This is a genomic window from Mesorhizobium amorphae (assembly GCF_014843845.1).
Lineage (GTDB): Bacteria > Pseudomonadota > Alphaproteobacteria > Rhizobiales > Rhizobiaceae > Mesorhizobium > Mesorhizobium amorphae_A.
This window is the reverse complement of sequence record NZ_JHQS01000125.1, coordinates 1-51,536: the sequence shown is the minus strand read 5'-3', so window position 1 is coordinate 51,536 and position 51,536 is coordinate 1. Positions and strand designations below refer to the sequence as shown.

Here is a 51,536-nt window from a genome sequence, read left to right as displayed (position 1 = left end):
AAATTGCAATGGCGGCGGCGGCCAACGCCACCGCACAGCCAAGCACCCAGGCCAGCCTCACGCCGTCACCAAGCGCGGCTCGCGCCGGCCACCACACCAAGCTGTCCTCGGGCGGTGAAAGCGCGATTACCCACTCGTCCCGCAGGACCGCCGAACAACTGCTTCGCGCGGTGATGCAGGTCGAGAGCGTTGGCAATGTTCATGCGGTGTCGAGCAGGGGCGCGCGATGGGGCTGATGCAGATCATGCCGGCGACGTGAGAAGAACTGCGGATCAAGTACCGCCTCGGTGCCGATCATTGTCGGCCGCTCGCGCGACGTTGTCACCAGCGTGTTCTTCGGCGATTCGTTGGGCTGCTGGCGCTAGAAGCAACTATCCATGACGGCCCCACAGTTGGGTTTCGAAGATACACTAGCGCGAACGTTCAAAAACTGGTCGCCGGTTGAACGCAGATGGTGCGGAGATCGCTGATATTTCGATCGGAGCACCCTATATGAACGGGACGCGTATCACCGAGGGAGTTGTCTATGTCGATTTCACGTTCGAGCCGGTTTGCCGTTTTGCTTGCAGGGCTGTTTTTGGCATGTTCCATGGTGGCCATGGATCACGCCGAGGCGCGCCGTGGCGGGAGCTTTGGCAGCCGCGGCACGCGCACCTTCCAGTCGGCCCCGCCGACCAGAACGGCACCAAACCCGGTCGCTCCTGTCCAACGCACGATGACCCCCGATGCCGGAACGAACAATGCGGCCCGGCAGACGCAGATGTTCCCGCAACGACCAGGCTTCTTCAACGGCTTCGGCGGTTCGATGATGCGCGGCCTGCTGCTCGGCGGTCTGATCGGAGTTCTTCTGGGCCACGGGTTCGGCGGTCTGGCCGGCATGTTCGGCTTGCTGGTTCAGGCGTTGCTGATCGGCGGCGCGATCATGCTGGCCCTTCGCTTTTTCGGATCGCAATCGGCACGCAGCCCAACGCCCGCCATGTCTGGTGTTCCGCGAGGCCTGGGAAGCTTTGGGCGAAGCGACGCGACCCAGCGCGATGCCGACAACGTCACGTCTTTCGCCATTCCTGGCATCGGGTCTGGATTTGGCAGGACGGCTCAAGCGAACGCTCCCGATGAAATCAAACTGACCCAGACAGACCTCGACACATTCCAGCAAAGGTTGACCGAAGTTCAGGAAGCGTTCGGGCGCGAAGACCATGCTGCCCTGCGCCGCCTAGCGACCCCCGAGATGGTGTCGTACCTGTCCGAGGAACTGGCAGACAATGCCAAAAATGGCATTAGGAACGACGTGTCAGACGTCAGCCTGTTGCAGGCCGACGTGGTGGAAAGCTGGCGGGAAGATAGTCGCGACTACGCGACGGCTGCTTTACGCTATGAGTCTCGCGACGTGACCCGCGATCGCGTCAGCGGCAAGACCGTCGCGGGCGAAGCCGATCGGCCGACGGAAACAACTGAACTGTGGACCTTCACGCGTCAGGACGGCGCGGAGTGGAAGCTCGCCGCAATACAGCAGGCCTAACTGCCCACGCTTTCCGCAGCGGTCATGAATACGAACAACGTCCGATAGAGCCATCGCCCCTAGTCCTCTTCCTGGTCCTTAGGTTCGCCTGACCATACGAGCGAATACGAAGGAAATGGGTTGGCGAACCATCCGCTAACGTATTGATTTCCTATAGGAAACGTTGACCCTCAGCGCCCATCATTATCGTTATTTATCAATGGTTTATTGACCGGTTCGCCAATAGGTTCGCCAAGCTGTGGTTTGCGCGTCATCCCTAGAGAACGGGAGCCGCTCCGAACGCCGAGGAGGGGCGTTGCCCCTGCCGAAGAAATCGCGCGTTTGGGTTTCGGCGCGCGCCGATCCTTCTTAGCGATCCCCGAGACGTCGATGAAAATCGAGGAACACTGCGTTCGTCCATCCAAATCCGCTGACGGAGCCGTAACGATCATCGACCGGTGGAGAGCCCACCTCAACGACGTTGTACTTTTCCCACATAGCCCCAGTTTTCTCGAAGCTAAGGACACAGGTGTCGCACCAGGCGCGCATGATCCGCATTGCCTCCTCACGAAAGCCGTAGCGTTCAAGGCCGGCTACAACGATCCACTGCAAGGGAGCCCATCCGTTTGGCCATGCCCATTGATGCCCATCTCGGGCAGTGAGCGAAGTTGCCAATCCGCCAGGCTGCGAGAACTTCGGCAACCACTCACCTACCATTCGGGTCAGCTTCAGATTGCGAGGCGAGGCCTGACCACAGAGGAAAGAATGCAGCCAGCGTTGCTACGCCATCGCGTTTGCCGGCGACGTAATCGAAATCAAAAAAGAGGCTGTTTCGTCCCACATCAGATCGCGCACAGATGCGGCCCGTGCGTCAGCGGCCGATCTCCACGCGTCGGCGCTCTCGTCATCGCCTAAGCGGCGAGATGCCCACTCAAGGTCGATTTCGCGTAGATACAGGACAGAGTTAAGACAAATCGGAAGGTGATCGAGCCACCTATTCTGACAGCGCGTCGAGCGATCCCAGCCGCTCTCAAAGCTCGCGAGTTCGTCAGTGTAGTTCGCGTCGAAGTAGCGCGACAGTCCAGCATGAACACGCCTGATGTGAGGATGAATTTCGCCAAGCCAGACACTTCTATGCTCGAGAGCTGCGAGGTTCATGGCTTCAGCAAGGAAAGCGCAGGCATCAGCATCGCCACGAGCCTCCTTCGTTTCGAAGGCAAGGCGAAACATGGCAGTCGAAAGTGGCGGCTGGCTGCGTGAAAGGAAATACAGTCGGCTTGCATTGGGGATCATGCCAAAGCGACGCAGCATTGCGACCATATTCTCGGCCATGTCGACGACAAGCTGCTCGCGAGGCGTGCCGCTCAAACCAACGGCCGTGAAATAGCTGTCCCAGTAAAACATCTCCTGAAAAATCGGGTCCTCGGCCGGCGCCATGTAAGGTCGGGGGAGCCCGATCAGCGTGCCTTCGTCAACGGACACGTTACGGACAATCCGTGGCCAATAGGCCTCGATGTAGTCAAGAATTTCCATGCTGCTGCTCTCTTTCATTCTGGAGCGGCGGGATTGCGTTCGCTCACTCCGCGGTCCATCCGCCGTCGACAACCAGTGAGGTTCCTGTGACCAGTGCCGAGGCATCGGAGGCCAGATAAACTGCCGCGCCCATCAGATCCTCCACACGCCCCAGCCGGCCAAGTCTGATCTTCGCGAGGACGGATTGCGAAAAGACCGGATCCTTCAGAAATGGTTGCGTCATTGGCGTCTCGACAAACGTGGGCGCGATCGTGTTGACGCGGATGCCCATCGGGCCGAGTTCCACTGCCATCGCCTTCGTCAGACCCTCGACTGCATGTTTTGAGGCGCAATAGAGTGTCCGGTTTGCCGCACCGACATGGCCCATCTGCGAGGACATGAAAATGATCGATCCTCGGATCGCGTCCTCGGCCATGCGCTTCGCGACAGTCTGGGAGACGAAGAACGAAGCCTTCAGATTGAGATCGAGTACCGCGTGGTAGTCGTCCTCCGTCACCTCAGCGATCGGTTTGGGCCGGTTGGTGCCGGCATTGCTGACAAGAACGTGGAAGGCGGGCTGGACCGCTAGGATTTCGCGCGCCCCGGCGACGTCGGTCACGTCCAGGGTCAGTGGAGCGGCCCGGTCGCCGCGCGCCCTGATAGCTATCGCAACGTCCTCGATCTCCGTGGTGCTGCGGGCCGCAAGAACGACCTCGGCACCTGCCTCCGCGAGAGCAGAAGCCAGTGCCGCCCCGATCCCCCGCCCGGCGCCAGTCACCAGCGCCCGCCGTCCGTCAAGACGGAATGACGGCATTGCGGGCAAGCTTATGGGCGCGGCATCAACCATCATTCGGCGGCTTGCGCATAAGTCACGTTCCTGCCGCCATAGCGTCGCACGCGGATGTTGGCCTGCTCGGCATGGCCGAAAAACCCCTCGAGCACGCACAGCCGCGAGCAGTATTCGCCGATCATGGCCGAGGCTTCGTCGGTCAGGACACGCTGGTAGGTGCATGTCTTCATGAATTTGCCGACCCATAAACCGCCGGTGAACCGGGCATTGCCGAGCGTCGGCAAAGTGTGGTTGGTGCCGATGACCTTGTCGCCGTAGGCAACATTGGTTCGCGGTCCCAGGAAGAGGGCGCCATAGTTCGTCATGTTGGCGAGGAAGTACTCGGGATCGCGGGTCATGACCTGGACGTGTTCGGACGCAATCCGGTCGGCTTCCGCCACCATCTCCTCCTCGTTGTCGCAGACGATGACCTGACCGTAGTCGGCCCAGGCCTGGCGGGCGATCGTCGCGGTTGGGAGGATTTCGAGGAGCCGCTCGACCTCGGTGACAGTGTCTCGAGCCAGACGTTCGGAACTGGTGAGCAGGATCGCCGGCGAATTAGGGCCGTGCTCGGCCTGACCAAGAAGGTCCGTGGCACAGAGCTCCGCATCAACCGTCTCATCGGCAATGACCAATGTCTCTGTCGGCCCGGCGAGCAAATCGATGCCGACGCGTCCGAACAGTTGGCGCTTTGCTTCGGCCACATACGTATTGCCCGGCCCGACCAGGAAGTCGACCGGATCAATCGTGTCCGTGCCGATCGCCATCGCGCCGATCGCCTGAATGCCACCGATCACGTAGATTTCGTCGGCGCCGGCAAGGGCCATTGCGGCGATCACCGCAGGAGCGGGTTTGCCATGGAAGGGCGGGGTCATGGCCACGACGCGCTTCACGCCCGCGACCTTCGCTGTGATGACACTCATATGCGCAGAGGCCACCAGCGGGTACTTGCCGCCGGGCACATAGCAGCCGACCGAACTCATCGGAATGTTCTTGTGTCCCAGCACTACACCAGGAAGGGTCTCGACCTCGACGTCACGAAGCGCATCTTTCTGGATCTGCGCGAAGCGCCGGATCTGTGCTTGTGCGAAGCGGATGTCATCGAGGTCGCGGGGTGCCACGGCGGCGATGCATCCGTCGATCTCAGCCTGTGACAGGCGGAAACTCTCGGGTGCCCATTTGTCGAACGTTTCTGAATAGTGGCGCACTGCTTCGTCGCCGCGTTGCTCGACGGCCGCCAGTACGGATTCTACCGCCGCTTTGACAGAGGCATGGTCATTGACTTTCTGAACCGATGAACGGCCTTCCTTCAGGACACGGATCATTGCAGCACCTCGTTTCAGAAGCCGACGGAGCGGAGATAGGCGAGACTGGCCCGCGCATCGTCCGCGGGATTGAGCGAAATGGTCGGATCAATGTCCTGTTCCACTGTCGCGGCCCCGTCATAACCGGTTTCCCGCAATGCGGTTGCCAGTCCGGCCCAGTCGACAACGCCCTTGCCCAGCGGGCAGAAAATCTTCTGCTCGATAGCGGTGAGAAACGGAATCTGATCTGCAAGTACGCGTTTGTGGACAACCGGATCGATATCCTTGAAGTGGAAGTAGCGTACGCGATGCGCATGCCGGCGGTAGAAGGCGACAGGATCGATGCCCGCATATGCCATGTGGCCGGTATCAATGCAGATACCGACCCGGCTCGGGTCCAGCCGGTCCAGGACGATCTCGATTTCGTCCTCGAATTCGATGTAGCAGCCAGCATGCTGGTGGATGACAGGCATGACCCCGTGTGCGAGCGCGAGGTCGGCGATGCTATCGATCAGCCCGACAAGATGGTCGAGGCGCTGCGCACCGATTGGCTGAGCGAGGTCACGTCGCCCGGCCGTATTCATCCTTTCCGGCGAGATGTGGTCGATAGTGACAAGGTACTTTCCGCCGGCCGCCGCAAGCAGCCGCACCGTGCGCTCTGCAACGTCGAGCACTGATTCAGCCTTCTCCGGGCTATGCAGATCCTGAAACACGAATCCGGCCATCACCGTAAGGCCGCGGCGATCAAACTCGGGCCGCAGAACCGCAGGATCGGTCGGATAGTAGCCGTAGGGACCGAGTTCGGTGTAACCGTAACCGGCCGCGCCGATCTCATCCATCACACGCGGCCATGCCGGGTTTTTGGGATCATCGGCGTAGTCGACCCCCCAGGACACGGGCGCATTGGCAAGTTTGACGAGCATCTGGATATCCTTTGGCTATGCATCCTGCGTCGCCCCGATCGCGGACGAGCGATCCCCCGCATAAATCACATTTTGCATAGCAATGCAATCCGTTCTCTTCGCTTGCCGACGGAGTTCCTTGGATGCGCTCGCTCCCAAGCGAGTTCTGATACATTATCTGGTGGGCATCGCTGAGACGAATAAGTGCAATGAAAACAATTATTTGTATTGAAGCTGGTTGACGCTTGGCGGCCCGCGTCTCTGCCCGGTGATTAAGGCATCAGGCCAGAGCGCTGGCGATTGGCTCTATGCGTTCGGCCATGCAGGAGCGCAATCGGGTACTTTATTCCGAAAAGGCGCACCCAAGAGCCGACAGAAATTCAGCGATTGGGTCCATCAGGGAAGATCTGCGGCGATATATCGTTTTTTTACAATGCGTTGGGAGGAAAATTGCGGTTGCTCAGCATAGCAATGCAAGATTCTTGTTGCATTGCTATGCAAATTGGCGTTTGGTGATGGCACCCCGTCCGTGGCGGGTGGTTTTCATGACCAGGGAGGAAGCCATGCTAAAGAATCTGATGAGAAAGCTTGCACTCGGCTTAGGCGTACTGTCGCTGTCGGGATCTGCCTCGTTCGCCGGAGACCTTGGGAACGTCTATGTCGGCGTCGGGAGCGCGTCCAGCGAGTACTGGGCAGCATTTATCGAGGGGGCAAAGGCTGTCGCCGGATCGAAGGGCAAGGACGTCAATGTTATCGTCAGCGACTTCAACGGGCAGAAACTGCTAGAGCAGTTCGGGGCCGTGTTCGCGACCGGCTGCGAGGGGTGCGCGATCGCCGTCGACCCCGCGTCCAACGCCTTCACCAAAGCGATTGTGGAGCGGGCGCGAGACGCCGGCGCCAAGATCGTCAATCTCTGGAATCGCCCCGACGAGATTCATCCGTGGGATACGGCGCCGGACGCCTGGGTCGCCAACATCTCGTTCGACGGCGTCGATTCCGGCTATCGGAACGGCATGGAACTGTGCAAGGCGCTCAACGGGAGGGGCAACATCGCTGCCCTTCAGGGCATACCGGACAATCCGCCGGCCAAGCAGAGGCTCGCCGGGCTCGAAAAGGCGGTTGCCGAATGCCCGGGGCTGAAACTCGTCGATGTCCAGGTCGGAAACTGGGATCAGACCCAGGGCCAAAGCATCACGCGAGCCTGGCTTACCAAATACGGCAGCGACCTCAAGGGTATCTTCTCTGCCAATGACGGCATGGCTCTCGGCGCAGTAGCGGCGCTACGGGAACAGGGCCTTGCCGGCAAGGTTCTCGTCACGGGTTCCGACGGTTCAAGCGATGTCATGCAGCTTATCAAGTCGGGTGAGATGCTCTCGACGATGTACATAGATGGCTATGTCCAAGGCGCAACGGCCACAGCACTGGCCGTTGGCGTGATCACCGGCGACATCGACCTTGCCAAACTGAAAGAAGAGCAACGCGATTTCTACCTGTCCCAGACCCTGGTCAACAAAGACAATGTCGAGGCGATCCTCAACGGCAAGCACGTTGCAGCCGACTATAGCTACGACAAGGTGAAGGCCAATTTCTGGGCGGCCTCGGTCGGTCAGATCCCCGCCGGTGCTAACAAGTAAGCTGGAACTGGTCGGTCATGACACTCACGCAAAACGCGGGCATCGAAGCCTCCCCGTACAAAGGTGCGGGGAGGCTAGCGGGCCAGCCAAAGGTCGCATCGAGGCTTCGATTTCCGCTCAAGGAACTCGGCCCGGTTGCCACGCTTGCAGTTCTCGTCCTGGTCTTCTCGCTGGCAAGCGCGCAGTTTCTGTCAGCCAGCAACCTGAAGGTCGTTCTTGAATCGAGCGCGATCCCGGTTGTCCTCGTCGTGGGCCTCTCCTTCATCCTGATCCAGGGTTCCATCGACCTGTCGATCGAAGGCGTGATGGCAGCATCGAGCATGCTGGTCTCGCTGCTCATCGCCAACTCTGTGACAGGTTTCGATCTGGGCTGGTGGGCCATTCTGGCGGGCGCCTGTCTTGGCTCAGCGTTTGGCCTGGTCAATGGTCTCGTCTACACATTTCTGCGGCTACCGTCCCTGATCGTCACACTCGCAACCTGGTTTGTCGGACTGGGTATCGCCACATTGCTCTTTCCGGGTAGGCAGCCACAAATTCTTGATGAACGGCTGACGCGTCTGGCACTGGACAAGAGCCTTGGCGTTTCCGCCCTGGTTTTTCTGGCGCTCGCGGTTGCAGTATTTGGCTGGTTTCTCCAGACCTATACCCAGTTCGGGCGAATGTCCTACGCCATCGGCCGCGACGAAAAGGCCACGAGGCAGTCAGGACAGCATGTCCGCTTTCACAAGATCCTGGCTTTCGTGCTTATGGGGCTCATGTCCGGCGTTGGCGGCGTCATGATCTCTGCGCAGCTCGCCGTCGGCAATCCCGCAGCCGGGGAGGGCTTCCTGTTCCCGGCAGTCAGTGCCGCCGTGATTGGCGGAACGCTTCTCAGTGGCGGCACGGGCGGCGTACTCCAGTCGATCATCGGGGTGTTCATTCTCGAGGTTCTGCGCAACGGCATGATCCAGCTTGGAGTCGACCCCTACCTGCGCCATGTGGCCGAGGGCCTCACCATCATCGCAGCCCTGGTCATTGGCAACTGGAGCCTTCGTGGGCGGCTGAGGATCGTGAAATGACCCCGGTTCTCGCTGCAACAAACATTGGCAAGACCTATCCGGGCGTGCGTGCCTTGCACGATGTGAGCGTAGAGTTGCGCCAGAACGAGGTTCTTGGCCTCATTGGCCAGAATGGTTCAGGCAAGTCGACGCTTCTGAAAATCCTTTCAGGGATGGAGCAGCCGACCACCGGGAAGATTCGCCTGCGTGGCGTTGACACCATCGTCAGGTCGCCGCTGGCTGCGGCGAGCATGGGCATCGGGCTGGTCCATCAGGAGCAGTCGCTTATCCCCAATCTCACGGTTGCCGAGAATATCTTTTTCGACAAGCCGTCGCCGCACCGTCGCTTCGGTATCTACAACTGGAGAGGTCTCAATCGGGAAGCTGCCCGACAGCTCGCAAAGCTTGAGTGCGATATCCCTCCCGACATCAAGGTCGACGCGCTGAGCTTTCCGGACCGGCAGATGGTCGAGTTCGCCAAGGTGCTTGCAATCGAGGAACTGATAGATCAGCCGCTTGTCATCCTGTTTGACGAACCAACGTCGCTGCTCAGCCCATCTGAGGTCGAAGATCTGTTTCGCCAGATCAGGCGACTGCGAGCGCGCGCATCGGTCGTTTTTGTATCTCACCGGATGGAAGAGGTCCTGGAAATCTCCGACCGCGTTCACGTCATGGTCAATGGCGAGAATGTCGCGGAAAGAACGCAGGACACCACGAGCCACGAGGAGCTCTACCATCTGATGGTCGGCTCCCGACGCTCCGACGACTATTATCAGGAGAGCGGTCGCGAGCCGGTCGAGGCGTTCGAGCCGCGGCTGGTGGTCGCCGGTCTCACCGCGCCGGGCAGGTTTCGCGACGTATCTCTCTCGGTCAGGTCAGGCGAGATCGTGGCCGTCACCGGTGTGGCAGGCTCGGGTGCCGAAACCTTCTGTCGTGCCATCTTCGGCGCCGAGGACGGTGTGGTTGGCAGCGTCAAGGTCGCCGGCCACGAACTGGGTTTATCCGCAATGCCCGATGAAGCGATACGCGCCGGGATCGGGTATGTCCCTGCCGAGCGGAAACTTGAGGGTGTCATAGTCGGACGCACCGTCCTCGAAAACATCATTCTCACCTTCGGCCCGCAGATGGGACGGATCGGCCTGATCAACCGGAAAAAGGAAACGGCGCAAGCGCTTTCCTGGATCAACCGGCTCAAGGTCAAGACGCCTTCACCCGTCGAATATGTCGAGCGGTTGAGCGGGGGCAACCAGCAGAAGGTTTCTCTGGCCAAATGGCTGATGTCGGATCGTCTCCAGGTGCTCATCCTCGATCACCCGACGCGTGGCCTTGATCCTGGCGCCAAGGCCGATCTCTTCGGCGTCATGAGGGAACTCGCCCGCCAGGGGCTGGCGATTGTCTTCGTCTCGGAAACTCTCGAGGAGACGCTGGGTATGGCGGACACCGTGATCGTCATGCGTGATGGCGAAGTGTCGGCCAAATTTGAAGACCTTTGCCTGCACAAGCCAAGGCCCGAACAAATTGTCGAGGCGATGGTATGAGTGGAGATAGCCCAGAAATTCGCGCTGGCCAGGTTGGCGAACAGAACGCATCCATCAGGCGAATTGAAATTGCCCGTCAGCTCAGGTCAATCGCTGTTCCGGCTATCGCGCTTGCCGGACTGTTCTCGACCATCGCGTGGGTCCAGCCCAAACTCCTGTCGCTGCGGGCACTTGCCGGACTGACAACAGACGCCGCGCCGCTGCTCATGCTGGTCATGGGCAGTGCTGTCGTCATCCTGCTCGGCGGTATCGACCTGTCTGTCGCGACCATGGCGTCGTTTGCGGCGGTCGCCTTCGTCATGCTCAATCCGACCCTGGGGGAATTCGCTTTTGTCGCGGTGCTCGGGCTTGCCGGCCTCGTTGGCGCGCTACAGGGTTATGTTCACCACCGGGCCCAGATTCCGTCGTTCGTCGTAAGCTTCGGATCGCTGGGGATGCTCTACGGGATCACCCACTTCATCTCGAACGCTACCGCCGCCCCATTGTCGCAACCATCCGCCATCATCTCGTTCTTCGGCAGCCGCACGGGCGGGTTGCCGAACGGAGTGATTGTGGTTCTCATCTCGGCCGCCATCCTCGGCGCGCTGTTCCGGTTTACCCGTCTTGGCCGCGAGATCTTTGCAGTCGGTGCTTCAGAACGGGCGGCCCTTCTGTCGGGCGTCAAAACCCTGCGCGTGAAGGTATTGGCCTTCGCTATTTCAGCGATCTGTGCATCTGTCGCCGGTCTGCTCCTGCTCGGGCAGACCGGATACAGCTCGCCTGCAATGGCGAACAACTACCTCCTTCCGGCGATCGTCGGTGTGGTGGTTGGTGGCACTGCCATTTCGGGAGGCATAGGGGGCATTGCCTGCGCCCTGGTTGGTGGACTAATCGCCGGGCTGGTGCGCATCGGCACGGTCATCGTCGGGCTCAATCCCGCCTACCAGAACATCGTTTTCGGCGTGGTCATTGTCATTGCAGTCGCCATAACGATCGATCGCGAGAAGATTGGCATTATCAAGTAAGGCGTCGGAAACAAGGGGAACACATGCCAGGACGTAAGCGGCTGCAACTGGCACTGTTCGGCGCCGGTCGGATGGGCTCGATTCACGCCGCCAACATTGCCACGCATCCTCGTGCGGTGCTCGCCGCAATCGTTGATCCGAATATCGAAGGTGCCCGCGCCCTCGCGGAAACATTTCAGTCGCACGTGCGCTCGGCAACCGACGTGTTCGACGATCCTGCCGTCGACGCTATCGTCATTGCCAGCGCCGCCTCTACGCACCCCGAACTGATTGACCAGGCGTTGGCTCGCGGCAAGGCCGTCTTCTGCGAGAAGCCACTGGCGCGTGATCTCGACACCGTTCGTTCGCTGGTTGCCGCGGTCGAGGCGGCTGGCACACCGTTCCTGCTGGCGTTCAACCGGCGCTTCGATCCGGGTTTCGCGTCGCTGGCCTCGCGACTGCGCGAGGGCAAGGCAGGAGCTCCGGAACTGGTGCTGCTCACCAGCCGCGATCCCGGTCCGCCGCCGATCGACTACATCGTGGCTTCAGGCGGCATCCTTCGCGAAACCACCATCCATGACATTGACATGGCGCGATGGCTGACCGGCGAGGAACCGGATAGCGTCTATGCCGTCGGTGCGGCGCGCACGGACCCGCGGATCGCCGCGACCGGGCATGTAGACACCGTCATGGTTACCCTGACGATGCCTTCGGGGACGCTCGTTTCGATCAACAATTCCTGGCGATCTGCCTATGGCTATGATCAGCGCGCGGAGATTCATGGAGCGGGCGGTATGCTCCAGCTCGGCAATGTTTTGTCTACCCCGGTCACTGCCTGGAACGCCGACGGCGGGTCATCCGACAAGCCGCAGCCCTTCTTTCTTGAACGCTACGCAGACGCCTATCGGCGAGAGCTCGACTATTTCGTGAACCGCCTGGAGGAAGGAGGCGCCATGTCGCCTGGTGCCGCAGACGGTCTGAAAGCGCTCGAGATTGCGGAGGCAGCTGAAGAGTCCATGAGGTCGGGCCTTGTGACAAGGCTGTCCTGAACTCCATCAGCCCTGCACCCGAAGTGCCGTGCCAACCCCTCAGATAGAGGGAGGGCAGTCAGCCCTCCACCTCCTGCCACTGCCGCGTTGCAGCGGCTTTCACGGTCGCTTCTATGACCGCGTTGATATGAGCCGCTTCGGCAAAACTCGGCGAAGCTGATGTGTCGTTCTTCTGGATTGCCTCAATAAGGCGTCGGGCCGTGATCACGAATGCTTCGCCATAACCCAGACCTTGCCCTTGCGCATACCAGAATGGTTCCGCTTCGGGATGAATGCCGCCGATCATGATGCGGCGGAAGCCGTTGCGATCCTTCTGCTCGGCCTCGGTGTAGAGATGGATTTCGTTGTTGCGCTCCCAACTGAACGACAGCGCTCCCTTGGAGCCGATCAGCGTGAAGGCGAGATCACTCTTGTGCCCGGTTGCAGCCCAGCATGAATGAATCGACCCCGTTGCCCCCGACCTGAATTCCACCAGTGTGGTCATCATGTCGTCGACAGTGACATTCCGCATGGCCGCTCCTTCAGCCCGCAGCGGAAAATACGTTCGCGAGGATGCCGCAACGCGGGCAATGGGACCGACCAGCGCCACGGCAATATCGGAAATGTGGGATCCGAGATCGCCGCCAGCGCCGGCGCCGGCCCGGGCGCTGTCGAACCGCCAGGCGTAGGGCAGCTCCGGGGCGTTGGCATAGTCCTGGAAGAAGTGGCCTTCGAAGTGACGCAATTCGCCGAGTTCGCCGCTCTCCACCAGCTTCCTGGCAAATTGCACCGCCGGCCAGCAGCGGTAGACGAAATTCACCATGTTGACCTTACCCGATCTGCTGGCAGCCTCTGCCATCCGTTTTGCCGAGGCAGCCGAGCTGGCGAGTGGCTTTTCGCAGAAGACATGTTTTCCATTGGCGAAGGCGTCGCTGGCGATCTCCTCATGGCTGTCATTGGGTGTAATGATGACCACGACGTCTATGTCGTCGGCGCGGGTAATCTGCTTCCAGTCTGTTGTTGCTTCTGCCCATCCCCACCGGCGTGCACTCTCCTCCGCAAGACGTGCATCGATGTCGGCCAGGCGAACCATCTCGATCCGAGGCATGTTCGGCCAGAGGAAGCCTTCGATGTTCCGCAGTGCCAGGCTGTGGGTCTTGGCCATATAGCCGGATCCTACAATACCGAATTTCAAGCTTTTCACTTTCTGGTCTCCGGAGCTGCTCTGAAGTTCATCGGATGGAACGCCCGCCATCGACTGGTATGGCGAGGCCGGTCATGAAGCTTGCGTCGTCGCTTGCGAGGAAGGCGACGACCGAGGCCACTTCCTCGGGCCTGCCGACCCGGCCGATAGGATGTTTCGACACAACCGCCTGGGTGGCCGCATCTGGATCCTGCGCTGCTCCCAGCCAGGACGTCACCATGCGCGTGCCGATGGCCGCCGGACAGACCGCATTCACGCGGATCCTGTCGCGTGCCAGGTCAAGCGCCAGCGACGCCGTCAGCGTGGTTATCCCGCTCTTCGATGCGCTGTAGGCGATCATGTTCTCCGTACCGCGGATGCCGGTGATCGAACCGACATTGACGATGGCGCCACCACCTGCGGCTCTCAACCGGGGAACCGCTGCGCGGCAACCAAGGAAAACGCTCGTCAGATTGGTGTCGATCATCTCATGCCAGAGTTCGAGACTCGTCTCCTCGACGCCTCCGCTTGCGCGTGCCCCAGCGTTGTTCACCAGAACGTCCAGATGGCCGAACCGCTCGACTACTGTTTGGACGGCCTTTTCCCACGCATCGGATGATGTCACGTCGAGGTAGACCGAAAAAGCGCCGTCCACATCTACCGATGACGGGGCACGCCTGTGCGCGGCAGCCACCTGGCCGCCTTCACGCTGGATCCTGCGTATGGTCTCCAGCCCGATGCCCGTCGATGCGCCGGTGACCATTACGACCTTGCCGTCGAACCGCTTCATTGGACCGCTTTGCATAGCATTTCAATTTTCATCTTCTCTTGCTTCGTTTTTTGCCTTAGAAGCGATCATCTGGCTCCCCGGAACGACAGCGCAGCCTCACTCAGAACCCAAAATGCATAGCTAGTCAAGATTCAGGAACATAGAAAATGGCTCAGACAGTCTCACTTACCGCTGCGCAGGCGGTCGTCCGTTTCCTCAAGTCGCAATATTCAGACTATGACGGACTGCAGGAACGTCTGATTGGCGGAATGTTTGGGATCTTCGGACACGGCAACGTCGCCGGCATGGGTGAGGCGCTTGAGGAGTATGGCGACGATCTGCCCTTCTACCAGGCGAAGAACGAGCAATCGATGGTTCACGCCGCCATGGGCTATGCCAAGGCAAAAAACAGGCGCGCCACGCTTGCCTGCTCCGCCTCGATCGGTCCAGGCTCAACCAACATGCTCACAGGGGCGGCGACGGCCACGATCAACCGGATTCCGGTGCTGCTTCTGCCTTCTGACATCTTCGCGCATCGCAGGCCCGGGACGGTCCTTCAGCTTCTCGAACATCCGCTTGAAGCTGATCTGTCGGTCAACGATGCATTCCGGCCGCTGTCCCGGTTCTTCGACCGGATCTCACGCCCTGAACAGCTGCTGACAGCGTTGCCGGAGGCCATGCGCATTCTTGTCGACCCGGCAAATACGGGCGCCGTCACCATTTCACTTCCGCAGGATGTCCAGGGCGAGGCGTTTTCCTGTCCGGCAGGTTTCTTCGACAGGCGCGTATGGCGTGTTCGCCGGGCAAGTCCGAATGCAGACGAGATTGCACGTGCCGCGGATCTGATCGCGCACTCCAGTCGGCCTCTCGTCATTGCTGGCGGGGGAGTCCGGTATGCCGAGGCCGAAGCTGAGCTTGTGGCCTTCTGCAACCGCTTCGGCATCCCTGTCATGGAAACGTTCGCCGGCAAGGGCGTTTCGCAGGGTGCATCGCTGCTTCTGGGAGGCGGCGGCACAACAGGAACGGGGGCGGCCGCGCGGGTTGGTGAAAAGGCCGACCTGGTGATTGCAATAGGCACGCGCCTCACGGATTTTACCACGGCATCCCGGTCGCATTTCAACAGCGAGACCCGCTACCTCTCACTCAATGTCAACGCGCAGGATGCCTACAAGCTCGGTGCAGAGCCCGTTGTCGCTGACGCCAAACTCGCCCTTGCCGCGCTTGGCGAGGCGCTGTCGGCCAGAGGCTATGCAACCACGCACAGCTTCCGAAACGAGGTTCGTGGCGCAGTCGATACCTGGCTGGAAGACTATCGCGCATCCATCTCGCACGAGCAGGGAGCGCCTCTCAAGCAGGGAACGATCATCGCCATGGTCAACCAGGCGGCTGTGAAGGGTGACGTAGTGATTGCCGCCGCCGGCACGCCACCAGGCGAGATCATGAAGGCCTGGGATAATTCGGCCGGCAGCGAGTGCTTCATCGAATTCGGCTTTTCGTGCATGGGTCACGAGATACCGGCCGGGCTGGGTGTTGCAATCGCACGGGAAAACAGGGGCACCGTCTTCGTTGTCATCGGAGACGGCACCTATCTCATGGGGCCGACCGAACTGGTGACGGCGGTCCAGGAGGGTGCCCGCCTGGTCACAGTGGTCATCGAGAACTGGGGATTCCAGTGCATCAGGGCGCTTCAGCAGGCCAGCACAGGCGCAGACAACTTCGGCAATGAATTCCGCCGCCGCTCGGCCGAGGGGCGCCAGCCAGACGGTGACTATCTCGACGTCGACTACGCGGCAAACGCGCGATCGATGGGTTGCGCGGTGTTTTCCGCTTCCGATCCAGACGGTCTTGCCGAAGCGCTCGCTCAGGCCAGGACAGTCGACGGTCCCGCCGTGATCGTGGTGAAGGCCGAGAAACGGGGCGGTTCGATCGGGGCCGGCCTGTGGTGGGAGGTCGGCGTCGCTGAAGTTTCCGGTCTGGAACGGGTCCGCGAGGCGCGCAGGCGCTACGAGACCGGTCGCGCCAAGCAGAAGACGCTGGTCTGACCGGAGGGAACCGATGTCCCAGCTGATCGAAGTGCTGCCGGTACAGATGGAGCTGGGCGAGTGTCCTTTGTGGGACCACCGCCGGAATCGTCTCTACTGGGTAGACATCATGCGCTGCACGCTTTTCGAGCTTGACTGGCTGTCTCGTGCTACGCGCACCTGGCCGCTGCCGGCCCTGGGCGGCGGTCTGGCGCTGCTCGGCGCTGATGGAATCCTGGTCGCGGCGCAGACCGGTCTTCTCCGCTTCAGTCCTGCCACCGGACAGTACCAATATATTCTGCATCCTGAAGTGGGCATGCCGACAAACCGGCTGAACGAAGGCAAGGCGGACCCTGCAGGCAATTTCTGGATCGGGTCGATGTCGACCCTGGGCCGTCGGCCCGAAGGCAGCCTCTACCGGGTCTCGCCCGCCGGTCAGATCAGCCGGATGCTGTCTGGAATTCACGTTCCCAACGCCCTGGTCTTCCTTCCCGGTGAGGAGGTCATTTTTACCGACAGCCATATGAAGCTGATCTGGCGTTACCATCTCGATCCGCAGAGCGGAGAGCTTGCCGGGCGCGAGGTGTTTGCTGACGACACCGCACTGGCATCGATACCGGACGGCGCGGTCGCCGACACAGAGGGCAACATCTGGAACGCCAAGTTCGGCGGCGGGCGGATCGCCGTCTACCAAGGGCAGGGGCGTCCTCTGGACGAGCTGCTCCTGCCAGCCACGCAGGTAACATCCTGCGCGTTCTGCGGGCCCGATCTCGACTACCTTGCGGTAACAACCGCCAAACGTCTGCTCGACGATGAACAGAGACAGGCCCAGACCGAGGCCGGTAACCTGTTCATCTTCAGGCCGGGTGCAACCGGTCTGCGGGAGCCGGTCAGCCGGATCTGACCGGTGCGGTCGGAGGGGATCGGAAGACCTCGGGCAATTTTCGGTGCGAGGAATCTGCGGAAGCCGGGGTCAGCGGATACCCCGCCTTACGCCGTCTTCCGCAGCATCAATATTGGAAGCGTCGACAATGGCCGGGCCGGTGTAGATGTCGTCAGCCATCGTGAAGCCCTGCGCCACGTGCAGCCACATCTGCTGCACCGAAAGATAACCCTGCAGATATTGCTGGCTGTCGATCGTGGCGACAATGTCGCCAGACCGGATGCCATCGATCTGGGGCTGGGCAATGTCGAACGTCATGTGGGCCCACTGACGTTCGTGGGGGACCAGTTTGCGGGCGTCAATGACCGCCTGTGCTCCTGGAGGACCAAGTGTGAGCACAGCGTCCACGCCGGCATTCTCGGTCAGGTATTCTGCGACGGCCCGCGCGCAGGCTTCCGCATCGCCACCAGGCACACGCAGCCGGTCTGACCTCAGGCCCTTAGTCCCGAAAGCCTGTTCGAAACCCTGATAGCGATCGGAATGGCAGATGTGGTCATGCAGGTAATGATCAACGCACATTCCGCTTTTCGGCGAAAGCTTGCCGATCAGATAGTTGCCAGCCAGGCGGCCCGCATTGGTATCGTCGCCGCCAATGTAAAACAGATAGGGAATGCGTTCGCCTTGCGGCCGCGGGTCCCTGGCGTTGATTGCTATTACCGGTATGCCCCGCTGGATGACGGCACGGAGCGGCGCGTCGACTGCGTCCACGCGCGGAATGGTGGAGATGATGCCATCCGGCTGCGCATGCATGGCTCCCTCGATAAGGCCCGCCTGGATCTCGGGCGAGAATTTGCCAGGCCTCAGGTGCTCGACATCGACATCATAGCGCTCCGCAGCGTCCATAAGTCCCCTGCGGAAGACATCCCAGAACACGTCGCCGAGGATGTCGTGGGTGATCGCGTAGAACTTCAGTCGTTTAGGTCGCATGCCGGGAAACCCACAAATGCATAGCTATTCATTTATCTTTGTGCTACATGCCTGCCACTTGAAAATCAATCGAAAAGTTGACCCATGCGCAAGTACCGGATCGTCGTTGTGGGAACCGGAAGAATAGCTGCCGTGCACGCCCGCTCCGTTCACCGCAGTCCGTGGCTGGAGCTCGCCGGCTTCGTCGATACCCTTGCACCTGGCAGTCTGCCGTCAGACTGGGGCCTGCCCTGCTTTCCCACGCTGGGCGAGGCCGCAGGGGCAGTAGTGCCCGACGCCATCGTCATCGCCTCACCGACAGACACGCATGTCAGCTATCTGGCGATGGCCGTCGATCTCGGTCTGCCGGCGCTGTGTGAAAAGCCCATCGCCCGTGATCGCGGCTCCATCGAGTCGGCAATTGACCTTGTGGGCAGGTCCGGCCTGCCAGTCATACTGGGATTTCACAGGCGCTTTGATCCCATGCGGCGTGAGGTCCGGAGCCGGATCGCGGCTGGCGGCATCGGCAAAATCGAACACATCCTCCAGCTGAGCCGGGACGTCTCCCTGCCGGATCGGACCGTCACGGCGCATCAGGGCGGTATCGTTGCTGATATGGTGGTCCATGACCTTGACGAACTCCTCTGGCTGGTAGGACGCCAGCCTGACCACGTTCACGCCCGCCTGGACAGGAACGTCGACCCCGGCCTCGCCGGGATCGGGGACCACGACACCGTGTCACTGCAGCTGGAATGGGATGATGGTCCGGTAGGCCATATCTCGGCGACCCGCCGGGCCGTGCATGGTTTCGAGCAGCGGCTTGAGGTCTTCGGGTCCGCCGGCCGCCTTGTCTGTGATGATCCCAGGGTGACCTGCGTCCGCCAGGATTCGGCTGAAGGCACATTGCTGGACCGTCGCGATGCAGGCTTCCAGGAGCGCTATCGCGATGCCTATCAGGCCGAGGTTGACCATCTCGCGGATCTTCTGCGATGCGGAGGCGAGCCCATCTGCAGCCTCGCGGATGGCCTGATGGCCTTCGACCTGGTGGAGCGGGTGGTCGAGGGTGCACGATGACGGTCAGATCTGCGATCGCCTCGACCGGGGGCCAGCCCCCATACTCTGTCCACAGCTGCGAACGTGACATTGTCGATGGCGCACATTGTCGCTAACCTGCCTGCTTGTGCATTGCAATTCAGGGGCGGAGTCTGGTGTGCGGCAGGACGATGAAAACGGCAGCAAGCTGCCGACATTGCTAGATGCGGCTGGCGGCCCTGATGGCCGCGGCAGGGTGCAGCCGTCGTCGATCGACGTGGCGCGGCTGGCCGGCGTGTCGCAGTCGGCAGTATCGCGCGCCTTTACGCCGGGTGCCAGCGTCAGCAAAAAGACGCGCGAGAAAGTGATCGCGGCAGCGCGTGAGCTTGGCTACCAGCCAAGCATCCTTCCGCGCATCCTAGTCACGCATCGTTCGCAGCTGATCGCCATCGTCATTGGCGGAATGTACAATCCCTACTATGCCAACATCTTCGAGCAGTTCACCCGCCAGTTTCAGGCGCAGGGCTATCAGGTCCTGGTGTTCTTCGTCGATCATAACGAGTATTTCGACGCAGCCATTCCCCTGATCATGCGCTATCGCGTTGACGGCATCATCTCGGCGCTGTCCATAATGTCCAAAGACGCTGCCGACGAGTGCGCCCAGATGCGTATTCCCATCGTCCTGCTCAACGGACGGCAGCAGAACAAGTGGGTTTCTGCCGTCTGCTGCGACAATGTCGAAGGCGGCAGGCTGATTGCAAATCTTCTCTTCCAGAAAGGCGGGACGCGATTCGCGTACATCGCCGGCAATGAGACGCTGGCCAATACAGATCGGGAGCAGGGATTTGTCGGGCGCCTGAAAGAGCTGGGTGTCGAGGATGTCGAGATCGTAAAAGGCAATTTCCACTACGAAGGCGGCTATGAGGCCGCCCGTACCCTGTTTGCGGGAGACAGCCGGCCGGACGCGGTATTCTGCGCAAATGACCTGACTGCAATCGGGGCAATGGAATGCGCCCGCGTCGAGTATGGCCTGCGCATTCCTGAAGACGTCATGATTGCCGGCTTCGACGATGCGACATTTTCGAGCTGGCCGTCCTATTCATTGACCACGGTCCGCCAGAATGGAGCGGATATGGTGGACGCAGCCATCGCCGCGCTCAAACAGCGCTGGCAGGAGGGCACCGCTGGCGGCGGCAGGTTACGCCTCGTTCCCGGAACGCTTTGCGAACGCAGGTCGACTGCACGCTAGCCCGGCCGTCTTCCCGATCCCGGCCGGCTGACCCGCCTCCATCCGGCGTGGGGCCCCGTGGACTGTCAGAATCGCTACGGCGATACTCCAGCTGAGGCAAAAATCCTGCGCCCGTGTCCGGATGCGGCTTGACTTTGCATAGCTATTCATATTTTTAGAATGCGCGCTCGACATGATCGGTTTGCGGCGGACAAGACTGCGGAAAACAGGACCCTCGGAATGGCCGGATCGAACGAAATTGGCATAGGCATGATCGGCTACGCCTTCATGGGCAAGTCACACACGCTTGGCTACCGCGATGTGCCTCTCATTGCTCCGGAAGCCGTGCCTCGTCCCAGGCTCGTGTCGCTCTACGGGCGCGATGCGCAAAAACTCGAAGCAGCCAGAAGTCGGCTTGGATGGGAACAGGGTGTCACGGACTGGCGCGATATCGTGGCCGACGACAGGATCCAGCTGTTCGACAATTCAGGGCCAAATGCGCTGCATGTCGAGCCGACGATCGCAGCGGCCCGAGCTGGCAAGCATGTGTTTTGCGAGAAGCCGCTTGGCCCAACCGCAGACGACGCGTTTGCGATGTGGGATGCGGCCCACAAGGCAGGCGTCAGGCATATGTGCGCCTACAACTACCGTTTCTTTCCAGCACTGCAGCTTGCACGTGAGATCATCCGCTCCGGCGAGATCGGCGAAATCCATCATTACCGGTCGCAGTTTCTCGTCTCTTCGTCTCTCGACGAGAAACGCGAAAAAAGCTGGCGCGACGACAGGCAGGCCGCAGGTGCGGGAGCGCTCGCCGATCTCGGGGCGCACCACATCGATCTCTCACGCTTCCTGATGAATGCAGACCCGACGTCCGTGCAGGCCGTTACCAGGATAAAGGTCGGCGCTGCAAGCAATGGCGCACGGATCGAGACGGACGACCAGTTTGCAGCATTGTTCGACTATGACAACGGCGCGCTCGGCGTCGTCGAGGCGTCACGGGTCGCTGGCGGTCATCTTGTTACAAGCAGGATCGAGGTCGACGGGTCGAAAGGCTCGATAGCGTTTTCAATGCAGCGTCTCAATGAGCTGCGTGTTGCCGGAGCCGACAAGGCCTTCCGCACAATCCCGGTCATACGAAGCGCTGATCCCTACCAGTCAAACTGGTTTCCGCCGGGCCATCCGCTTGGCTGGGTAGACACATTCAGCCATGAGGCCGTTCACATTCTGGGTGCGATTGCCGGGTTGCACGAGGTTGCTCCGATCGGAGCAACGTTCCGCGATGGCTACTACTGCTCCGAAATCATTGATGCAGCGATCAGGGCCGCCAACCTCGGTCAGCGCGTCGACATCTCCTACCGACGCGTAGACGAGTGAAGGGGTAAACTGATGCGTATCTTCGTCAGCTGGCCGGGCTTCGATCGCGACGGCGCGACCACAGGCAGATGCCTCGTGGATGCAGGCCATGAACTGGTGCTCGCCCCAAAACTTGGCGTCCGGACGCCAGACGAGCTGACGCATCTGGCGGCAGGCTGTGCGGCTGCGATCGTCAGCACGGATCCATTCACAGCCGAGGTTCTGCACGCGCTTCCCGATTTGCGGATAATTGCCCGGGTTGGGGTCGGCCTCGATTCGATCGATCGCGCCACGGCTGATGAACTGGGAATTGCAATTTCAATCACCCCGGGCATGAACGCCGAGACCGTGGCAGACCACACGCTGGCGCTCATCCTTTCGGCCGTACGCAAGATTCCCCAGCAGGACAACTCGGTCAAGGCCGGGCGCTGGGAGCGCGTAGGTCCATTGACGCCCGGTGAACTGCCGGGCAAAACCGTTGGGCTTGTTGGCGCCGGCACCATCGGGCGCGCAGTGGCGCGCAGGCTTGCCGGTTTCGGGGTCACCGTCTGCTTTTTCGATGCTCTGGTCGACGCGCTTGCCGGCGCCGAAAAAATCAGCAGTTTCGAAGAGCTTCTGGGCCGTTCCGATATCGTCAGCCTCCATGTTCCGCTGATCGCGCAGACCAATCATCTGATCGCCGCAGCCGCGATTGCCCAGATGAAGCCCACGGCCATTCTGGTGAATACATCCCGCGGCCCCGTAGTCGATCAAAAGGCGCTTTTCGAGGCTCTGCGGGAGGGAAGGCTGGGCGGCGCGTGTCTCGACGTTTTCGAAACGGAGCCACCGGGCGCCGATACCCTTCGTAACGTCCCCAATCTGGTCTGTGCAGCGCATATGGGTGGCATCAGCCATGAATCCATAGCGCGCATGACTGGGTCGGCAACACAGTCCGTTCTTGACGTGCTTGCAGGACGAATGCCCGACACGGTCGTCAATCGTGACTCGCTCCGGGGGAGCCAATGAGCGCACATCAGGCCCCTGCGTTTCGCTCGCGACTGCGTTCTGGCGCGCCGCTCATCGGTACGTGGATCAAGACGCCCAGCCGCACTGTCGTTGAAGTCCTTTCGAGCTCGACACTGGATGTCCTGTGTCTCGATGCCGAGCACGCACCTTTCGATCGTGGTGACCTGGACGGGTCGATCTTCGCTGCCCGTGCTCTCGGTATGCCAGTTCTTGTCCGTCCCGGCACGGCATCGGCCGACAGCCTGCTGAACTGCCTTGATCTGGGAGCCGTCGGGGTTGTCGCGCCCCATATCCGCAGCGGCGAAGAGGCCGACCGGCTGGTCCGCAGCGCCTTGTTCGGTCCTGGCGGGCGCGGTTACGCCGGGTCAACCCGTGCGGCAGGCTACACACGCAAACCGATGGCTGAACACCGGGAGCGCTCCACAGAGGACACGGTGATAGTCGCCCAGATCGAGGACCGGGAAGCTCTCGACAATCTGTCTGATATCATTCGCATCGAACGCTTGGACTGTCTGTTTATCGGCCGGGTTGATCTCACCATTTCGATGGGAGCTGCTTCCCCCAAAGATCCGCAGGTGCTGGAAGCCGTCGATGAAATCTGCCGGAAGGCTGCCGAAGCCGGAATGCGCACTGGCATGTTCGTCTCGGATCTTTCTGAACTTCCTGGCTGGCTGTCACTGGGGTCCAGCCTCTTCCTGCTGTCGAGCGACCAGACCTTTCTGCAGGAGGGGGCTCGCTCTCTCCGATCTGCATTCGACATTTCCACCCGCCAAGGCACTGAAACTTCTTTGATGGAACCCAGATCATGAACGTAGCTTTGATAACCGGCGCATCGCGTGGACTGGGTGCCGTCATGGCCCGCTGCATGGCGGCAGATGGCTGGGCAGTGGCAGTCAACTATGCCAGCGACGAAAAAAGCGCCTCACAGGTCGTACGCTCGATCGAGTCGGGTGGGGGCAAGGCATTTGCAGCACGCTTCAGTGTCGTTGACAGGGACCAGCTGCGTGTCGGCCTGGATCAGATACGCGACGCTCTCGGACCGGTCGATCTCATCGTGAACAATGCAACGGGACCGCAGCCGGAAATGCCGCTGATGGAGCAGTCATGGCGGACGTATCTCGACCAGCTCGAGTTCTTCGTCAAGTCGCCGCTTGAACTGCTCCAGCTTGTGCTGCCGGACTGGCGCGCTCGCAAGTCCGGAAGGGTCATCAATATCGGCTCGGAGATTGCCGAGCTCGGCAACCCGAATTTCGGCAACTATGCGTCAGCAAAGGGAGCGATGCTGTCAATGACGCGCTCCTGGGCCAAGGAGCTCGCCCCGGAGGGAATAACGGTAAACCTGGTCGCGCCGGGGTGGATCCCGGTTGAACGCCATGCCGACGCGCCCGAGGCCAGCCGCAGCTGGTATCTCGACCGCACGCCCCTCGGCCATTTTGGCACGCCCGAGGACATAGCCCACATGGTCGCCTTTCTGGCATCGCCGAAAGCAAGCTTTATCACAGGCCAGAAGTTCGCAGTGAATGGTGGCCGGACGCTTCTTTAGGAACCGCGCTCCGGCAACTTTCAGAACACGCCGAGGCAGAGAGACGAAGGTCCGAGATGGTCAAACCGTTGAAGTTCGGCGTTGTGGGTGTCGGAACAGTAAGCATCCGGGGGCTGATCCCCCATCTTGTGCAGGATGACATTCGTGACAGGGTCCTGCTGACGGCATTGTGCGATCCGGTGGTGGACCGTGTCGAGACAGCTGCACACCAGTACGGGATCACCCAGGCATTTACCTCTTACGACGAGTTCCTGGCGCGATCGGATGTCGACGCGATTACCATCGCGACTCCCATCGGCCTCCACTATGAACAGGGCAAGAAGGCCCTGCTTGCGGGAAAGCATGTCCATTTCAACAAGACAATGACCGTCACCACCGCGGAAGCGACAGAGCTTATCGATCTGGCACGGCAGCGAAATCTGCGAATGGTTTCTTCTCCGGGCGAGATGCTCCGTCCTCACAATATCAGGACACGGGAAATGATCCGGGACGGTGCAATTGGCGATGTCGCCTGGGCGATCTGCGGGGCAGCGTTCGATACCTACCACGAGGCCGAACCGGAGCGGGACTTCGGCCCGGGGCGAACTCCGATCGACCCGACCTGGTATTATCGGAAGCCCGGCGGAGGCCCGCTCTATGATATGACGGTATATGCCCTTCACGGTATGACAGGAATCCTGGGACCTGCAAAGGCAGTCACTGCCCTGTCGGGAGTCCGTATTTCAGACCGCAATTTCAATGGAAAGCTTATTCCGACAGAAGCCGACGACAACACACTGATGCTGCTTGACTTTGGAGAGAGTCTTTTTGCGGTGGTGTACGGCACGGCAGCGGGAGGAATCCGCAACTCCCTCGACTTTAGCGGAACCTATTTTGGCACCAAGGGGACCATCGCGGGCCTGACGCTAAATGGCGAGTTCTATGAGTATGAGGGGCGTAACACGGCCATGCTGGCGCCTGACAAAGGTACCAGACCTGGGTTTGGCGGGAACGAATGGATACTTCCAAACATCCTGGGCGTTCACCGTGAGATCCCGGAACAACATGTGTTTGCAGACATCATGCAGCTGGTCGATGTGATATCGACGGGTGGCGAGTCGGTCGCCTCGCCAGAACATGCGCGTCATGTCATAGAAATCATCGAGGCTGCATACAGGTCGGCGAGCTCAGGTTCGCGTGAGATCTTGCGCACGGTATTCTGAGAGCTTCGCTTGGACATTCGTGCCCTGCGAAGCTATCTCGTCGGGCGCCTTCATTCTCCGATAGACTTTCCGAAATCCTTCGCCAGGGACGCTGCCGGAGGTCCGGCTGGCGTCTTGCGCGAACAGGTTCCAACCGAAAGGATCATGCGGTGGGACAGACGGTTTTCATCCCTCGTGAAGTCGATGCGAACGAGCCGCGCGTCGCGGCCTCGCCCGATACGGTGAAGCGGCTGGCAGGGCTGGGTCTGACGTGGTCGTCGAAGCCGGCGCCGGCACGGCCTCGCGCATTCCCGACGACGGAAGAGATCGTCAAGGCCATGGATCACTGATCCGGACGGTCATTCGGTGATATAGGCCGGAGGCCAGACGTCATGCACCTGATACCGTCACTCATCAGGAGGTACGTGTGCCTGATGCCTGGCGAGCAGGCTGGTCCCGAGGCGTGCAATCTCTGCCAGCTCTCCGGTGGTGGCGCCGTCGATGGCCTGGACGGACATGCCCTGAATCAGCGCTCCGAGGAAGCGGGCAAGAACCTGCGGGTCGACGTCAGGCGCAATCTGGCCATCTGCAATGCCCCTTTCTATACGGCGACGGAACAGGTCCAGCGTTTCGGCGCGCATGCCACGCACATGGGCGGCAAGCGGCGAGTGGTCGGGGGAGCAATTGAGGATGGCTGTCGCGATCATGCAGCCACGCGGCGCGCCTTGCCTTGAAAAGACGTCGGCGGTTGTCTCAAGGACCCGCGCAAATGCGCGATGTACGTCGCCTTCTTCTTCAAGGATCTGGCCGGTAAAGGCCCCGGCGTCTGCGCGATAGTCCAGCAATGCTTCCCGGTAAAGATCAGCCTTCGACCTGTAAGCCGCATAAAGACTCTGCGGCGTGATGCCCATGGCCTCAGTCAGGTCTGAAATCGAGGTCCCTTCATAGCCGCGCTCGCGAAACAGCTGCCCCGCCGCTGCAAGTGCCGCATCGCGATCAAATGCGCGGGGCCTGCCCCGCGGTCGGGAAGTATCAGGGCTATTTTTCACAATGATCACTCTAGAATTCTTGCCAGTGCTGTGGCATTCAGGAACGATCACTCAATATATGAGGAGTCGTCCGATTGGCCACCAGTTTCCCGACCGCCGAGCAAGATGAGAGTTTACAGCGACTTTCGTCCGCCTTCGACCGATCCCGCCTCGATGCCGTAATTGACGCGGCACTCGCGGACAGACGCATCGTCGGGACGGTCGTCCTGGTCATGAAAGATGGTCAATTCATCTACCGACGGGCGGCCGGCCTCGCTGATCGCGAACGTGGCGTGCTCATGCAGGAGGATGGCACCTTCCGGCTTGCATCGATCACGAAACCGCTCGTCTCTGCGGCTGCACTACGCCTGGTCGAGACCGGTGCCATGTCTCTTCACGACAACGTCAGCCGCTGGCCGGTCCCAGGCGTGTAAAGCGCTCTTCGCTGTCAGTGATGCTGCTCTTAGCCAAACTCGGCGCTCGATGGATTTGTTCCACTGAGGCAATGGCTCAATCGACAGCCCTCATTGCGGGAACGCTCTTGCCATGGCGGTGTTATTTGAGACGCGTAATCCACCACCTGGAGGACCACCGCGAGACCCGCGTTAGCCACTGGAGGCCCGATTGACGGTCAATTCACGCGCACCAGAAAGGGATCAGCAGCCATGAGCGAAGCTATCAAAACTACAAATCACGAGGTGATCCGAGCATGGGTGGAAGCGCGGGAGGGTAGACCGGCTGTTGTGCGTACCTCAGGAAAAGGCGCCATTTTGCGCATCGATTTCGGCCAAGGCGAAGAGGATCTGGAGCCCATCGAATGGGATGACTTCTTCAGAATACTGGACGCAAACAACCTAGCTTTCCTCCACCAGGATATGACTGAGGATGGAGCCCCCAGCCGTTTCAGCAAATTCGTCGAGCGCCAGCAAGCGGATGAGTCGTGATCTCGCGCAAACATCCCTAGCGGGTACGATTTCCTGGCATTCGGTATCTTCTTTGGGGTTTTGTGCACCCGGCGCAGGCCACAGGTCGTGCGGCCCCCTGATTTACTCCGACTGCTGGCTAGCTTCGAGATCGGATCTTCCGCTTCATGGCGGACGCGTGCCGAACTGGCTCGGCGATCGCATGACGCGTCTTGGCGGGCGATCGATCATCACTACGGCCGCGACGAGTTGTTGCGTCGCTTGGCCCATCCTTTCTGGTTCCCATCTTTCGGTGCCGTGATGGGCATGGACTGGCATCACGACTAGTGTCGTCGGCGCGCTGAAGCGCGGCCTGACGCCGTTCTACGGCGAGCTTGGTATCCATGTCTGCGGCGGCGCGGCGCGCATTCGCGCAAAACTCCGCATGAACTTGCCGCGATCGGCGAACGCGTCGGCTTCGACGGCAGGGGATTGGCGACCGCAAGCCGGCTCGTGCTCCCTCCATGGAACAGGTCCTAGACCACCACATAGACAGCGCTACATCTCGTTGGAACCGATTACACCAGCCTCGCCGTCAGAGAGATTGGTTAGCGACGGTAGTGCTCCAGAGTTAAAGACAACACCGGCTGCCTCTAACGCTTGTCGTATGCGGGCAAGGCTGCCCGGACTGGGAATTCTGCGGCCGATCTCAAACTCGCGGATCGTATCTTCGCTAAGATTGGACTTAGCGCCGAGCCGCACACGGGACCAGTTCAATAGCTCCCGTGCTGCTCGCGACTGCTCTGCCGTCAGGTCTCGCAACCGACACCTCCAGTCCGGCCCTAGATCCGACAGTTTCGTCACCGGCTCAGCTTCTTCGCCTCGCGCTCGAGTGTCGCGTGTTCATTGCCATGGCGTCTGATCAAGTCGCGCACCTGGTCCGTCGTGAGATACATCGCCTTGGCGAAATAGTCGATCTCGTAAGCTTCTCGCCGGAGACCCGGTTGCGATCGCGGAAGTCACGTTTGCGCTTGTCATCTGTCATTTCCACTGCTCCTAAAATTTTCACAAAACGTTATGTACGCTCTGGCTAATATACGCCCGTAGCCTAGAGTCAGTTCCATGCGCAGGCGTTAGGCGCCGGCACCGGCAGCCGGCTGGAGTATTTGTGCGCGGCGAAGGCTGCCAGGACTCGGCCTTCTCGAGCTTCGGAACTTTGAAGTGGTCCAAGGTCCTGCCGAGCTCCGCTGCGACCTCATCGAATTCCGCTGGAGAGATTCGGAGTTCCCGGTGGGCCTCCTCAAGGCCGAGCGGCGTCGCGCCAGGCTTGGTGCCCACGAACTTGAACGGGCCGCCAGAAACGTCGCAGACCCACAGCGTGCGCATGAACTTGAGGCCCGGCAGCCTCTCGAGGTTCTTGGTGTGCCATTTCCGCAGCTGCCGGTTTTTCGACTTTTGGCCGACGATAGGGTTTTTCACGACGGCGTCACTGAAGTTATCCACCACTGCTGCGATGGCGAAAACGCCCCCCAGCCGCTCATAGAGACTTTTCTCAGGCGTGGGTGGTTGTTCTGCCCTTGTGCATTGTCTGCCGGGAGCAGACCGACCTCCCGTGCAGGCCCCTGAGGTTGCCGTCAGCCAATGCCGTGAATTTCGACAGACCCTCAAGCACCGTCTCGAGGTTGGCAAGCTCGCCCTCAACCATGAGAGAGACTTGAAGCGCTATTTGCAGCGCGTCCTGTTCAAAGCGCCCGCGCTCGTTGATGGCAAACTGTACAAGGAGATAGGCAGCAAGAAGCCAGACCGGAATTACTGCGGCGGCAATCAGACCCAGCAGGTGCAATCGAGCTGAAAGCCGAAGCAAATCCAATCCCCTGCGCCCGACGCAGCTCCCACACCATAGATGCGGCGCGTGGATAACCGCAAGCAACTACTTACGGATTGGAATTGAACAAACGTCCGGGCCCTGCCGAGCAATTTTTCCAACGCCATCCCGAAGTTCGGGACTTCAGCGCTCGATCTACTATTGAAAGCGTGTCTCCATCACCGACGATGCAGAGCTTCTTCCGCGCTACCTGCGGTTTTGAGGGGCCTGATCGACACCGCCGACCTTCCGCTCAACCTCTCGCGCGAGATGGATCCAGGACAGTTCAACTCTGGCGGCGATTCGCAAGGGCGTTACCGGTAGGATCGTCAAGGAGATGGAAAGCTGGCCGAAAGCGACGGCGATGCCTTCCTCAAACTGTGGGACAATTTCGGCAGCGTCATCATTGAAGGTATTTACGAGGATTTTGAGCGCCGGGCGCAGTTGATGGCGCTGGCGCGCTTCCGCACCACGTCTTCGGGCGAGGCCAGCGCTCCCCACCTCGGAAAGCACCGCTCTTTCCGGTACCGGCTCCAGCGATCCCGCGAATGGTGTCGGCAGGTGATAACGGTGCGGCAGGCGAACTTGTCGATAATGAAGACGTGGCAGGTTCTTGCGTCGCAGAACTGATTGATTAGGTCATGCTTTCAAGCCCGCGAGGATCCGCTTCGGCGTGAACGGGATGCGGCGGAACCTCACCCCGGTGGCATCGAATACGGCATTCCCAAGAGCGGCTGCGGTTGGTCCCTGCGCCGCCTCGCCCGTGCCGAGAAACGGTTCGCCGGGCCGATCGATCAAGACGACATCGATTGGCGGCACTTCTTCGAAGGTGAGGATTGGGTAACTGTAGCTCTTCCAATCTTCCGACAGCACGCCCGTCTTGTCGAACCTGACTTCCTCCTTCAGCGTCCAACTCAACGACTGAATGACGCCGCCCTCGATCTGGTTCGCGATGCCGTCGGGATTGATGGTCTGCCCGCTGTCGTCGGCGGCAACGACGCGGATGAGGCGGATACGACCATTCTTCCGATTGACCTCGATTTCAACCGCCACCGCTGTCATGGCGGCAAAGTTCTTGTATCGCGCAAAACCGATTCCCCGCCCGCGGCCTTCGGCTTTGCTCCACTGTTCCCACCCGAACTTTTGCGCTGCCGATCTTAGGACGTCTCGCGCACGTTCATCCTTGAGGAAGCGAAGCCGGTATTCTACCGGATCGGCACCCGCCGCGTGCGCCAGATCATCCATTGTCGATTCGATGGCGAACACGTTGGCGTAGGCCCCGAGACTGCGGGTGGAGGAAACGCGAAGCGGCATCTCGCTAATAAAATGCGTGACCACGCGTTGAGCCGGGAAATCATAGAGCGCTATTGCGTTTCGATCAGCGGCGTAGTTGGGCGGACCGCCGTTCTCCGGCACTGGCATCTCAAACGGTTTTGCGAGATAGCGGGCCGACAGCAGATTGCCGGGCTCACCGTCCGGTCGCGTTCCGTGCGGAGTTGACCAGAGTTCCAAATTCCAGGTGAGCACGTTGCCGGAATCATCCACCCCCACCCTGGTCTTGACGACCATTGCCGAGCCGTACGGTTCCCATTTGTGTTCCTGCGGCCTGGTGTATTGCACGCGAACAGGTTTGCCGGGCATCTCGACTGCTAGAAGCGCAGCGTCGGCGGCGGCATCGTCTGCCAAATTGTGACCGTAACAACCCGATCCGGGGATATGCTGGCAGCGGACCTTCGCAGGATCGAGGCCGAGCATTCGCGCAATCGCTTTTGCGGTTTCGAAAACGCTTTGGCTGTGGGTCTGAATTGTAAGCATCCCGTCATCGGCCAGCGTGGCGATGGCGGCCGATGGACCGATCGAGGCGTGCATTTGATACGGCCGTTCGTAAGTCGCCTCCAGCACTCTGGCCGGCGCGTGCTGGGTGCCTGCCGTCTCATTGATGATTTCCTCGTCACGCATCGGCGCGCTACGGAGCCAGTCGAAAATGCCCTCATCGCCCGGTAGGTCGTCCTCGACATCCCACTCGGCATCCTTGGCCAGTGCCGATGAGGCGTCATAGGCCTGGTCCTGTCGGTTGGCGATGATCCCGAGGAAACTGCCGTTGCGCACGACCTTGAGCACGCCAGGCATCTTCTCGACTTTCGAAGTATCAACCTTCTTGAGCTTCGCCTTGTAGGTCGGGGGGCGGACAACGGCACCGTGAACCATACCGTCGGGTCTCTGCTCCTGTATATACAGCGCTTGCCCCGTCATGATGGCCGGGATGTCGAGGCGCGGAACGGATGTGCCGATGTATTTATAGTCGGCGACGTCCTTCGGTTTGACCTTGCCGGTGGCCTTGCGTTCCAATTCTCGCCCGGTGACGAGCTCCCAATAAGTAATCTTGGTTTCGCCTTCGCCGCGGAGCGTCCCGTCCTCTACTGTGAGGCTTGCGATCGGGGCTTTTAGTTTCTCGGCGGCCAGTTCCATTAATATGTGTCGCACCTCCGCCGCCGCCTGCTGCACAGCAGAGGCGCAATTGGGCATCGATTGCGAACCGGCAGTGACGCCTTCGTTCGGCACCAGCGCGGTATCGCCCGAGATCATTCGCAACCGCTTCAAGTCGATGTCGAGTTCATCGGCGCACACTTGCGCAACGGCCGTGACCGCCCCTTGGCCGAGCTCGACCTTGCCGATCATCAGCGTGACCGTTTCGTCGGCACCGATCCTGATCCAGGCACTCAGAAGGGGTGTGTCCTCCAGATCGCCGGCAAGCTTCAACGCCTCGGCCGCGGGCGCGTGGCTGAGATTGCCGGCGATCCCAAAGGAAAGCGTCAAGAAGCCCCCTGCGCGAATTAAGTCTCGCCTATTGAGTCTGAATTGGTGTGCCATCGCGTCATGCCTCGTTGGCGGCACGCAAAACGGCCCGAACAACCCGGTTATGCGTTCCGCACCGGCATAGATTGCCTTGGAGGGCAGATCGGACATCGGCGTCGGTCGGGTGGGGATTGCGCTCAAGGAGAGCGTGAGCTTCCATGATAATGCCGGCCGTGCAGTAACCGCATTGAGCAGCCTGTTCGTCGATGAAAGCCTGTTGCAACCGGCTCGGGCGGCCATCAGTTGTGAGCCCCTCAAGGGTCGTCACCTCCAGGCCTTCCGCCGCCTTCGTCGGGGTAACGCAGGACCGGATGGCCTCTCCATCGAGCAGCACGGTGCAGGATCCGCATTGCGCGCGACCGCATCCGAGCTTTGAGCCATTCACCTTAAGGTCGTTCAACAGAACATAGAGCAGGTCGGCCTCTTCAGGCGCATCGACGCTCACGTCCTTTCCATTCAGCCGAAACGAAATCAACTCAACCTCCTGCACGCAAACGACCTCATCGCTGAGGTGCAGTTTTTGGTCAGACCGGTATCTGGGTCAGATTGTCACGAATTCTCGACTTCTGACCGTCATCATGAGCTTTTTTCATTTTAGTGCCTTCCCTCGCCTGCACGGCCGACCACCAGCCATGGTTTTGATTCCAAGCACTTTCAACGCGAACTAATTCACTAACGCCAAGGGATGCAAAAAAATTCCCCGTTGCGGATAATTCCCTGCGTCGGTGCCATCGGATGTTGCGCTCCCAACCGCGGCCATGGCGTCGTTGGCGGCAGTGGCGCGCGTTGAGGCCGCCACGCTCGCCTTCGCGGACCTGCCGGAATACGCTAATTCCCCTGACGCTCTTGGGTGCCGCCCTTGCGAGCGCTCTTTGGGTATGGTCCGACACCGGCCCGGCAAAATGAGTGCAGGCTAGGAACTGCGACATGGGCGGCCGTTCTATAGCGCCGTTCGGAACGGGCTTGAATGGCTTTTTCTGTTACTCTGGAGCAGACGCCTTTTCCGCCGGCAGAAATGGAGAGCCATGACCGGAATGTTCGCCAGATATCTGCTTCCGGCGCTTCGGGTCGTCTTGCCACAACAACCTGACAGCGCCCAACGGAGATGCATATGACGATCAGCCGAAGAACATTAGTTCAAGCCGCCGCGGCCGCGGCGATCTTGCCGGCGCCCGCGATCGGCCAGGCCACAGCACCCGCGATGCGTCCTATTCCGTCCTCAGGAGAACAAACCCCCGCGATCGGACTCGGCACGTGGATCACCTTCAATGTTGGGGACGATCCGGCGCTCCGGGATGAATGCGCCGACGTGATGGGCGCCTTTTTTGAGGCGGGCGGGCGCATGATCGACTCCTCGCCAATGTACGGCTCGTCCCAGCCAGTCATTGGCTACGGCCTCGACCGGCTCGGCCGGCCGGAAACCTTGTTCTCGGCTGAGAAGGTCTGGACATCGTCCGCCGCGGAAGGATCCGCCCAGCTGGAACGATCGCGCAGCTTCTGGGGCGTTCAGCGCTTCGACCTTCTCCAGGTCCACAATCTCGTCGCCTGGGAAGCGCATCTGCAGACGCTATTCGAGATGAAAGCGGCCGGACAAATCCGCTATGTCGGGATCACGACATCGGAAGGGCGCCGCCACGATCTGTTCAAGGAGATCATGGGGTCTCATCCTCTCGATTTTGCGCAACTCACCTACAACATCGTGGATCGCGAGGCGGAGGAGCAGCTCCTGCCACTGGCAGCCGAACGCGGCATTGCCGTGATCGTCAATCGGCCTTTCCGTCAGGGCGCGCTCACACGGCAGCTTGACGGCAAGCAACTGCCCGAATGGGCAAAAGAGATCGGCACCGCAACCTGGGCTCAATTCATCCTGAAGTTCATTCTCTCGCATCCCGCCATTACCGTCGCCATCCCAGCTACCACCCGGGTCAATCATGTCCGCGAGAACGTCGCGGCTGCGCACGGTGCTTTTCCCGACACCGCCATGCGTAAACAGATGGCGGCTTACGTTCGCGATCTCTGATGTCGGAGTGGTGGACATATCGGCCTGAAGATTTCCTGCTATTCTCCCCGCGCGTGTACTGGCGCATGTTCGAACTGCAGAATGAGGCGCTGTGGCCGTTGCACCTTGTCACGGTCGCCGCGGGCCTGGCGATTTTTATTCTTTTGCTTCGGCGACCGAGCCGTGATGGTAGATGGATCGGGCTTCTCCTCGCTGCGCTCTGGATCTTCGTCGGCTGGACCTTCCTGTGGAATCGCTACGCGGCCATCAACTGGGCGATCTTCTATGTCGCCCCGCTCTTCGCCTTCCAGGCGGCCGGGCTGCTGATCGCCGCCATCATGCCGGGCGGACTGGCCTTCGATCGGCGGGACGTCGTTGGCTGGACCGGGCTGCTGCTCGCAGCCGCCGGCCTCGTCCTCTATCCGCTTTTCCCGCCCCTCGTTGGACGACCGTGGACAAGCGCGGAAGTGTTGGGCATCGCACCCGATCCCACAGTGATCGTGACGCTGGGATTGTTGCTTGCGGCCCGCGGCAAATTGCTTGTATTGCTTTTTCCCATTCCTTCGCTTTGGTGCCTGCTCAGCGGCGTTACGCTTTGGACCTTGGATGATCGGCAGGCCTGGCTGCCCCTAGTCACGGTCGCGATTGTGCTTGCGGCACTTGGGCCGCGCTCTTTGATCAGCCCACCCGCTTCCTAACGTCCGCTCCGCCTCCATTTCGACGAGCGCCCATCTTCGATAGCATGCTTGGAGCGGGCGCTGCGGTCGAGCGGCGGCGGGGAGGAGGGGAGATCCGTTAGGGTCTGGAGGACAGGAGAGCGGCTCCGTCCGCTCGATGCCATTCTGCCGGCGAAGCTGTTGTCACCTCAATCCTGCGATCCGGAGGCTTGCGGATCACGCCGTTCCCCGATGCGGTCCTGCGCGTCGACGACATCCTCCTGATTGAAGGCGACCATGCGGCGCTGGACAGACTGGTCGCACACGCAAAGCTTAGCCTCGAAGGCAGCCGGAAACTGGCGGACAAGACAAAAGCTGGCGTCGAAGCAATAGCAATCGAGGCTGTCGTTAGCGAGACTTCGAGCCTCATCGGCTGGTCAGCGCAGCGCCTGCTCCTCTTTGACCGGTTCAACGTGAATCTGCTTGCGGTACCGCAAGGGCCAACGGCTGGACCAGCGGCTTGGCTTGATCGAGCTCAAAATCGGCGACATCATTTTGCTTCAGGGCGACCAATCATCGTTGCCTGACTTTCTGCGCGAGTTCGGGCTGTTGCCACTGGCGGAGCGCCCACTTCTGCTCGGCAGTCCCAGACGGGGTCTTGTGCCGCTTCTGATCCTGCTGGCCGCGATGGGCACAACTGCCTTCGGCGTCGTCACGGTGCCAGTGGCATTCTTTGCGGCCGCCGTCATGATGGTGCTGTTCAAGGTAATACCCATACGAGAGATCTACGCCTCGATAGACGGACCGATCCTGGTAATGCTGGCGGCTCTCATCCCGGTCAGCGACTCGCTGCGCCGCACAGGTGCAGCAGATGTCATAGCCTCAACTTTGGCTGACGTGGGCGCCGTTCTGCCGGGCTACGGAGCTCTGACCCTCATCCTCATCGCCGCCATGGCGGTTACGCCTTTCCTCAACAACGCCGCGACTGTGCTGGTCATGGCTCCGATCGCCGCTGGCTTTGCGACCAGCCTGCATTACAGGCCCGAAGCGTTTTTGATGGCGGTAGCAATCGGCGCCGGCTGCGATTTCCTGACGCCTGTCGGCCATCAATGCAACACCCTGGTCATGGGCCCCGGCGGATATCGCTTCTTAGACTATTCGCGGCTCGGCCTGCCTCTTTCCGTGATTGTCATCATCGTCGCTGTGCCGGCCCTGATGATCGTCTGGCCGCTGGCCTGATACGATCAAACGTGGACGTTATGTTGGAATAACCCCGAAAATGCAGCTGCCAGGGCAGGACCCTGCCCACTTGTTGGTCCGCGCCCTGACAGCGCGCCAGGGGTGGCCCGGGCGCTTTTGCAGGCCTCGCCCGTGGATCACGGCAGTACTGGTTGAAGTCTGCCCCAAAATCCCCGCCAGGCATCCCCCATCGTCAATTGCCAGACCTGCGTAGTTTAAAGTCCTCGCGCAACCTCTCGGTGGCGGGCGCGTTTGTGCGCAATGGCTGCATCGATTGGAGGGATGCCAACGCTTCCAGGGATAAGCGCGGACATCGCGAAGCGCACTGCGGTGCGTTGGCTCGCGGTGTGCTCATCCTTGGGAGTGTGTTCCAGCTGCGCAGGCGTCCAGTCGGCGCTCGATCCGGCTGGTGAGGAAGCGCACCAGATCGCTCAACTGTTCTGGCTCATGGCCACTGTTGGTGGTTCTATCTGGCTGGTGGTCGTGGCCCTTCTCGTCCACGCGACGCGCCGCGAGCGCGGCCCCATAGGCGAACATACCGCAGGCCAGCTAATCTTCTGGGGCGGCGCGGCCATTCCTTCGCTTCTCCTATTTCTGCTGCTTGGCTATGCGCTTTGGCTGATGCCGGGTCTCCGGCCTTTCGCTCGAGCCGGCGAAGCCGGCGGTCTCAGGATCGAGGTGACTGGTGAGCAATTCTGGTGGAGGGTCGCCTACCGCCCGGCAGACGGCGGAGCTCCTATTCTTTCCGCCAACGAGATCAGGCTGCCGGTTGGCGAGCGCGTCGAGTTCCTGCTGACGAGCACCGACGTCATCCATTCCTTCTGGATTCCCGCGCTGGGCGGCAAGATGGACATGATCCCGGGTCGCACGAACCGACTCTCGCTGCTGGCGACCAAGCCTGGCACCTACTGCGGTCCTTGCGCGGAATATTGCGGCACCTCGCACGCGCTGATGGCCTTCACCGCCGTCGCCATGGAGCCGGCTGCCTTCCGCGAATGGCTAGCTGCGCGGGCAAACCACTACCGTTACCGCCGTAAGACCTGGCTCGACGCTACGGACGATGCTCATGCGACCCACCCTCAAGGACGCCAACGACATCCGATCTTGATCCTCAGCTTGAACGAAATCAATTCGATGTCCGAAACCGTGTCGAACTGGCTGAAGGAATGGTTGATGAAACCGTCGTAGCGAGAGCCTAAGTATCGCCCCACCGTTCCCCATCGCGGCAGTTGAGAAGGTTGACCAAGTCGTCGGCCTCTTCGATGGGCATGTCGATCAAGGGGACGCCCATCTCGACAACCGGCAGCCCCGTGAACACGTCGATGATGTCCCACGTGCCCTCGGGCGTCTTCTCTATATCGTATCGCTCTGTCATTGGGTTGGATGGCGGCAGAATATTGATCGCGTTTAGCCGGTTATCGCTCGTTTGTGCTCCCGGGATATGGCTGCTGCTTGGCTTGGCCGAGCACCTCAAGCAATGAAGCAAGGGGCTGCGGCAATTCTGGGTCGACAGGCAGATTTAGCACGGCGTGCAAGGGCCGACGATGGTCTTCGGAACGAATCAGTTGCTGCACGGCTTTGGCAACAGACTGCTGTCCTGTTCTGTCCAAATCTGACATGTCTGGGAGTCCAAAGGGTTTGGGCCGAAACTCAGCCAGGACAAAATGGTTCCGAACCATACGCCACGCAATCAGCTCAGCGAAGTTCAGATTTGTTCGCCCCGTGTAGAGTTAGCAATGCTTTCGCTCGCGTCTTGAGCCTGTGGGGCCGAACGGGCCGGTGCCCTGTTCGGCCTCAATGCGATACCGATCCGCCACGCGCCGGCGGGCCCAAGACCGGACGCCGGATCGATAGAAATTTGCGCGATGGAGATGGTCGCCTGGCTGTCAGGGGCGCCGCACTCTGATCAACCGGCCCCGATAATCGCCGCGTACGTCCCCGGCATTAATAATGGTGCGGAGGAGGAGAAGCGAGACGAGATCATTCCCTACCTCCCAAATCTCATGGGGACCTCCGACCCAGAACTACAGCAGGAACGAACTGACTCTTTGCCTGGCAAGCAATTCGCGCTGCCAGCGCGATCTTGAAAGGGCAAGGTCAATCACTGTTGGGCGGGATCCTTGCGCCATCGATGACGTTCGAACAAGCACGCTCCCGGTCCCGCCCGATTTGGGCTGAACCGGTTCGGAACATTGACGGCAGTCGATCGAGCTAGAGTGCGATGCCCTTTAAAAGCAAGTGGACGGACGGCAGGAGCCAGAGTCGAGGGGGGCTTTTCTGTCTCGAACATTCAGATCTTTCGACTGGCCAGCAGCCTTGTCAGCCAGTCAGGATCTGTCCGGCGTAGGCTGGTGGTCAAACATCGGCCGGCCCGCGCCATCGGTCCCTCTGTGGCGTGGGCTTTTTAGTTCCAGCCGGAACAATCCGCCGCCTCAAGGTTTGATGCTGTGGCGCACCGACATGGTTCCAAATCCTAGGGCGCCGCCTCGGTACGTACAACTCCGGTGAACGCGGCCGGAGCGGCTTTTTCGTCCCAGACCGGAAAGGCTATTCCACGGGTCTTGTCAGCTAGGTGGTAGCCGAACTGATTGCACTCCGCCGCATGGACCCGGCAGCGTCGACTACACCAGCCGAACTTCAGATAGATCTTAGCGACGGCGCGGCGCTCCAAATCCTCACAAGGAGTGCGGCGGTCTTGCCAGTGCCCGCGATGGGGTAGGCCACCGCACCTATGAGTGCCATTCCGTTCTCCCGACGGGAGGCCCCAGCATGGTTGTCAATCTGCTTGACGCCTCGCGTCAAGCAGATTGATTAGGGGCAGTGCGGTCTGCGTAACGACGGAAATGCCGGAACCTAAGCAACTAGGGCCGCCCAACATAGCGCGCCCTGTCGCGCTCGATATCATCAGGGCTGTAAGCTGGAGCATCTGGATCAAACTCGCTCCAGCCGCCGGCCTCGTAATCCCGGCGTCGTTCAACGATGTCGACCGAACGCTCCGTACCGAGTATGGGCTCGGCCTCCGGAACGAGTTCGTCTGGGACTTTGGCGGTCACCAATGTGCCGCCACGCCTCACGCTTTCGGCGTAGACGTGAGCATCGCGTTCGGGCACTCCGGACTCAGTAAGGGCGCCGATGATCCCTCCGGCTGCGCCTCCCACTAAGGCACCCGCTGCCGCTCCGGCCGCTGTCGCGGCGAGCCACCCGGCTGCGACGACAGGGCCGACGCCTGGGATGGCCATAATGCCAAGGCCGGTCAGCAGGCCCCCGGCTCCCCCGATTGCTGCACCCAGACCGGCGCCGCCGGCTGCATCGTCAGCAACTTCGGATGGTTCCTCTTCGTACCAATCGGTAGCGTTGTTGGCCACGAGACTGATGTCAGCCGAAGGGATTCCAATCGCTTCCAGTTCGCTCACCGCGTCCGAGGCATCATCATAGTTATCAAAGAGGCCGGTAAGAGTTTTCATTTTTCTTCTCCCTGTCTATGTTTAGTTGGTGCCAGCAAACACGTTGCCCTGATAGTCGAGGGCGACGTTTGTAGAATTCCCGTCCTTGTCGGTCGCTTGGCCGCGCCAAATCCCCTGGTCGTCTTTCGCCAGCTTCGACACATTCGAGTACCCGGCGGTCTCGATTCGGCTTTTAGCCTGGTCCTCGGTAAAGCTGTTTGCGCCTGGCACCGGAGAAGCTGGGGGTTGTGTATTTGTAGTCTTTACCGCCGGCGTTGTAGCCTCGGAGGCCGCCGACGCGCCTGCCGATGCATCGATCTTGTCGATCATCTCCTTGTGCATTTTCAGGGTGGGTAAAGTCTCTTGGGCAAACGTCTTTAGCGCTGCGTTGTCCCCGTCTGCTGCGTAGCTCTCGAATAGGGTCACAGCATCGGAGTGTGCCTCCTGCTGGATTGTCACATACGGCTGATCCAGGGGAGACTGGGAAGCCTTCAGCTTATCCAGATCCCCCTTGTGCTTTGCGTCAAGCTCAGACGGGACCGTCAGTTTCTGCTCGGTAGCGATAGACTGCAGCTTTGAGTTGGCGGCGTCGTGATCGACGATCATTTTCTGGGCAAAATCCTTGACCCGTTGATCGGTGACTTTGTCCTGAGCAAGCTTGCTGGTATCGACTTCGAAGATGCCCCCTATGGCCGCTTTCGTCACAAAATCCTGCGCGGAGTCAGCCGCGAAGGCGGGAAAGACAATCATGGCAGCGACTGCCGTCAGGGAGGATAACCCGGGGCTTGTTCTCATTGCATTGATCCCTTGGATTTGTGTTGATGGTGGACGAATAATCTGAATCCCAGCACTTTGTTCCGACGCGAGCCCGGAGCGCCGTCGGCTCGGCCTTCATCACCTTGAACAGGGACTTGCGCGAAAGACTCTGGAAGCGCGTCTAGGAGCACACGCCGCTTTGCAAAACATCCCGTTTGCCTTACCCTCCGTTGGCTTGAGGATTAACGGACTCCTGCCGGAATTATGCCGCTGCGCCCCACTCTGGGTGCGGAGCCTCGCCCGCCACGATGGCTGGCGTCTACAAAAGCCGCAGGATAGCCAACCACGTTGGAAACACGGTTTGGCAGGTCAACTCGGCAACGCCGTGACGCTCCTCTTCGGCGGATCGAAATGCCGAGCCAAGCTGCCTCAGATGGATTCTGCAATGTCTTCGACTGGCGGCGGAACAAGTTTCCGCCAGTCGGGTTATCGAACGCCTCCATTTTTCGGAGGTGAGCTTCCAACCCCAGCGGGAGACCAATCATGGCGACGACAAAAAAGTCCGCGATGGCGGCAAGCAACAAAGGTCTCGAGGACCTATTCCTCGACGGATTGAAAGACCTCTACTACGCCGAAAAGAAGATATTGAAGGCGTTGCCGAAAATGGCCAAGGGCGCGGAGTCGCAGGAGGTAGCGGCCGCTTTCGAGAAACATCGTCTCGAAACCGAGGGCCAGGTCGAGCGCCTCGAGGAAATTTTCGAGATCTTCGGCAAGGCCGCTCGCGGCAAGACCTGTCCTGCGATTGACGGTATCCTCGAAGAAGGTGCGGAGATCCTCGAAGACTATGAAGGCGTGCCCGCACTCGACGCCGGGCTCGTCGCTGCCGCGCAGGCAGTTGAGCACTACGAGATAGCGAGGTACGGAACTTTGGCTGCTTGGGCCGAGCAACTCGGAAAGAGCAACGTCGTCGACCTCCTCAATGCTACGCTCAAGGAAGAGGTCGCGACCGACGAAGCGCTTACCGGTCTCGGCGAGGGCGGCGTCAACGAACGTGCTCTCCAAAAAGCCGCGTAACCTCCATCGCTTACCGGCTGCGGGGCTTCAGCGGAATTCTTTGCTGGGCCCCGCTCTGGCGATTTCTCTAACCGATCTGCTCGAACGTGCATTGCTGAGGTTGCTTGTCGGGCCGCCAACGCAACAACTTGGTGCCATGCCGGAAACGGTCGCCGGTCACGTGATCGAAACGAACTTCCACGACCAACTCAGGCTTCAAAGGCTCCCAATTGACGCTGCGTTCCGTGCTCCAGCGGCTCGGTCCGCCCGGCGCCTTGCCCGTGAAACCCGGTTCGGCACGAAGGCTTTCCAACCGTCTTGTAAGGGCGGGCCTTGTCTCGTTGTCGATGGTCGACGTGAAGCCGACATGGTCGAGCTTGCCCTCTTCGTCGTAGAGCCCAAGCAAGAGAGAGCCGACTTCACGACGCTCGGCCAAGTAGCGAAATCCTCCGACGACGCAATCTGCCGTACGCATTCTTTTCACCTTGATCATCGCGCGCTCCCCAGGCCGGTAGGCATCGCCAAGCAGCTTGGCGACGACGCCGTCAGTCGAACCATCGCCGGCGTCCTTCAGCCATCGTGCGGCGGTCGCCGCATTGCGGGTAAATTTCGAAAGATGAAGCTCAGGGCGCCGCGATGAGGCGAGAAGGCTTCCAGCGCATCTCGCCTGTCGAGGAGCGGGTGTTCGATCATCACTTCGCCGCCTGGCGCAGCCAGCATGTCGAAAAGAACAAATGTGCCAGGCGTCTCCGAGCTCAGTTTGCGGATCCTGCTTTCGGCGGGGTGAAGACGCGCCTGCAGAGCTTCAAACGAAAATGCGCCACCGACGTCTATGACGATTTCGCCGTCGATGACGAATTGTTTCGCCAGTGGTCGCAACGCCGTGACGAGTTCCGGAAAGTACCGGCCAAGTGGTTTGCCCGACTTGGCGCGCAACTCGACTGCATCGCCGTCCCTTGAAAGCCAGACAACGGAACCCATCCCACTTCGGTTCGAATTGCCAAAGACCGGGATCGTCTGGGAGACGCTCGAGGAGCTTGGCTTCCATGGGCCGGATGTCGAGCGGCAGGGCAAATGCGCTCATGACCGAGGCCTGGGGCAAGTCGGCTGAATCGGACCAAACAGCGGACTAATGTTCGTTCTCAGCGGAATCGTTCTCTACCTCGTCCAGCAAGTCGAGAGCGGCGTTGCGGGCTGCCTCGCTCTCGCCCCGAAGCCGTTTTGCCACCGGGATAAGTCTGAAAGCCTGCTGCAGTTTCCGCTCTGTCGCCGCAGCGTGTGGATGAAGGCTGACCGCTGCTTCCTTTGCCAATTTCCTCGCTTGCAAATCAGTCCCGACGTCGTCTTTCAACGCCCTGCGGATCCTTGAGAGTTGCTTTGCCATGGCCGACGTTATGCTCTTTTGCGCGAACGCGCGGACGACTTGGCGCGGGTTGCAGCTTTGCCGCCTTCCTGAGCGAGACTGTTGCGCAAGATGGAAGTGAGGTCGACAACGTTGGTCTTTGGCCTGGGCGCCGGCTTCGGCGGTTTCTTGCCCTTGCGCTTCGCGTCGATCATGGCAATCAGCGCGTTTTCGTAAGTATCCTCGAACTTCGACGGGTCGAATTTGGCCGGCTTCTTTTCGATCAGCAGCTCGGCGATTTCCGCCATTTCCGGATCGACCTTGCGGGCCTTCAGATCCTTGAAGACGGTCTCGGCGGAGATCATTTCGTCGTGGGTGCGCAACTCCGTCAAAAGCATCCCTTTGCCGAAGGGCTGGATAAGGACCTCCCGGCCGCGCTGATAGAGAACCACACAGGAACGTGCAGCGACCTTTTTCCTGGCCATGGCGTCACGGATCACAGCAAAGGCTTCGAGCGAAGCGCCATCGGCGGGGACAAGGTAGTAGGGCTTTTCCAGATAGCGTGTGTCGATATCAGCAATCGAGACGAACTCGTCGACCTCAAGCGTGTGCTGCGACACCAGCTTGATTTTCTTGATCTCGTCCGGCTCGATGTGGATGAATTCATCCTTTTCGGCCTCAAATCCCTTGATCTGGTCCTCCGCGTCGACGATGTCTCCGGTCTCTTCGTCGACATAGGCACTCTTCACCGGGAGCCCGTCCTTTCGGTTCAGGATTCTAAAATGGATCTTCTCGGCCTCGGTGACGGCGCCGACGATCTTGACACCGCATGACACCGATCCGATCTTCAGGAAGCCCTTCCAAGCAGCTCGTGCCGTAGCCATTTTCGTCATCCCGTTGACCAGCTAATCTCACGATCGAACGGGCGGCGTCGGAATTCGTTCCTCATCAGATACAGCGTTGGACTTAATCGGAGAAACAGGTGGCACAGCGATCGGGAAGTGCTGATCTTCCGCTTCATGGCGGACGCCTCCCGAAATGGCTCGGTGATCGCATGACGCGCCTTGTCGCGGTCATGTGCGAGGCCATCATCCATCACTACGGCCGCGACGAGTTGCTGCGTCGCCTGGCGCATCCTTTCTGGTTCCAGTCTTTCGGTGCCGTCATGGGCATGGACTGGCATTCCTCGGGGATCACGACCAGCGTCGTCGGCGCCCTGAAACGCGGCTTGACGCCGCTCTCCGGCGAGCTTGGCATCCATGTCTGCGGCGGCCGTGGCGCGCATTCGCGCAAAACTCCGCATGAGCTTGCCGCGATTGGCGAACGCGTTGGCTTCGACGGGGAGGGATTGGGGACCGCCAGCCGGCTCGTCGCCAAAGTAGACAGTGCCGCCGTTCAGGACGGCTTCGATCACTATCTGCATGGGTTCATTGTCACCGACGATGGGAGCTGGGTCGTTGTGCAGCAAGGCATGAACGGCGACAGCAGGGTCGCGCGACGCTATCACTGGCTGTCCGAGGGCCTGAAAAGCTTCGTCGACGAACCGCATGCCGCAATCGAGGGTGCCAACCAGGGCGAGATCGTTAACCTGGCCGATAGGCGCGCCGATGCTTCGCGCCAGGGACAGTTGGAACTTCTGCGCGATCTTGGGCCGGACCGGATTGTGAGAGAGCTTTCCGCCCTGGAGCGCGGCACTGTGGCTGCCCCGGAACAGCCGATGCTGCCGCATCTGGTCATGCCGGCGCACCATGATGTGCGCGAATGCGATGTCGTCATGCGTCGCCTGCATGGCAATATCGTAGCGGCCGCGGATCGTGGCCCGGCAGACTTCGCCGACCTTCTGCTGGTCCCCGGCGTAGGCGCGCGCACGGTGAGGGCACTGGCGCTGGTTGCCGAGGTCCTGCACGGCGCGCCGTGCCGATTTTCCGACCCCGGGCGCTTCTCGCTGACGCATGGCGGCAAGGACAGGCATCCGTTCCCGGTGCCGCTCGAGGTCTATGACGAAACGATCGGCGTGCTCAAATCGGCGGTGCAAAAGGCCAAGCTCGGGCACGAGGAAGAGATCGGCGCGCTGAAGAGACTGGACCAGCAGTCGCGGCAGGTCGAACGATATGCCACCGGTCCCAGCCTGAAGGAGATCGTTGCCGGCGAATTCGACCAATCGCATCTGCTCGGCGGCCGCAGCGTGTTCGGATGGGAAAAGGCGCCAGCGGCGACGGCTCGGAACCCCGGAGAGGGAAGAACCTGAAAGCCTGTGATCCGGCGGGCCATCTCTCTACCAGATCGATCAGGCCATGCCCAGGCCGCTTCCTGCGTCGACGATCTGGCTAGACTTCGTCGAACCGGCTGCCTTCCTTTGAGGGATCACGAGACAGCGCGCGCTCTTCGTCATCGTCGGGCAAGGCTTCATCACTGTTCTGATAGGAGTTGTCGTCGTCTTCTTCCGGAAGAATTCCTTCTGTTTCCCGAGTGTCCGACGCGCCGTTTTCCACCGCGACACTGTCTGGAAGAACCTTGTTGCCCTCAAGGGCATCCCAATCCTGTTGCTCGATGGTAGGAGCCTCGGTCTCGTCCTGCTGCGCGGATCTTTGCTTGTTGCGCGGTTCCATCTTGCTCTCCAATTCTGCGGTTCCTTGCGGTTAGCTTGTTGAATGAAACCACCTAGCCGATCGGTTGTTCCGTGACAGCATTCGGGAACGATGCCCGCTGTTGAATGGACGCGCTATCTGACGGCTCGCGCTAAGCGCGGAACGGTAGGGCTTCGACCGATGGTCGCCGTCCGTCCCCTTGGGACCGTTTGACACGGCATGTGAGGGCTGCTCGTCGGCATGGGCCCAGCCGTCGTCGTCAGCCATGGGAGTATACATTCTTGTGAACCGACCCGGCGCCGGAACCCAAGCCTCGGGGCTGGTGATGCACTCGTGGCTGCGGTGCAATTGGCATACCAGCCGCGCAGATTTTCGGGCTGTCGACCCAAGCGGCATGGCTTCCGCGGGCTAACCATAAGCATCCCAGGTCGAAGTCCGGCGTTGATGGGATACTGTAGCCGTTACGCGGCAACGAAAGCCCCTCTAGGCCGTTTCCTTTTCCAGACTTCAACTACTCGCCGGCGTCCGAAAGGCGGATCCTTTTATCACCCTTAAGTGCTCCGGATAGGCGATGCGCAGATTTTCTTCTCCAATCTATGTGAAGACCGACCGAGGAGGCTTGCGCCATGCGGTTGATCACGTTCAAGGAGCCGCCAAGGAACTCCCCAAATGGACGAGACGTGGCCCCCGGTGGCATAAGGCAATGACCCTTTGCCAGTCGGCTCTTGAGGGTGATCCGATCGACCCGCAGATAATCAGGAAGGCTTTCGAGGCTGCAGCCAAGGAGGCTAAGATGTTGGTCTCATCCGACTAAAATGAGAACGGGCCCTGTCGCAACATCGGGAGCAGGCATTTCGGGGTTCAAACCCGCCCGCTCGACGTAGCTCCCGTGAATCCTTGCGCCAGCCGTTTGCGCAGAGTTGGCCGGAGTTGAAACCCTCTCGTGGTTCACGCTCGGTCATTTGGCTGCTCCGAAGCAACTTCGCCGCCCGATCGGCGTTGGAGCATTCGAAGGGATGTTCAACGTGGAGGATCTTCATTGAGAATCTTCTTCGACTCCGCTTGCAGAAGTTGGCAACGCGCTCGAAATCGACTCTCAAGCTCGCTTTGCGGGCCGTCATGAGCCCACCGAATGCTCAAGAATCCTGTCGCGATAGGTCCCCAGAATGGTGACTCAGCGACCCTTAACAGGAGCCGACCATGAAACACCAGACACTAGACCACCTGCAAGCAATTGCGGACGTTAAGCTCGAGGCGCCAACCCCGAAGATGACCAGGACGCAACGGATCAAGCGCTGGGCAGAGCTCCTTGAGGCACAGCCTGCGCGATGCCTGGGAATGTTCGTTGGCACGGAATACCTGCTTCCCCAGGCCCGCCAGATCGCACGGGCTGCAGGCTCGCCGATTACGGTCGCTTTCGAAGATCCTTTACTGCGTGCTGCAGGTCTCCAGAATGACACTTACGGAGAGGCAAAACGCTTCTTCGAACTGGCCGACTGGCAGTTGCACGACATAGTCTGCAGTTGTCATGCCGGGACAACCACAAAAGGAAAATCAGCCGCCGCGACGGTGCGCCGGGTGCTCAGCGGGCGCAGGTTCCTGGTTTGGTTGAGATACGTGCTCATTCATTGAGAGAATTCGCATTGGGGTCGGTGGCGATTGAACCCCTTAAGGACGCAGTCGCCACCGAGCATGGGCTATGAAAACCGCTCGCCCGTCATACTTCGTCTACACCCCGCCAGTATTGGGCTTGCCATTCCTGGCTGTCATTCTGGCACCGGATGGAACGGTGACGGCCCGTCCGGTTCGGCACTGCCGAGGAAGTCGCCGCTCTCAACAAATTGACGGTCACTGCCGAGCGTCCCGGCAAGTCAAGCATCGCTAATCGACCGCAGGGCTGCCACATAGACAGATCCAGCGGTCCACTATGATCAGCGAAGCAGCTCGGCCGAATCGGAATTCGCCCCGAGATAGCTGGTCGTGAAAGCAACGCTGCAATCGACCGGCTCGGTAACGCACCGCACCTCTAGGCTAAGCCTTTTGCTTTTGGCTACGGTATCTGCTCGCTGGGGGCGCGGCTGAGCCTGATCAGTTAGTGACAGCACTGGTGGGTCGCAAACTGCCCTCGCCATGATCAAGCGGGGCGCTGGCCTCACGTTGTCATCGCCAAGGTGGCAACCAAACTAAAGTTGCGACCGAAGCCTGCTGGCTAGCCAGTCAGTGAATTTTTCCTGCATGGGGCGCGATTCCCAATCCTCCAGACTTACCTGCCTGGAACGATGAAGATCTTGTTTGAACAAGTCGATTTGCGTTCTTGCGAAATCCCTGCCGTAGACGTTTAGAGTGGCTTCATCGTTCAGTCTCAAAGAGCGCTCGTCTAGGTTGGCGGAACCAAAGCTCGTCCAGACGTCGTCAACTATCAAGAGCTTGGGATGGTACATCGTCGGCTGAAACTCGAAAATTCGTACACCGGCTTTGAGCAAGTCTCCCCAAAAGTAGCGTGAGGCCTTTCGGACCAAGGGTACATCGGTCAGCGCATTGGGAACAATTACATCGACCATAACCCCTCGTTTCCTGGCGTCCAAAATCTGCTGGAGGGCGATGTCGTCCGGCACGAAATAAGCCATTCCGATACGCAAATGATCTTTGGCGGCAGCTATCGCCGCCAACATCATCAGTTGCATGTTCTCTGAGCCGTTTGGCTGCGAAGACAGGATCAACTGAGCTGCAAGCGCACCCGGAGCTTCGGGTGGTGGATAGAACTTTTCCCCCTGCAATGTCTCACCTGTCGTCTCTAACCAATTCTCGGCGAACGCTGCTTGGAAAGCAGGCACCGCGGGTCCTTCCACCCGGTAGTGCGTGTCGCGCCACTCATTTGCGTTGCGCGCGTTTCCGCGCCAGTTGTCGGCAATGCCGACGCCACCGGTAAATGCCAACCGCCCGTCAACGATGAGGAGCTTGCGATGGGTCCGATTGTTTACACGGTCCAACGTATACCAATGCACCGGTCGGTAGCGCTCGAATCTCACGCCGGCTCTTGTCATGATGTGAATCAGATCTTCATCGAATGGAAGGCTCCCCACCCAATCAATAAGTACCCGGACCTCGACACCTTCTGTGGCTTTTGTCGCCAACGCGGTCGCGAAATCGTAGCCTACGGTACCCGACCAATAGATATAGGTTTCCATATCAATGGTGGAACGTGCCTTACCGATCGCTTCCAGCATTGAAGGAAAAATCTCGTCTCCGTTGACGAGAGTCTGCACCGCGTTTGAATTGGATATCTGTCCTTGCGAATAACTGCTCATGGTCCTGACAAATTGGGGATCTGACGCGTCGAAACGGTGGGGAACAATCGTCCGCAAAACGCGTGGCTCAGGAGTCAGGTTTATGGCCAGTAACGTGGCCAAGCCAGCGATGACCGCAACGGCCATATATTTGAGACTTATAAGAGAACGGCCGAACTTTCGGCCGAACATCATCATTTCCCCACCATCAAGATGGCGAGGATCAGCGCCACCAGTAATGCCGCGGGAGGAGAGGTCGACATGCCGATTGAGACAAGCGCGTTCGGGATCGGACGATTTGCCATCATCAAGAACTTTCCACTGTGCCGCGGGTTCCCCTCCCAGGCTCGTTTGCTGGAACCTTGCCGCTCGAAAGGCGGGCCTTGGCTCCATCAAAAAGGCGATGACGTCATGGTTAGGGAAGTCGACTTTTCCCCCTTTGCTCGATGCACGGCAGAGGATGTTAGACTGGCGCTCCCGCGACCGGAAGCGTCCCGCAAAATGCTGGTAGCGGCAACTCCTCCCGCGATCGCTAAACCGCTGCGGCCTGATGGCAAGGCGCGATGGCGCCGCATGTGCAAAGGTATTCGCATTTGACCATACAGCCCACCTACGGCATGGCGTAATATACCCTGGCCGGATGCTCGAGCCCTGGCGCGGCCCGTGGCTTGGTCAAGAGATTGCTACTAGTGGCAGAAACCTGACGGATGGTCCCAAACGCCAGAGGACCGATCCGGGGGGCCGACATCTCCCATGCGACGTGACCATTCCTCTGGAGAAGAGTAGAATACAGCCCGACCGCAGCCCCCTGCGCATCGGGCGCTGCATACCTTAGCGAACCAGGGAGGGCGATATGGGAACGGCTGCACCGAGCGTAGCCATCCGCGCGCTGGCCGAGACCGATCTGCCGGAAGCCGAAAGAATTTTCCGGCTGGCCTTTGGCACCTTCTTGGGAGCACCCGAACCAGAGACGTTCTGGTCCGACCGCGACTACGTACGCGGCCGCTGGCAGGCGCCCCACGTCGCCGCCTTCGCCGCGGAGGTGGGCGGTGAACTGGTGGGCTCCAACTTCGCAACCCTCTGGGGCAGCGTCGGCTTCTTCGGACCGTTGACGATCCGCCCCGACCTTTGGGACCGGGGCATCGGCGCGCGGCTCGTCGAGGCCGTCACGGCGAGCTTCGATGAATGGGGCACGCGGCATGCAGGCCTGTTCACCTTCGCCCAGAGCGCCAAGCACGTGGGCCTGTACCAGAAGTACGGCTACTGGGCTCGTTTCCTCACGGCCATCATGTCGGCGCCGGTCCGTCACAACCAGACCGAGCCGGTGCGCTGGTCGCGGTATTCCGATCTGACAGAGGAGCAGAGAGTGGAATGCCTGAAGTCCTGCCGTGACCTGACCGGCGCGCTTTACGACGGGCTCGACCTGGGGGCGGAAATCCAGGCCGTAGAGGCGCAGGAGCTTGGGGAGACGGTCCTGCTCGGCGATATGGCGGGTGCGGGCTTGGACGGTTTCGCCGTGTGCCACCATGGGCCGCGCAGCGAAGCAGGCGACGGTGCTTGCTTCATCAAGTTCGGGACCGTGCGTCCAGGATCGGCGGCTGGGGAGACCTTCGACAGCTTGCTGCATGCCTGCGAGGCACTTGCCGTAGCGGAGGGGATGCCCAAGCTGCTGGCCGGGGTGAACATGGCCCGCCACGAGGCGTACCGGCACTTGGTCGGGCGTGGCTTTCGAACCGAAATCCAAGGGGTCACGATGCACAGGCCCAATGAGCCGGGTTACAGTCGCGCCGGCGTCTTCGTGCTCGACGACTGGCGCTAGGGATTGCGTCCGTGTGCCTCGGTTGGTTGCGGACAACAAGGCACATTACACCCGGCAAGGTAGCGTGGCGATTCCTTCGGGATGGCAGGCTGGCATTGTCGCCGAACACCTAGTCAATTTCGGCCGATGCTAATGCTTGGCATGTCGCCCCCTTCGCCTTCTATGAGAAAGGCTCCCAGTGCGCTTATCCGGGCCTCGGCGGTTTCTTTGTCGAGCTGCAACTCGACTCTTCGTCGTCTGCCGTGATCAGCACTAAGCTGCCTTTCAACGGATTGCGCGAAATCGCATCGTCATCCTGATAATCGGCTTCCAGGGCCATCGCTACTCCTTTGCTGACGCCAGCATGCCGCAGGTTCCGCAGAAGTGCGAGCGGGAGCACAGATGTGGGGTAGCACTGCCTCGCCTTGCGTCTTTGTGCCCATCGACCTTAGGCCCTCAGTCTTGAGAGATTGCTAATCTGCGATAAGATGCGCTCTACAGTTGGTTTCTAAGTCTCGCAGGGCCGGTGCAGTTGCGGTTTGGCTAGGGTGCTGCGCCGGCCGTTAGCGCTCGCTCATGCAAATCAGTCATACGCCGGCTTGTGGAACTCGAGACTCATCCAATTTGAGGATGTACTAACCACCGCCGTTTTGCCAAGTAGCGGCGATGCTTGACCGGATAATAACCTCGCCAGCCGGCTAGCCTTGCCGGTTAGGCCCGGCGGTCAAGCCCAAGCGCCCCAGCCCCCGACCCTCGGGCCGCTGAGTATCGCCTCTATCGGTGCTGCTATGTTGGGGAAGCCCCAATCGGCCCGCGTCCTCGCTAGCCTAAGGACGCGGGCGCGACTTGGAACCTTTAGCGGCCGCTGATCTTCATTCGTTGCAACAGATTCCGCCCTCGGTGTCTGTTGAAGATTGGCACAGCACCGATCGGGCCCGCGCTTTGCGCCAGGCGCGGGCTTTATTTTACAGTGAGCCCATGTTCGGCGGAGTCTCTAACCTATCTAGCGGATACGCCTTGCTGCGAACCAAAGATCAGTTACGGGCGGGTTTCGGTTGCGACAGCTTAACCTCAAACGTCCCAGGCAGGGAGGGTTCGCCGGTCTGAAGCGCCGCGGTGGTTCTCATGTCGACAGGCGCGAGTATTACCATCCTGGCTGAATGTGGTGGCCAGATCGGCATTGCCGAGATGACGAACACGCCTCCGAGAATGCACAGGAGCAAAAGCACCGTAAGCGGTGTTCTTAGGCCACGGCCTTGAGCTCGGGCGCCGTGATGTAGGCCCAAGGCAGCAGGT

General features: G+C 60.3%; 47 protein-coding genes and 5 pseudogenes. 30 read left to right on the top strand and 22 right to left on the bottom strand.

Translation table 11 applies throughout. From position 1 onward, the window contains the following. The coding region (locus DH08_RS35915) for a lysozyme family protein (protein WP_210328982.1) at positions 1 to 236 on the top strand (236 nt) is incomplete at its 5' end. Between the two features lie 290 nt (positions 237 to 526). Further along, positions 527 to 1,519 carry a Tim44 domain-containing protein gene (locus DH08_RS32280; protein ID WP_192183265.1) on the top strand — a complete coding sequence of 331 codons (993 nt, stop codon included), beginning with the start codon at positions 527 to 529 and terminating at the stop codon, positions 1,517 to 1,519. A 348-nt stretch (positions 1,520 to 1,867) separates the two neighbouring features. On the opposite strand, the gene DH08_RS35910 is transcribed toward DH08_RS32280, so the two are convergent. The 5 genes from DH08_RS35910 to DH08_RS32260 form a co-directional block, all read right to left on the bottom strand. Next, the gene (locus DH08_RS35910; RefSeq protein WP_246801155.1) at positions 1,868 to 2,215 is read right to left on the bottom strand and encodes a trehalase family glycosidase; all 348 of its coding nucleotides are present in this window, start codon (positions 2,213 to 2,215) and stop codon (positions 1,868 to 1,870) included. Between the two features lie 63 nt (positions 2,216 to 2,278). Continuing rightward, positions 2,279 to 3,136: a trehalase family glycosidase gene (locus DH08_RS32275; protein WP_282595070.1), complete on the bottom strand. Its 858-nt coding sequence runs from the start codon at positions 3,134 to 3,136 to the stop codon at positions 2,279 to 2,281. Then, entirely contained in the window at positions 3,075 to 3,860 is a 786-nt protein-coding gene (locus tag DH08_RS32270; RefSeq protein WP_210328979.1) for an SDR family NAD(P)-dependent oxidoreductase, read from the bottom strand. Before DH08_RS32270 ends, DH08_RS32275 begins: the two co-directional genes overlap by 62 nt. Next, positions 3,857 to 5,164 (bottom strand): histidinol dehydrogenase, encoded by a 1,308-nt coding sequence (hisD, locus tag DH08_RS32265; RefSeq protein WP_192183264.1) that lies wholly within the window; start codon positions 5,162 to 5,164, stop codon positions 3,857 to 3,859. Before hisD ends, DH08_RS32270 begins: the two co-directional genes overlap by 4 nt. Positions 5,165 to 5,178: 14 nt before the next feature. Beyond that, positions 5,179 to 6,066 carry a TIM barrel protein gene (locus DH08_RS32260; protein WP_192183263.1) on the bottom strand — a complete coding sequence of 296 codons (888 nt, stop codon included), beginning with the start codon at positions 6,064 to 6,066 and terminating at the stop codon, positions 5,179 to 5,181. Positions 6,067 to 6,353: 287 nt separating this feature from the next. On the opposite strand from DH08_RS32260, the gene DH08_RS32255 reads away from it, so the two are divergent. From DH08_RS32255 to iolG, 5 genes are read left to right on the top strand one after another with little or no spacing between them, the layout of a single operon-like run. Continuing rightward, positions 6,354 to 7,679, top strand: a complete 1,326-nt coding sequence (locus DH08_RS32255; protein ID WP_246801151.1) for a sugar ABC transporter substrate-binding protein — start codon at positions 6,354 to 6,356, stop codon at positions 7,677 to 7,679. 17 nt (positions 7,680 to 7,696) lie between these two features. Beyond that, entirely contained in the window at positions 7,697 to 8,737 is a 1,041-nt protein-coding gene (locus DH08_RS32250) for an ABC transporter permease (protein ID WP_192183262.1), read from the top strand. Continuing rightward, positions 8,734 to 10,254 (top strand): sugar ABC transporter ATP-binding protein, encoded by a 1,521-nt coding sequence (locus tag DH08_RS32245; protein ID WP_120018736.1) that lies wholly within the window; start codon positions 8,734 to 8,736, stop codon positions 10,252 to 10,254. The genes DH08_RS32250 and DH08_RS32245 overlap by 4 nt, the downstream gene beginning before the upstream one ends. Next, positions 10,251 to 11,258, top strand: coding sequence for an ABC transporter permease (locus DH08_RS32240; RefSeq protein WP_192183261.1), 1,008 nt, complete (start codon positions 10,251 to 10,253; stop codon positions 11,256 to 11,258). Before DH08_RS32245 ends, DH08_RS32240 begins: the two co-directional genes overlap by 4 nt. 23 nt (positions 11,259 to 11,281) lie before the next feature. Further along, positions 11,282 to 12,286, top strand: coding sequence for an inositol 2-dehydrogenase (gene iolG, locus DH08_RS32235; protein ID WP_192183260.1), 1,005 nt, complete (start codon positions 11,282 to 11,284; stop codon positions 12,284 to 12,286). Between the two features lie 58 nt (positions 12,287 to 12,344). Here iolG and DH08_RS32230 read toward each other — a convergent pair whose 3' ends face one another. Both DH08_RS32230 and DH08_RS32225 read right to left on the bottom strand, forming a co-directional pair. Continuing rightward, a complete protein-coding gene (locus tag DH08_RS32230) occupies positions 12,345 to 13,520 on the bottom strand; it encodes a Gfo/Idh/MocA family protein (RefSeq protein WP_210328978.1) in 1,176 nt (391 codons plus the stop codon). Further along, entirely contained in the window at positions 13,498 to 14,238 is a 741-nt protein-coding gene (locus DH08_RS32225; protein WP_246801149.1) for an SDR family NAD(P)-dependent oxidoreductase, read from the bottom strand. The genes DH08_RS32230 and DH08_RS32225 overlap by 23 nt, the downstream gene beginning before the upstream one ends. Before the next feature lie 146 nt (positions 14,239 to 14,384). On the opposite strand from DH08_RS32225, the gene iolD reads away from it, so the two are divergent. After that, positions 14,385 to 16,259 carry a 3D-(3,5/4)-trihydroxycyclohexane-1,2-dione acylhydrolase (decyclizing) gene (gene iolD, locus DH08_RS32220; RefSeq protein WP_192183258.1) on the top strand — a complete coding sequence of 625 codons (1,875 nt, stop codon included), beginning with the start codon at positions 14,385 to 14,387 and terminating at the stop codon, positions 16,257 to 16,259. 13 nt (positions 16,260 to 16,272) lie between these two features. Then, positions 16,273 to 17,142 carry an SMP-30/gluconolactonase/LRE family protein gene (locus tag DH08_RS32215; protein ID WP_192183257.1) on the top strand — a complete coding sequence of 290 codons (870 nt, stop codon included), beginning with the start codon at positions 16,273 to 16,275 and terminating at the stop codon, positions 17,140 to 17,142. A 69-nt stretch (positions 17,143 to 17,211) separates the two neighbouring features. Here DH08_RS32215 and DH08_RS32210 read toward each other — a convergent pair whose 3' ends face one another. Further along, entirely contained in the window at positions 17,212 to 18,108 is an 897-nt protein-coding gene (locus DH08_RS32210) for a sugar ABC transporter substrate-binding protein (RefSeq protein WP_192183256.1), read from the bottom strand. An 84-nt stretch (positions 18,109 to 18,192) separates the two neighbouring features. On the opposite strand from DH08_RS32210, the gene DH08_RS32205 reads away from it, so the two are divergent. From DH08_RS32205 to DH08_RS32170, 8 genes and pseudogenes are all read left to right on the top strand, one after another. After that, a complete protein-coding gene (locus tag DH08_RS32205) occupies positions 18,193 to 19,161 on the top strand; it encodes a Gfo/Idh/MocA family protein (RefSeq protein ID WP_192183255.1) in 969 nt (322 codons plus the stop codon). Positions 19,162 to 19,396: 235 nt separating this feature from the next. Beyond that, complete coding sequence (locus DH08_RS32200) at positions 19,397 to 20,368, top strand: LacI family DNA-binding transcriptional regulator (RefSeq protein WP_210328977.1); 972 nt, start codon at positions 19,397 to 19,399, stop codon at positions 20,366 to 20,368. 219 nt (positions 20,369 to 20,587) lie between these two features. Beyond that, a complete protein-coding gene (locus DH08_RS32195) occupies positions 20,588 to 21,721 on the top strand; it encodes a Gfo/Idh/MocA family protein (protein WP_192183253.1) in 1,134 nt (377 codons plus the stop codon). Between the two features lie 12 nt (positions 21,722 to 21,733). Further along, positions 21,734 to 22,705: a phosphoglycerate dehydrogenase gene (locus tag DH08_RS32190; protein ID WP_246801145.1), complete on the top strand. Its 972-nt coding sequence runs from the start codon at positions 21,734 to 21,736 to the stop codon at positions 22,703 to 22,705. Further along, on the top strand, positions 22,702 to 23,514 hold the full coding sequence (locus DH08_RS32185; protein WP_192183252.1) for an HpcH/HpaI aldolase family protein: 813 nt from the start codon (positions 22,702 to 22,704) through the stop codon (positions 23,512 to 23,514). The genes DH08_RS32190 and DH08_RS32185 overlap by 4 nt, the downstream gene beginning before the upstream one ends. Then, a complete protein-coding gene (locus tag DH08_RS32180) occupies positions 23,511 to 24,248 on the top strand; it encodes an SDR family oxidoreductase (RefSeq protein WP_192183251.1) in 738 nt (245 codons plus the stop codon). The genes DH08_RS32185 and DH08_RS32180 overlap by 4 nt, the downstream gene beginning before the upstream one ends. A gap of 56 nt (positions 24,249 to 24,304) precedes the next feature. After that, the gene (locus DH08_RS36730) at positions 24,305 to 25,450 is read left to right on the top strand and encodes a Gfo/Idh/MocA family protein (RefSeq protein ID WP_192183250.1); all 1,146 of its coding nucleotides are present in this window, start codon (positions 24,305 to 24,307) and stop codon (positions 25,448 to 25,450) included. Between the two features lie 149 nt (positions 25,451 to 25,599). Next, positions 25,600 to 25,748 (top strand): annotated as a pseudogene (locus tag DH08_RS32170) (Re/Si-specific NAD(P)(+) transhydrogenase subunit alpha); the annotation flags it as partial. An 88-nt stretch (positions 25,749 to 25,836) separates the two neighbouring features. On the opposite strand, the gene DH08_RS32165 reads toward DH08_RS32170, so the two are convergent. Further along, positions 25,837 to 26,487: a TetR family transcriptional regulator gene (locus DH08_RS32165; protein WP_192183249.1), complete on the bottom strand. Its 651-nt coding sequence runs from the start codon at positions 26,485 to 26,487 to the stop codon at positions 25,837 to 25,839. A gap of 65 nt (positions 26,488 to 26,552) precedes the next feature. Between DH08_RS32165 and DH08_RS32160 the strand changes: the two genes are divergently transcribed. The 3 genes and pseudogenes from DH08_RS32160 to DH08_RS35895 all read left to right on the top strand — a co-directional run. Then, positions 26,553 to 26,891, top strand: coding sequence for a serine hydrolase domain-containing protein (locus DH08_RS32160; RefSeq protein ID WP_192183248.1), 339 nt, complete (start codon positions 26,553 to 26,555; stop codon positions 26,889 to 26,891). A gap of 231 nt (positions 26,892 to 27,122) precedes the next feature. After that, on the top strand, positions 27,123 to 27,401 hold the full coding sequence (locus DH08_RS32155) for a hypothetical protein (protein ID WP_192183247.1): 279 nt from the start codon (positions 27,123 to 27,125) through the stop codon (positions 27,399 to 27,401). Positions 27,402 to 27,582: 181 nt separating this feature from the next. After that, positions 27,583 to 27,875 (top strand): annotated as a pseudogene (locus tag DH08_RS35895) (DUF763 domain-containing protein); the annotation flags it as partial. Positions 27,876 to 27,917: 42 nt separating this feature from the next. Here DH08_RS35895 and DH08_RS32145 read toward each other — a convergent pair. From DH08_RS32145 to DH08_RS32130, 3 genes are all read right to left on the bottom strand, one after another. After that, entirely contained in the window at positions 27,918 to 28,223 is a 306-nt protein-coding gene (locus DH08_RS32145) for a helix-turn-helix domain-containing protein (protein WP_345892482.1), read from the bottom strand. Between the two features lie 201 nt (positions 28,224 to 28,424). Next, positions 28,425 to 28,862 carry a globin family protein gene (locus tag DH08_RS32135; RefSeq protein ID WP_345892481.1) on the bottom strand — a complete coding sequence of 146 codons (438 nt, stop codon included), beginning with the start codon at positions 28,860 to 28,862 and terminating at the stop codon, positions 28,425 to 28,427. Between the two features lie 49 nt (positions 28,863 to 28,911). After that, on the bottom strand, positions 28,912 to 29,229 hold the full coding sequence (locus DH08_RS32130; protein WP_246801158.1) for a hypothetical protein: 318 nt from the start codon (positions 29,227 to 29,229) through the stop codon (positions 28,912 to 28,914). A gap of 160 nt (positions 29,230 to 29,389) precedes the next feature. Here DH08_RS32130 and DH08_RS32125 point away from each other — a divergent pair. Next, a pseudogene (locus DH08_RS32125) lies at positions 29,390 to 29,709 on the top strand (molecular chaperone HtpG); the annotation flags it as partial. Between the two features lie 153 nt (positions 29,710 to 29,862). Here DH08_RS32125 and DH08_RS32120 read toward each other — a convergent pair. Both DH08_RS32120 and DH08_RS32115 read right to left on the bottom strand, forming a co-directional pair. Next, the gene (locus DH08_RS32120; RefSeq protein WP_246801141.1) at positions 29,863 to 32,040 is read right to left on the bottom strand and encodes a xanthine dehydrogenase family protein molybdopterin-binding subunit; all 2,178 of its coding nucleotides are present in this window, start codon (positions 32,038 to 32,040) and stop codon (positions 29,863 to 29,865) included. A 58-nt stretch (positions 32,041 to 32,098) separates the two neighbouring features. Further along, positions 32,099 to 32,569, bottom strand: coding sequence for a (2Fe-2S)-binding protein (locus DH08_RS32115; RefSeq protein WP_345892480.1), 471 nt, complete (start codon positions 32,567 to 32,569; stop codon positions 32,099 to 32,101). Between the two features lie 621 nt (positions 32,570 to 33,190). Between DH08_RS32115 and DH08_RS32110 the strand changes: the two genes are divergently transcribed. From DH08_RS32110 to coxB, 4 genes and pseudogenes are all read left to right on the top strand, one after another. Further along, positions 33,191 to 34,099, top strand: coding sequence for an aldo/keto reductase (locus DH08_RS32110; protein ID WP_192183245.1), 909 nt, complete (start codon positions 33,191 to 33,193; stop codon positions 34,097 to 34,099). Between the two features lie 65 nt (positions 34,100 to 34,164). Beyond that, positions 34,165 to 34,776, top strand: a complete 612-nt coding sequence (locus DH08_RS32105; RefSeq protein ID WP_246801139.1) for a DUF6064 family protein — start codon at positions 34,165 to 34,167, stop codon at positions 34,774 to 34,776. A gap of 149 nt (positions 34,777 to 34,925) precedes the next feature. Next, positions 34,926 to 35,973 (top strand): annotated as a pseudogene (locus DH08_RS32100) (SLC13 family permease); the annotation flags it as partial. Positions 35,974 to 36,234: 261 nt separating this feature from the next. Then, the gene (gene coxB / locus DH08_RS32095; protein ID WP_246801137.1) at positions 36,235 to 37,161 is read left to right on the top strand and encodes a cytochrome c oxidase subunit II; all 927 of its coding nucleotides are present in this window, start codon (positions 36,235 to 36,237) and stop codon (positions 37,159 to 37,161) included. A 1,673-nt stretch (positions 37,162 to 38,834) separates the two neighbouring features. Here coxB and DH08_RS32085 read toward each other — a convergent pair. Both DH08_RS32085 and DH08_RS32080 read right to left on the bottom strand, forming a co-directional pair. Further along, positions 38,835 to 39,437, bottom strand: coding sequence for a hypothetical protein (locus DH08_RS32085; protein ID WP_192183241.1), 603 nt, complete (start codon positions 39,435 to 39,437; stop codon positions 38,835 to 38,837). Between the two features lie 21 nt (positions 39,438 to 39,458). After that, positions 39,459 to 40,211 (bottom strand): DUF4142 domain-containing protein, encoded by a 753-nt coding sequence (locus DH08_RS32080; protein WP_192183240.1) that lies wholly within the window; start codon positions 40,209 to 40,211, stop codon positions 39,459 to 39,461. A gap of 504 nt (positions 40,212 to 40,715) precedes the next feature. On the opposite strand from DH08_RS32080, the gene DH08_RS32075 reads away from it, so the two are divergent. Then, complete coding sequence (locus DH08_RS32075; RefSeq protein WP_192183239.1) at positions 40,716 to 41,246, top strand: YciE/YciF ferroxidase family protein; 531 nt, start codon at positions 40,716 to 40,718, stop codon at positions 41,244 to 41,246. Positions 41,247 to 41,313: 67 nt separating this feature from the next. Here DH08_RS32075 and DH08_RS32070 read toward each other — a convergent pair. From DH08_RS32070 to ku, 3 genes and pseudogenes are all read right to left on the bottom strand, one after another. Further along, positions 41,314 to 42,273 (bottom strand): annotated as a pseudogene (locus tag DH08_RS32070) (ATP-dependent DNA ligase). A gap of 81 nt (positions 42,274 to 42,354) precedes the next feature. Continuing rightward, on the bottom strand, positions 42,355 to 42,576 hold the full coding sequence (locus DH08_RS32065; RefSeq protein WP_192183238.1) for a hypothetical protein: 222 nt from the start codon (positions 42,574 to 42,576) through the stop codon (positions 42,355 to 42,357). A 41-nt stretch (positions 42,577 to 42,617) separates the two neighbouring features. After that, positions 42,618 to 43,451, bottom strand: coding sequence for a non-homologous end joining protein Ku (gene ku / locus DH08_RS32060; RefSeq protein WP_192183237.1), 834 nt, complete (start codon positions 43,449 to 43,451; stop codon positions 42,618 to 42,620). Between the two features lie 98 nt (positions 43,452 to 43,549). Between ku and DH08_RS32055 the strand changes: the two genes are divergently transcribed. Continuing rightward, the gene (locus tag DH08_RS32055) at positions 43,550 to 44,815 is read left to right on the top strand and encodes a DUF763 domain-containing protein (protein WP_192183236.1); all 1,266 of its coding nucleotides are present in this window, start codon (positions 43,550 to 43,552) and stop codon (positions 44,813 to 44,815) included. A gap of 79 nt (positions 44,816 to 44,894) precedes the next feature. Here DH08_RS32055 and DH08_RS32050 read toward each other — a convergent pair whose 3' ends face one another. Further along, on the bottom strand, positions 44,895 to 45,176 hold the full coding sequence (locus tag DH08_RS32050) for a hypothetical protein (RefSeq protein ID WP_192183235.1): 282 nt from the start codon (positions 45,174 to 45,176) through the stop codon (positions 44,895 to 44,897). Positions 45,177 to 45,726: 550 nt separating this feature from the next. On the opposite strand from DH08_RS32050, the gene DH08_RS32045 reads away from it, so the two are divergent. Together DH08_RS32045 and DH08_RS32040 are read left to right on the top strand one after the other, a co-directional pair. Beyond that, entirely contained in the window at positions 45,727 to 45,969 is a 243-nt protein-coding gene (locus DH08_RS32045; protein ID WP_192183234.1) for a DUF982 domain-containing protein, read from the top strand. Positions 45,970 to 46,355: 386 nt separating this feature from the next. Further along, complete coding sequence (locus tag DH08_RS32040; RefSeq protein ID WP_192183233.1) at positions 46,356 to 46,787, top strand: hypothetical protein; 432 nt, start codon at positions 46,356 to 46,358, stop codon at positions 46,785 to 46,787. 551 nt (positions 46,788 to 47,338) lie between these two features. Here DH08_RS32040 and DH08_RS32035 read toward each other — a convergent pair. Continuing rightward, positions 47,339 to 48,640, bottom strand: a complete 1,302-nt coding sequence (locus tag DH08_RS32035; RefSeq protein WP_192183232.1) for a phospholipase D-like domain-containing protein — start codon at positions 48,638 to 48,640, stop codon at positions 47,339 to 47,341. A gap of 655 nt (positions 48,641 to 49,295) precedes the next feature. Between DH08_RS32035 and DH08_RS32030 the strand changes: the two genes are divergently transcribed. Then, a complete protein-coding gene (locus tag DH08_RS32030) occupies positions 49,296 to 50,261 on the top strand; it encodes a GNAT family N-acetyltransferase (RefSeq protein ID WP_192183231.1) in 966 nt (321 codons plus the stop codon). A gap of 184 nt (positions 50,262 to 50,445) precedes the next feature. Here DH08_RS32030 and DH08_RS37010 read toward each other — a convergent pair whose 3' ends face one another. After that, positions 50,446 to 50,580, bottom strand: a complete 135-nt coding sequence (locus DH08_RS37010) for a hypothetical protein (RefSeq protein WP_282595069.1) — start codon at positions 50,578 to 50,580, stop codon at positions 50,446 to 50,448. Positions 50,581 to 51,536: the final 956 nt, after the last annotated feature.

Excerpts from the sequence above, each read along its gene's own strand:
- DH08_RS36730 (WP_192183250.1), top strand. The coding sequence starts at position 24,305 with ATGGTCAAACCGTTGAAGTTCGGCGTTGTGGGTGTCGGAACAGTAAGC.
- DH08_RS32185 (WP_192183252.1), top strand. The coding sequence starts at position 22,702 with ATGAGCGCACATCAGGCCCCTGCGTTTCGCTCGCGACTGCGTTCTGGC.
- coxB (WP_246801137.1), top strand. The coding sequence starts at position 36,235 with ATGGCTGCATCGATTGGAGGGATGCCAACGCTTCCAGGGATAAGCGCG.
- DH08_RS32045 (WP_192183234.1), top strand. The coding sequence starts at position 45,727 with ATGCGCAGATTTTCTTCTCCAATCTATGTGAAGACCGACCGAGGAGGC.
- DH08_RS32195 (WP_192183253.1), top strand. The coding sequence starts at position 20,588 with ATGGCCGGATCGAACGAAATTGGCATAGGCATGATCGGCTACGCCTTC.
- DH08_RS32105 (WP_246801139.1), top strand. The coding sequence starts at position 34,165 with ATGTTCGAACTGCAGAATGAGGCGCTGTGGCCGTTGCACCTTGTCACG.
- DH08_RS32190 (WP_246801145.1), top strand. The coding sequence starts at position 21,734 with ATGCGTATCTTCGTCAGCTGGCCGGGCTTCGATCGCGACGGCGCGACC.
- hisD (WP_192183264.1), bottom strand. The coding sequence starts at position 5,164 with ATGATCCGTGTCCTGAAGGAAGGCCGTTCATCGGTTCAGAAAGTCAAT.
- DH08_RS32270 (WP_210328979.1), bottom strand. The coding sequence starts at position 3,860 with ATGATGGTTGATGCCGCGCCCATAAGCTTGCCCGCAATGCCGTCATTC.
- DH08_RS32255 (WP_246801151.1), top strand. The coding sequence starts at position 6,354 with ATGCGTTCGGCCATGCAGGAGCGCAATCGGGTACTTTATTCCGAAAAG.
- DH08_RS32075 (WP_192183239.1), top strand. The coding sequence starts at position 40,716 with ATGGCGACGACAAAAAAGTCCGCGATGGCGGCAAGCAACAAAGGTCTC.
- ku (WP_192183237.1), bottom strand. The coding sequence starts at position 43,451 with ATGGCTACGGCACGAGCTGCTTGGAAGGGCTTCCTGAAGATCGGATCG.
- DH08_RS32210 (WP_192183256.1), bottom strand. The coding sequence starts at position 18,108 with ATGCGACCTAAACGACTGAAGTTCTACGCGATCACCCACGACATCCTC.
- iolD (WP_192183258.1), top strand. The coding sequence starts at position 14,385 with ATGGCTCAGACAGTCTCACTTACCGCTGCGCAGGCGGTCGTCCGTTTC.
- DH08_RS32110 (WP_192183245.1), top strand. The coding sequence starts at position 33,191 with ATGACGATCAGCCGAAGAACATTAGTTCAAGCCGCCGCGGCCGCGGCG.
- DH08_RS32040 (WP_192183233.1), top strand. The coding sequence starts at position 46,356 with ATGAAACACCAGACACTAGACCACCTGCAAGCAATTGCGGACGTTAAG.
- DH08_RS37010 (WP_282595069.1), bottom strand. The coding sequence starts at position 50,580 with ATGGCCCTGGAAGCCGATTATCAGGATGACGATGCGATTTCGCGCAAT.
- DH08_RS32275 (WP_282595070.1), bottom strand. The coding sequence starts at position 3,136 with ATGCCTCGGCACTGGTCACAGGAACCTCACTGGTTGTCGACGGCGGAT.
- DH08_RS32205 (WP_192183255.1), top strand. The coding sequence starts at position 18,193 with ATGCGCAAGTACCGGATCGTCGTTGTGGGAACCGGAAGAATAGCTGCC.
- DH08_RS32155 (WP_192183247.1), top strand. The coding sequence starts at position 27,123 with ATGAGCGAAGCTATCAAAACTACAAATCACGAGGTGATCCGAGCATGG.
- DH08_RS32085 (WP_192183241.1), bottom strand. The coding sequence starts at position 39,437 with ATGAAAACTCTTACCGGCCTCTTTGATAACTATGATGATGCCTCGGAC.
- DH08_RS32180 (WP_192183251.1), top strand. The coding sequence starts at position 23,511 with ATGAACGTAGCTTTGATAACCGGCGCATCGCGTGGACTGGGTGCCGTC.
- DH08_RS32245 (WP_120018736.1), top strand. The coding sequence starts at position 8,734 with ATGACCCCGGTTCTCGCTGCAACAAACATTGGCAAGACCTATCCGGGC.
- DH08_RS32080 (WP_192183240.1), bottom strand. The coding sequence starts at position 40,211 with ATGAGAACAAGCCCCGGGTTATCCTCCCTGACGGCAGTCGCTGCCATG.
- iolG (WP_192183260.1), top strand. The coding sequence starts at position 11,282 with ATGCCAGGACGTAAGCGGCTGCAACTGGCACTGTTCGGCGCCGGTCGG.
- DH08_RS32240 (WP_192183261.1), top strand. The coding sequence starts at position 10,251 with ATGAGTGGAGATAGCCCAGAAATTCGCGCTGGCCAGGTTGGCGAACAG.
- DH08_RS32250 (WP_192183262.1), top strand. The coding sequence starts at position 7,697 with ATGACACTCACGCAAAACGCGGGCATCGAAGCCTCCCCGTACAAAGGT.
- DH08_RS32280 (WP_192183265.1), top strand. The coding sequence starts at position 527 with ATGTCGATTTCACGTTCGAGCCGGTTTGCCGTTTTGCTTGCAGGGCTG.
- DH08_RS32215 (WP_192183257.1), top strand. The coding sequence starts at position 16,273 with ATGTCCCAGCTGATCGAAGTGCTGCCGGTACAGATGGAGCTGGGCGAG.
- DH08_RS32230 (WP_210328978.1), bottom strand. The coding sequence starts at position 13,520 with ATGGCGGGCGTTCCATCCGATGAACTTCAGAGCAGCTCCGGAGACCAG.
- DH08_RS32225 (WP_246801149.1), bottom strand. The coding sequence starts at position 14,238 with ATGAAGCGGTTCGACGGCAAGGTCGTAATGGTCACCGGCGCATCGACG.
- DH08_RS32030 (WP_192183231.1), top strand. The coding sequence starts at position 49,296 with ATGGGAACGGCTGCACCGAGCGTAGCCATCCGCGCGCTGGCCGAGACC.
- DH08_RS35910 (WP_246801155.1), bottom strand. The coding sequence starts at position 2,215 with ATGGTAGGTGAGTGGTTGCCGAAGTTCTCGCAGCCTGGCGGATTGGCA.
- DH08_RS32260 (WP_192183263.1), bottom strand. The coding sequence starts at position 6,066 with ATGCTCGTCAAACTTGCCAATGCGCCCGTGTCCTGGGGGGTCGACTAC.
- DH08_RS32035 (WP_192183232.1), bottom strand. The coding sequence starts at position 48,640 with ATGATGATGTTCGGCCGAAAGTTCGGCCGTTCTCTTATAAGTCTCAAA.
- DH08_RS32050 (WP_192183235.1), bottom strand. The coding sequence starts at position 45,176 with ATGGAACCGCGCAACAAGCAAAGATCCGCGCAGCAGGACGAGACCGAG.